This window comes from Streptomyces sp. cf386, assembly GCF_900103585.1.
In the GTDB taxonomy this organism is placed as follows: domain Bacteria; phylum Actinomycetota; class Actinomycetes; order Streptomycetales; family Streptomycetaceae; genus Streptomyces.
The window spans coordinates 1-57671 of record NZ_FNHV01000017.1; the positions used below are offsets into that span (position 1 = coordinate 1).

The following is a 57671-nucleotide window of genomic DNA, read 5'->3' on the forward strand; positions in this document are numbered from 1 at the left end:
CGACGCCGACCTGTCCATCATCCAGGGCCGCAAGGTCGCGGTCATCGGTTACGGCAGCCAGGGCCACGCCCACGCGCTGTCGCTCCGTGACTCGGGTGTCGACGTCCGCGTCGGTCTGCACGAGGGCTCCAAGTCCAAGGCGAAGGCCGAGGAGCAGGGCCTGCGCGTGGTGACCCCGTCGGAGGCCGCCGCCGAGGCCGACGTCATCATGATCCTCGTCCCGGACCCGATCCAGGCCCAGGTCTACGAGGAGCACATCGCCCCGAACCTGAACGACGGCGACGCCCTGTTCTTCGGCCACGGTCTGAACATCCGCTACGGCTTCATCAAGCCCCCGGCCGGCGTCGACGTCTGCATGGTCGCCCCCAAGGGCCCGGGCCACCTGGTCCGCCGCCAGTACGAGGAGGGCCGCGGCGTTCCGTGTATCGCGGCTGTCGAGCAGGACGCCACCGGCAACGCCTTCGCGCTGGCCCTGTCGTACGCCAAGGGCATCGGCGGCACCCGCGCCGGCGTCATCAAGACGACCTTCACCGAGGAGACCGAGACCGACCTGTTCGGTGAGCAGGCCGTCCTCTGCGGTGGTACGGCCGCCCTGGTCAAGGCCGGTTTCGAGACGCTGACCGAGGCCGGCTACCAGCCGGAGATCGCGTACTTCGAGTGCCTGCACGAGCTGAAGCTGATCGTGGACCTCATGTACGAGGGCGGCCTGGAGAAGATGCGCTGGTCGATCTCCGAGACCGCCGAGTGGGGCGACTACGTCACCGGCCCGCGGATCATCACCGACGCCACCAAGGCCGAGATGAAGCAGGTCCTCGCCGAGATCCAGGACGGCACCTTCGCCCAGGCCTGGATGGACGAGTACCACGGCGGTCTGAAGAAGTACAACGAATACAAGAAGCAGGACTCCGAGCACCTGCTGGAGACCACCGGCAAGGAGCTGCGCAAGCTCATGAGCTGGGTGAACGAGGAGGCGTAAGCCTCAGCGGACGGGGCCGGGGCGTGCTGCTCCGGCCCCGTTGTCCAACCCGTCGCATCACGGACGGGTGATCCTTCCACAGAGGCGCAGGACGACTCCCTCGGCGCCACTACACTGCCGTACTACATACGCGTCAGGCCCACAGCGTCGTGCGTCTTCCACGCGGCCAGTACCCTCCACCGCCTGCGGCCGTCGGGACGGCCGTCCGCATTGGACTTGTGAGGACTCACGTGAGCTCGAAACCCGTCGTACTCATCGCTGAAGAGCTGTCGCCCGCGACTGTGGACGCGCTTGGCCCGGACTTCGAGATCCGCCACTGCAACGGAGCTGACCGGGACGAGCTGCTCCCGGCCATCGCCGATGTGGACGCGATCCTGGTCCGTTCCGCCACCAAGGTCGACGCCGAGGCGATCGCCGCCGCGAAGAAGCTGAAGGTCGTCGCACGAGCCGGCGTCGGCCTGGACAACGTCGACGTCTCCGCCGCCACCAAGGCCGGCGTGATGGTCGTCAACGCCCCCACCTCGAACATCGTGACCGCCGCCGAGCTGGCCTGCGGTCTGCTGCTCGCCACCGCCCGCAACATCCCGCAGGCCAACGCCGCGCTGAAGGTCGGCGAGTGGAAGCGCAGCAAGTACACGGGTGTGGAGCTCGCCGAGAAGACCCTCGGTGTGGTCGGCCTCGGCCGCATCGGCGCGCTCGTCGCGCAGCGCATGTCCGCCTTCGGTATGAAGGTCGTCGCGTACGACCCCTATGTGCAGCCCGCGCGCGCCGCGCAGATGGGCGTCAAGGTGCTGTCGCTGGACGAGCTGCTCGAGGTCTCGGACTTCATCACCGTCCACCTGCCCAAGACTCCCGAGACCCTCGGCCTGATCGGCGACGAGGCGCTGCGCAAGGTCAAGCCGAGCGTGCGCATCGTCAACGCCGCGCGCGGCGGGATCGTCGATGAGGAGGCGCTGTACTCGGCGCTCAAGGAGGGCCGCGTCGCCGGCGCCGGTCTGGACGTGTACGCGAAGGAGCCCTGCACGGACTCCCCGCTGTTCGAGTTCGACCAGGTCGTCAGCACCCCGCACCTCGGCGCCTCCACCGACGAGGCGCAGGAGAAGGCCGGTATCGCCGTCGCCCGCTCGGTGCGTCTCGCCCTCGCCGGTGAGCTCGTGCCCGACGCGGTGAACGTCCAGGGCGGTGTCATCGCCGAGGACGTCAAGCCGGGTCTGCCGCTCGCCGAGCGCCTGGGCCGTATCTTCACGGCGCTCGCCGGTGAGGTCGCGGTCCGCCTCGACGTCGAGGTCTACGGCGAGATCACCCAGCACGATGTGAAGGTGCTGGAGCTCAGCGCCCTCAAGGGTGTCTTCGAGGACGTCGTCGACGAGACGGTGTCGTACGTCAACGCCCCGCTGTTCGCCCAGGAGCGTGGCGTCGAGGTGCGGCTGACGACCAGCTCGGAGGCGACCGACCACCGCAACGTCGTCACGGTGCGCGGCACGCTCGGCAACGGCGAGGAGGTGTCGGTGTCCGGCACGCTGGCCGGTCCGAAGCACCTGCAGAAGATCGTCGCGGTCGGCGACTACGACGTGGACCTCGCGCTCGCCGAGCACATGGTCGTCCTGAAGTACGAGGACCGTCCGGGTGTCGTCGGCACGGTCGGTCGCATCTTCGGCGAGGCGGGCATCAACATCGCCGGTATGCAGGTGTCGCGTGCGGTCGCCGGTGGCGAGGCGCTGGCCGTCCTGACCGTGGACGACACGGTCCCCGCCGGGGTGCTGACCGAGGTCGCCGAGGAGATCGGGGCGACGTCGGCCCGTGCGGTGAACCTCGTCTGAGATTGCGGTACCTGGGGGCTGCCGCCCCCAGACTCCCGCTTCGGCCCTGAAGGGGCCTCGTCCTCGAACGCCGGACGGGCTGAGTTGGTCGGCCCGTCCGGCGTTTCGCATGCGCGTACGTTGCCTCAGGCAGCGGCCTTCTCTCGTTCCGGCGTTGCGCATGCCGGCTCCCGCAGCACGACCCGTCGCAGCGTGACCGCCGCCAGCACCGCCGCCCCCGCCAGTAGTACCGCCCCCGCGATCGCCGCGCCCTGCATCCCGCTGGTGAACGCCTCGCGAGCCGCCGTCGCCAGCCCGGGGACATGGTCCGCGACTGCCAGTGCGCCCCCCAGCGTCTCGCGCGCCGCGTCCGGGGCCGATGCCGGGATCTCGTGGCGGTAGATCGCCGTGCCGATCGAGCCGAGCACCGCCATGCCCAGCGCGCCGCCGAACTCTCCGCCGGTCTCCATCAGGGAGGACGCGGCGCCGGCCCGCTCCACCGGGGCGGTGCCCATCGCGAGGTCCATGATCTGGGACATCACCGTGACGCCTCCGACGGCGAGGACCGCGCACGAGGTCAGCACCAGCCACATCGAGTTCGTTCCGGCGAGGGTCAGCAGCGCGAATCCGGCCGCGGCGATCGCGAAGCCCGCCGTGACGACGTAGGCGCGGTTGACGCCCCGCTGCACCAGCTGGGTCGCGATCGGCCCCGCCGCCCCGATCGGCACCGACGGCAGCAGGGCCCACAGGGCCGCCTCCAGCGCGCCCTTGCCGAGCACCGACTGCAGGTACTGCGTGGTGAAGTAGGCCGAGCCCATCACCGCGAACATGCAGAGGAGGTTGAGGGCGACCGAGGGCGCGAAGCCCCGCCCCCGGAACAGGGCCGGGGAGATCATCGGCGCGGCGGTCGTGCGCTGGCGGTGCACGAAGAGGGCCGCGAACAGCAGGCCGACGGTGATCGAGACGACGTAGCGGACGTTCCAGCCCTCGGAGGGGATCTCCTTGAGGCCGTAGATCACGGGGAGCACGGCCGCCATCGACAGCGGGATGCTCAGCAGGTCGAAGCGGCCGGGCGCCGGGTTCTTGGACTCGGGGAGCAGGAGCCGGCCGAGGACCAGCAGGAGCGCCATCGCGGGCAGGTTGACCAGGAAGACCGAGCCCCACCAGAAGAACTCGACGAGCACCCCGCTCATCACCGAGCCGAGCGCGATCCCGGCCGTCATCACGCCGGACCACATGCCGATGGCCTTCGCGCGTTGCCCGGGGTCGGTGAACATCGTGCGGAGCAGGGCCATCGTCGAGGGCATCAGGGTGGCACCGCCGATGCCGAGGACCGCGCGGGCCGCGATCAGCATCTCGGCGCTGTTCGCGTACGCCGCCACCAGTGAGGCGGTGCCGAAGGCGGCGGCGCCGATCAGGAGCAGGCGGCGGTGGCCGATGCGGTCGCCGAGCGAGCCCATCGTCATCAGCAGGCCGGCCAGGACGAAGGCGTAGATGTCGAAGATCCACAGCTGCTGGGTGCCGCTCGGCTCCAGGTCCGCGCTGATCGACGGGATCGCGAAGTAGAGGACCGAGACGTCCATCGAGACCAGCAGCAGCGGAAGCATCAGCACGCCGAGGGCGGTCCATTCGCGGCGGCCGGCGCGGGCGGGCGGGGGTGGGGGCGTGGTGGTGCTCGGCTGGTTGGTTGTCATGGCGGTGAATGTACGCGCGTCTTAAACGCTTGTCTAGAACGAATGTGTAAGACGCTCGTATGGGACATGCGTATGGGACGGTCGTATGGATCGGCGGTAGGGTGGTCGCATGGGACACCGTGAGGATCTGCTCGAGGGCGCCAAGCGCTGCCTGCTCGACAAGGGGTTCGTGCGCACGACGGCGCGGGACATCGTCAAGGAGTCGGGGACCAACCTGGCCTCGATCGGCTACCACTACGGCTCGAAGGACGCGCTGCTCGCGCAGGCGTATGTGTCGCTGGTGGAGGGGATGGGTGACCGCTTCGAGGGTGACGGGGTCACCGGGATCACCGCCGAACCCGGTTCGATCGAACGGTTCCGGGAGGTGTGGTCGAACATCATCGGTACCATGCGCGGGCCCGGCTCCCTGTGGCACCTCAGCATGGAGATCGTCGTCATGGGCGACCAGTTGCCGGAGGTCCGCGACCATCTGGCGGTGGCTCAGCGGGAGGCCGCGCGCGGACTGATTCCGCTGCTCATGGGCGGGCGGGAGGAGGACGTCCCGGATGAGGCGCTGGACACCCTCGGCATGTTCTATGTGACCCTGATGACGGGTCTCATCGCGCAGTGGACGTTCGACCCGAAGACCGCGCCCGACGCAGAGCAGCTCACCGAGGGGCTGCGTCAGGTGCTCGAGGCCGCCACTCGGAAGTGATCCGGCCGTCCCGCATCTCCACCACGCGATCCGCGAAATGCCGTACGACCGCCCGGTCGTGGCAGATGAACAGGTAGCCGAGGCCGAGGTCGTCCTGGAGGTCGGCGAGCAGGTTCAGCACGCCGGCCCGGACGGAGGGGTCGAGGGAGGAGACCGGTTCGTCGAGGATCAGCAGGCGTGGCTCGGAGGCCAACGCGCGGGCGATTCCGGCGCGTTGGCACTGGCCGCCGGAGAGTTCGTGCGGGCGGCGGTCGCCGTACGACGGGTCCAGGCAGACCCGGTCGAGGAGTTCGGCGACCCGGGCGGGACCGTCGGCGGCGTTCCAGCGGCCCTGCGCCCTCAGCGGCTCCGCCACCGCGTCGCGGATGCGGAGGCGGGGGCTCAGTGAACCGTACGGGTCCTGGAAGACGGGCTGCATGCGCGGGCGGACCGGGCGCAGCTCGCGTTCGGTGAGGGTCGTCAACTCCCGTTCCTCGAAACGGACTTCACCGGAGTCCGGGCGGCGCAGCTGAAGGACCGCCAGCGCAGTGGAGGACTTGCCGCAGCCGGAGGGGCCGCTCAGGGCGAGGGTCTCGCCGGCGGCCAGGGCGAACGAGACGTGGTCGACGGCGGTGGTGTCGCCGTAGCGGACCACGAGGTCGCGGACGTCGAGCAGGGCGTCGTCACTCATGCGGGCTGCCCCTCCTGTCTCTGCTCCAGGAACAACTCGGTTGCCGGGTGCGGGAGTTCTGGCCAGTGGTGGCAGGCCACCAGGCGTTCCTCGACCGGCTGCGGTTCCGGTTCGACGGCACGGCAGGGGTCGGTCGCGAGCGGGCAGCGCGGGGCGAAGGCGCAGCCCGGCGGGAGGGCGGCCGGGGCGGGTGGGGTGCCGCGCAGGGCGGGGAGGCGGCGGCCCGGGGGCGCGTGCTGGGGGAGGGAGGCCAGCAGGCCCGCCGTGTAGGGGGCGCGGGGGCGGCCCAGTACCTCGTCCGCCGGGCCGAGTTCGGTGAGGCGACCGGCGTACATGACCAGCACACGGTCGGCGTGATCCCGTACGACGTCCATGTCGTGCGTGACCAGGACGAGCGCCGCGCCCACCGCCTCCCGCTGCTCGGCCAGCACCCGCAGCACCTGGTCGCGGCGCTCCTCGTCCAGGGCGGTGGTGGGTTCGTCGGCGACGACGATGTCCGGTTCGTTGACCGTCGCCATGGCGATGACCGCGCGCTGCCGCATGCCGCCGGAGTACTCGTGCGGATACGCCCGTGCCCTGCGGGCGGCGTCCGGGATGCCGACCCGGTCGAGCGCGGCGACCGCCCGGGCCCGGGCCTCCTTGCGGGAGACGCGGGCCACCGACCGTACGGCGGCGGCGAGTTGGTCGCCCACCGGGTGCACGGGGGAGAGGGCGGACAGGGCGTCCTGCGGGACGAGGGAGATACGGCGGCCGCGGTGGGCCGCGAGGTCCGGCTCGCCGAGCAGCCGCACGGTCCCGCTCGTCGTCGCACCGCGCGGCAGCATGCCCAGCAGCGCCCGGGCCGTGAGGGACTTGCCCGCGCCCGACTCCCCGACGATCGCGAGGGTCTCGCGCGGACGGACGTCGAAGGACATGCCGCGCACGGCCTCGACCCCGTCGAAGGCGATGCGCAGGTCGTTGACGGACAGCAGCGCTTCCTCAGGCTTCAACGGGGGTCTCCTTCCGGGCGACGGGTACGACGGGGGCGGCGCGGTTGGGCCGGCGTGTTCCCCGGCCTTGTGCGGCCGTCGCCCTGGCACCGCCAGGCCTGTCGGCAGGGCCGGTGTGACTGCCTGGGCCGCGCTTGGCGTCGACCCCGTCGAAGGCGATCCGTAGCTCGCGCGTCGACAGCGGCGCCTCGGTCTCGGAGCGGCTCTCAGGCTGCAACGGGGGGCTCCTTCCGGGCGGCGCGGTCGATGGGGGCGGTGCGGTTGGGTCGCCGTGTTCCCCGGCCCTGTACGGCCGCCGCCCCCGTCACCGCCAGCCCCGCCAGCAGGGCCAGCGCCACCGCCGGGGCGAGGGCCGCCCATGGGGCCCGTTCGACGTAGGCGCGGGACTCGTCGAGGAGGAGGCCCCACTCGGGGGCGGGGGGCTGGGCGCCCAGGCCGAGGAAGCCGAGGGAGGCGAGGGCCAGGGCGATGCCGGGCAGGCGAAGCAGGGCGTGGCGGGCGACCGGGGCGGCGACGGACGGCAGGACGTGCCGGGTGAGGATCCAGAACGGGGTCGCGCCCATGGCCCGTTGGGCGGTCAGGAACGCCGACGCCCGTACCTCCTGGACCAGGGCCGCGGCGTGTGCGGACAGCGCCGGCCAGGAGATCAGGGCGACCGCCAGGGCCGCGCCGCCGGTGCCGGGTCCGGCCGCCGCCGCGACCAGGATGCCGACGATCACCGGGGGCAGGGCGTTGGCGATGTCGGCCGCGCCCGCCGCGACGCCGGGCAGGAAGCCCAGCGCGAGCGCGACCAGCAGGCTCAGCGCACAGATGGCGGCGGCCGTGCCGACCGTCGAGGCGGCGCCGTGGCCGAGCCGGGCCAGGACGTCGCGGCCGAGGGCGTCGGTGCCGAGCGGGTGCGCCCAGGAGGGGGCCGTGAGGCGGACGGCCGTGTTCACCGTGTACGGGTCGCGCAGCAGGCCCCAGCCGATGGGCGCGGCGAGGAGTGCGAAGAGGGCCAACGGGATCGCCGGGTGGGTGCGGACCGGGCGTGCCGGGGGCAGTGTCAGGCCGGCGTCACGCAGGGCCGGGCCCAGCAGGCGTCGCCGGGTGAGCGCCGCCAGCGCGCCGGCGATCAGGCCGAGCAGCAGCAACGCCAGGACCGAGCCCTGGAGCAGCGGCAGGTCCTGCGACTTGGCCGCGCCGAGCGCCGTACGGCCGATGCCGGGCACCGCGAACACCATCTCCACCGCGACGGCGCCCCCGGTCAGGCCGACGGCGGCCATCCCGAACTGCGGTACCAGCGGCGGCAGTACGCGGCGCAGGGCGGCCCCCGCGATCCGCGCCCGGCTCACCCCCGCACCCCGCCACAGCTCCACCCACCGCTCGTCGAGCACGGCGGGCAGCGCGTCCGCGACCAGCCGGCCGAGCAGACCGCCCGCCGGGACACCGAGGGCGAGTGCGGGCAGCACCAGATACTCGGGGCCCGCCCAGCCCGCCGTCGGCAGCCATCCCAGCCACACCCCGCACACCAGCAGCGCGACGGTGGCCAGCAGGAACTCGGGGACGGCGGCCAGCATGGCGGCGAACGCCCCGGCCGATCCGCGCCCCCGCACCAGCACCGGCGCCACCAGCGCCGCGGCCAGCACGACCGCCACGCCGAGCGCCGCGCCCATCAGGCCCAGCGACACCTGGAGGCCGGCCACGACGGACGGCAGCACGTCGGTGCCCGACACCCAGGAGGTGCCGAAGTCGCCGCGCAGCAGGTCGGAGGCCCAACTCCCCAGCAGGGAGAGGGGACCGGCGTCCAGGCCGAGGTCCTGGCGGATCGCGGACAGGGCCTCCTCGGTCGGCTCCTGCTCGGCCGACCGGGCGCGCAGCACGGTGAGCGCCGGGTCCCGGTGCGAGAGCCAGGGCAGCAGGCCGACCGTGGCCAGGACGGCGACGAGACAGACGAGGCGGGTCAGGCCGGACGGGCCGACCGACTTCCTTACGGCGACACCGACTTGACGTGGGTGGACTCTCACTTGACGTACGTGTCCATGGTGACGAGTTCACGCTCGCGCGGGTCGTGAGCCGCGTTCACCACACTGTCGGCGTCACCCTGGATCACCCGCTCGTGGAGCATCGGCAGCGCCGCGTCCTGGGCGAGTACGGCCGCCTCGGCCGCGATGACCGCCTTGCGGCGGGCGTCGCCGACCTCGGCGTCGGAGGCCTTCCGCAGGGCCCCGTCCACCTTGTCATCGGCGAACTGCGACAGGTTGAAGGTGCCGTCGGAGGCGAAGTCGCTGTAGAGGTACGCGGCCGGGTCGCCGGAGTCGAGGACGGTGGCGCGGGAGAGGACGAACGCGTCGAACCTGCCCGCCAGGGCGTCGGCCTCGATGTTGGTGTACTCGCGGACGTCCAGTTTCACCTTGAACCCGGCCTTCTGGAGCTGCTGTTGCAGCGTGGCCGCGACCTCGGGCATCTCGGCCCGGTCGGTGTACGTCCCGATGGTGATCGCCTCGCCGTTCGGCCTGCCCGCCTCGGCGGCCCGCGTCACCGGCCCCCGCAGCTCGGCCGCCCACGGCAGCGCGGGGCCGAGCAGCCCCTCGGCGACATCGGCGCGACCCTCGTACACGCCCTGCACGATCGCCTCGGCGTCGATCGCCTCGCGGGCGGCGGCCCGCAGCGAGGCGTCCTTGAAGGCGCCCTTGCCGGTGTTGAGATACAGGGTGTTGGTGCGCGGCATCGGCACCTCGGTGATCAGGTCCTGATCGAGCACCGAGGCCTGCGAGACCGGTATCGCCTCGACGATGTCGGCCTCGCCGCTGCGCAGCGCCGCCGCACGGGCGGTGCCGTCGGGGACGAACGTCACGTCGATGCCCGGGGCCTTGGCCTTGCCGCCCCAGTAGGCGTCGTAGCGGTCGAGGGTGGCGGAGGCGGTGCCGCCCACCTTCGTGAGCTCGAAGGGGCCGGTGCCCGCGCCGACGGGGTTCACGGCCTTGCCCCGGTACGCCTTGGCCGCCAGGACCGACAGCTGCGGGGAGCTGAGCCGCTGCGGGACCAAGGGGTCCTCGGTGGCGGTCGTGACGGTGACGGTGTCGGCGTCCTCGGCCTTCGCGGTCAGGTCGACGCCGTCGAGGATGCGGGGCTTGGGGGAGGCGGTGGCCGCCTTGGTGAGGGAGCGTACGACCGCCTCGGCGTCCAGCTTCGTGCCGTCGTGGAAGGTGACGCCGTCGCGTATCTCGAAGGTCCAGGTGCGGCCGGACTGCTGCCACTTGGTGGCGAGCGAGGGCTTGGCGTCGCCGTCCGCGTCCAGCTTCACCAGGGTCTCGGCCGTCGACCAGCGGGACAGCTTGAACGCGTCGTCGGAGAGAGGGGACAGCCCGGAGCGCGGGGGCTGCATCATCGCGACACGGATGCGTCGGCCGTCCGCCCCCGCGTCCGTGGACGACTCCGCTCCGGCGAAGCAGCCGGTGAGCAGTGCGGAGGCCGCGGTGGCGGCGGTGACGGCACGGATGGCGGTGACGGGGAGCAGACGGCGGGCGGGCAGGCGCACGGAACCCTCCGGGTAAAGGGGTGGTCAAGAGAGCGGTTGCTGTGACCGTAGCATGATGACAATCATTTCCAATAATCAGAGTGTGTCGTTGCGGAGGCCCGCAGGGCGCGGATGATGGATCTCATGCAGCCCGACATGCCGGCGCCCGGCGCCGAGGTGGAGGTACTGATCGTCGGGGGCGGGCCCGTCGGGCTCACCGCCCGGGCGCTGCTCCAACGCTGGGGCGTGCGGGTCCTCTTGGTCGAGAAACATCGGGAGCTGTCTCCGTTCCCCCGCTCCCGGCTGGTCAACGTGCGCTCGATGGAGATCTTCCGTCAGCTCGAACTCGCCGAGCGGATCACCGCCGCCGCGTTCGCGCCGGAGTACGGCCGTATCCGCTTCCGTGACACCCTGCACGCCCCCGACTTCGCCTCGGCGGCGATGATCGGGGTCAACGCGCCGGTGCCCGAGAGCCCCGTGATCGGCGTGGTCACCTCGCAGGACCGGCTGGAGCCCACCCTGCTCGACGCGGCGGACTCTCAGATGCTGTTCGGTGTCGAACTTCTCGACCTGGCCGAAGCGGACGAGCATGTCGAGGCCCGGCTCCTCGACCGCCGGAGCGGTGCGGAGACCCAGGTCCGCGCCCGATACGTACTCGCCGCCGACGGCGCGAACTCCACCGTCCGTGGGCTGTTGGGCATCGACACCACGGGCCCGGGCGCGGTGGGCCGCGTCACCACCGTCGTCTTCGACGCCCCCCTCGACCACTGGTCCGCCAAGCAGCCCGCCGGTGTCTACCTCACCTCACAGGGCTCGTTCCTGCCGCTGTACCCCGAGGGAGGCTGGGCCTGGTTCGTGCCCACCCCCGAGGACACCGAGGGCGCCGACTGGCCGGGCCTTGTCGCGCGCTCCCTCGGCGCCGACGTGGACGTCGACGTGCTGCGGGTGCAGCACTGGGTGGTGAACGCGTTCGTCGCCGCGCGCTTCCGCCACGGTCGGATCCTGCTGGCCGGCGACGCCGCACACGCGATCCCGCCCGCCGGCGGCCTGGGCATGAACGTCGGTGTCGCCGATGTGCACAACCTCTGCTGGAAGCTGGCGGGCGTACTGCGCGGTTGGGCCGGACCGGGCCTGCTGGACACCTACGAGACGGAACGACAACCCGTCGCCCACCGGACCCTCGGCCAGGCCGTGGAGAACTCCAAGCTGCTGTTCCAAGTACAGGACGTGCGCCGCGAGCAGCTACGAGCGGGCGCGGCACGGGCATCGGACCGTATCGAACCGCCGTGGTCGGAGCAGTACTTCGCACAACTCGGCCTCGTGCTCGGCGTCGCCTACCGCTCCGCCGCCGTCCTGACCGACGACGGCGCTCCGGTCGAGCCGTCGGGCACGGGCACGACCTATCTCCCCACGGCGACACCGGGCCACCGGATGCCGCATCTCTGGCTCACGGACGGCCGCTCCACGCTCGACGTCCTCGGCGCATGGTTCACCCTGCTCACCCCGGACCCCACCCACTGGGAGTCCCGCCCCACCGGTCCCTGGCCGCTGCGCGTCGAACCCCTCCCCGACGAGCACGCCGACCTCTGGGGCCTCGGCCCGCACGGAGCCCTGCTCGTCCGCCCCGACGGCCACTCCGCCGCCCGCTGGAGGGACGGCCCACCGGGCGACGCCACGCTGACCGACGCCCTCGCCGCCGTCACCTCCCGCTGATCGAGTCCCGCTGGTCGAGAGGCTCGGCACGGCTACAGCCGCGCCGCCTTCAACGCCATGTGCAGCAGCAGCCGGTCCTCGCCGTCGTCCAGGTCCAGGCCCGTGAGCTGCTCGACGCGGGAGAGGCGGTAGTACAGGGTCTGGCGGTGGATGCCGAGTTCGGCGGCGGTGCGGCCGGCCTGGCCCGCGCAGTCGAGGTAGGCCTCGGCGGTGCGGGCGAGTTCCCGGTGGGCGGGGGAAAGGAGCGGGGCCACCGCTGGGTCGTGCACCGGCTGCGGGGAGAGCGAGGTCAGCAGGCGGTACGGCCCGATGCGCGACCACTCGGCCACCGGGCCGAGCCGGGGTTCCGCCAGCGCCGCGCGCGCCGCGGCCGACGCCTCCTGCCAGACGGTGCTCAGCTCGGCGAGACCGGCGCGGGGTTCGCCGAGGCCGGCCGCCACCTGGGCCCGGCCCTGCGGGAGGGGCCCGGCGGCCGGGCTCTCCTTCAGCAGCCGGGACGCCGCCGCCAGCGCCGCCGTCCGCACCTCGGGCGAGCGCAGCCGTACGAGCACCGCCAGGCTCTGCCCCGTCGCCCCCCACGGGACCGTGCACAGCGCGGTGGCATGCGGCACCGTCCGCACGGACGGGGCGTCGTCGGGGTCGGCCGACGGCCAGGGGGCCACGCAGACCACCGTATGGACGCCGTCCGCGCGTGAGCCGAGCGCCGTGCGCAGCTCGGCGACGGCCATGTCCCCCGGCCAGCCGCGCTCGGCGGTCAGCGCGGCCCGCAGCTCCCGGCTGAGGTCCGCCCCGTGCTGTGCCTCGTCCGCGAGCAGGGCGCCGATGCGGGCGGTCACCTCCATGGCGGCCGTCAACTGCTGGTCGGTCGGGCCCGGCTCGTCCTCCAGGAGCCAGACGTAGCCCAGCACCACACCCCGATGGCGTACGGGGAGACAGATGCGTCCGCGATAGACCCCCGCCTCCGGGGTGGGCGGGATCCGTACCGGGCCGGTGGCGCGCGTGATGCCGAAGCCCTCGAACCAGGTGCGCACGGCCGCCGTCGAGCGGCGGGTCAGGATCGAGCGGGTGCGCACGGGGTCCAGGGCCGACGCGTCGAGCTCGCCCTCGCTGTCGTAGGCACCGAAGGCGATCAGCTCGAAGTCCCGGTTCTCCAGGGTCGCGGGCACGCCCAGCAGCTCCGAGATCTCGTCGACCAGCTCCTGGTAGTCACCCTTGAATTCCGACGTCACTCTGGCATTCTCCCGCATTTCCCAAGGGCCTTCATACATCTGTCTGAGATCTGCGGCACGGATGCGTGACAGCTGTCGATGGCCGACGATCGGAGGGATCCTTAGGTTTCACGGTGGTTCTATCTGCTGGTTTGTGGAGGTGCCCCGTGCTGGGTCCCGTGATTCTTGCCGCGTCGCGCAGCGACCGGATGCGACGCCTGATCTCGGCGGCACCGGTGACCAAGCAGGTCGTCGACCGGTTCATCCCCGGCGAGACCGTCGACGAGATCGTGCCGATCATCGAGGACCTCACCGGCAAGGGCCTGGAGCTGACGATGGACGTCGTCGGCGAGGACATCACCCGCCCCGAACAGGCCACGCTCGCCCGGGACGCCTATCTGCGACTGGTCGACCGGATCAAGGACCTCGGGCTCGGCGAACGCGTCGAGATGTCCGTGAAGCTGTCCATGTTCGGGCAGGCGCTGGAGGGCGGCCACGAACTGGCCCTCGCCAATGTCCGCCCGGTCGTCGAGGCCGCCGCCGCCATCGGTACGACGGTCACGCTCGACGCCGAGGACCACACCACCCTCGACTCGATGTTCGCCATCCACGAGGAACTGCGCCGCGACTTCCCGCAGACCGGCTGCGTCATCCAGGCCTACCTCTTCCGCACCGAGGCCGACGCCCGCCGCCTCGCGGAGAACGGCAGCCGGGTACGGCTCGTCAAGGGCGCCTACAAGGAGCCTGCCGAGGTCGCCTACCAGCAGAAACACGAGATCGACAAGGCGTACGTGCGGATCCTGAAGGTTCTGATGGAGGGCGCCGGGTACCCGATGATCGGGTCCCACGACCCGCGTCTGATCTCCGTCGCCCAGGAGCTCGCGCGACGCGCCGGGCGAAAGCTCGACGAGTACGAGTTCCAGATGCTGTACGGCATCCGCAGCGACGAGCACCTGCGGCTGGCCGCGGAGGGCCACCGCATGCGCGTGTACACCGCCTACGGCACCGACTGGTACGGCTACTTCATGCGCAGGCTCGCTGAGAAGCCGGCCAACCTGCGGTTCTTCGTCCGAAGCATGATCACCAAGGGCTGACCCCGAAACACCGCTCACTAAGGAGTTACGGAAAACATGGACGCTGTGACCCAGGTCCCCACCCCCGTCAACGAGCCGGTGCACGGCTATGCCCCCGGCTCGCCCGAGCGCGCCCGGCTGGAGGTCAAGCTGAAGGAGCTGGCCGAGAACCCGATCGACCTGCCCTGCACCATCGGCGGCGAGCGGCGGATGGGCGGTGGTGAGCGGTTCGACGTCGTGCAGCCGCACAACCACAAGGCCCGCCTCGGCACCTACGGCAACGCCACCCAGCAGGACGCCCAGGACGCCATCGACGCGGCCCTCGCCGCCGCGCCGGCCTGGCGTGCGATGTCCTTCGACGACCGCGCCGCGATCATCCTGCGCGCGGCCGAGCTGCTGTCCGGCCCGTGGCGCGAGACGCTGGCCGCCTCCACCATGCTCGGCCAGTCCAAGACCGCGCAGCAGGCCGAGATCGACACGCCCTGCGAGCTGGTCGACTTCTGGCGCTTCAACGTCAAGTACGCCCGTGACCTGCTCGCCGAGCAGCCCCCGGCGAACTCCCCGGGCGTCTGGAACCGCCTCGACCACCGCCCGCTGGAGGGCTTCGTCTACGCGATCACGCCGTTCAACTTCACGGCGATCGCGGGCAACCTGCCGACGGCTCCGGCTCTCATGGGCAACGTCGTCGTCTGGAAGCCGTCCCCGACGCAGACCCACGCCGCCGTGCTGCTCCTGCAGCTGCTGGAGGAGGCCGGTCTGCCCAAGGGTGTCATCAACCTCGTCACCGGTGACGGCATCGAGGTGTCCAAGGTCGCTCTTGAGCACCGCGACCTCGCCGGCATCCACTTCACCGGCTCGACCAAGACCTTCCAGTACCTGTGGAAGACGGTCGGCAACAACATCGAGAAGTACCGCTCCTACCCGCGCATCGTCGGCGAGACCGGCGGCAAGGACTTCGTCGTCGCCCACCCGAGCGCCGACAAGGCGATTCTGAAGACCGCCCTGACCCGCGGTGCCTTCGAGTACCAGGGCCAGAAGTGTTCCGCGACCTCCCGGGCCTACATCCCGGCGTCGATCTGGAACTCCGGCTTCAAGGAGGAGTTCGCCGCCGAGGTCGACTACATCACCATGGGCGATGTGACGGACCTGGCGAACTTCGTCGGCGCCGTCATCGACGACCGCGCCTTCGCCAAGAACAAGGCCGCCATCGACCGTGCGAAGGCCGACCCGACCTGCACGATCGTCGCGGGCGGCTCCTACGACGACTCGGTCGGCTACTTCGTCCGCCCGACCGTCGTCGAGTGCTCCGACCCGGAGAACGAGGTCTTCACCACCGAGTACTTCGGCCCGTTCCTCGCCGTGCACGTCTACGAGGACGACAAGTACGACGAGATGCTGGAGCAGATGGAGTCGGTGTCCGCCTACGCGCTGACCGGCTCGGTCATCTCGGGCGACCGTGCGGCTGCCGCGTACACGATGGACAAGCTGCGCTACGCGGCCGGCAACTTCTACATCAACGACAAGTCGACCGGCGCCGTCGTCGGCCAGCAGCCCTTCGGCGGCGGCCGTGCCTCCGGCACCAACGACAAGGCCGGTGCCCCGCAGAACCTGATGCGCTGGACGTTGACCCGCGCCATCAAGGAGACGCTGGTCCCGCCGACCGACTACACCTACCCGCACATGGGCTGACGGTCGACAACGTGCTTGAGGGGCCGGGCGGTTCGCCCGGCCCCTCGCCGTCATTCCGGCCCCTACTCGGCGATCTCGGTGCGCTCCCACCACTCGTATACGGGCAGCGCGCCCTCGGGTGTGTCCGTCTGCCGTGAGGTCGGCCTGAAGTGCTCGTATCCCCCGCGGTGCTTGATCTTCACATCCGGGCCGGGGAGCGGGGTCGGGACGATCCGCTCGGCCAGATCGTCCGGGCCGCCCTTGAGAAACACTTTCACCGTGTCGGTCATGACCACACCGTTCCCCTCGCCGTCGCGGTGTGTCCCGTGCCGCGCGGGGGATCGGCGGAGGATCAGCCGAGTGGGCGAGCCTCGAAGCCGCTCGGGCACGGTGCGCAAGTGCAGGTCAGCGGCGTGTGACCCACTCCACCGTCTCAGATAGTAGGAAGTCCGAGTAATTGTGGAGACAGACGCGCCGTCCTCCCTTAGCTTTGTAGAAGCCGAACGTCTCGCTCGATCAAGCGAATGGCGGTCGTGAGCCGGGCCCCGTGCAGGCAACCCCTGCGGCACCGCTCCCCGCCCCTTCCGGCGTCTCGTATCCCCTTTGTGCACCCCCGGATTCGGTGTGTGCACTCCAGGATTCCGAAGGAGTCGATTCCTCATGGCCGAGACGACCGCCCGCCGTCGAGTCCGTCACATCTCCCGTATGACCGAGTCCGACCGCAAGAACGCCGCGGCCGCTCTCCAGCGCGCCCTCGACCGCCGTGACAACGGCGGCTCGACCGGCCACTGAGCCGCACACCAGCCCGTTTCGACAGAGCCGGGAGCCGCACCCGCCGGGGTGCGGCGCGGACTCACGCTCCGCGCCGCACCTCGAAATGGTCGATACGGTCACCGCTCTGCGCCAGCGCCGACACCTTGAGCTTCGCCGCCGAACCGCTCTCCGCCTCCACCTTGAGGAAGGAGAAGCCCCGGTAACGCACCCGCGACCACTCCACGGTCTCCGCCTTCGAGGCCTGCGACTTCGTCCACTCGAAGGTGTCGACGGACTCGCGGTCGCGCACATGCCCCTCGTAGCTCTCCTTCACGCCCGCCGGGAAGCCGTACAGATCCTTGCCGCCGCCGCCCGCGGTGACATACACGGTGCCGTCCCGCGTCGGGTCGGTCGACGCGCCGATCGGCACGCGCCGGCACACCTCGCCGTCCTTGATGGCGTCGGTCCGCTCGTAGACGTGGTTGTGCCCGTTGATCACCAGGTCCACCTGGTGCTTGGCGAACAGCGGCAGCCACTCGTCGCGCACGCCGCCGTCGGAGGCGTGCGACGAGGTCGAGTAGGCGCAGTGGTGGAAGAAGACGACGACGAAGTCGACCGCCGGGTCCGCCCGCAGCGCGGCCAGCCTGTCGTCCAGCCATGCCGTCTGCTTGCCGCCCGTGTAGCCGAGGTTGGCGGGGATCTCGTACGACACGTCGTTGGCGTCCAGCGCCACGAAGCCGACGTTGCCGTACGTGAACGCGTACACGCCCGGTGCCGTGCGCGGGTCGAAGCCGCTCTCCGGCAGGGACCAGCGGGCGAGCTGGCCGCCGTAGCCGTCGGGGGAGTACCACGCCTCCATGTCGTGGTTGCCGGTCGTCACCATCCACGGCACCGACCGTGCGACCTCCTCGTTCTGCTTGAGGAACAGGTCCCAGAAGGCGGGGTCGTAGCCGTCCGACTCCTCGCCCCGGCCCTTGACGTTGGCATAGCAGATGTCGCCCGCGTGGAGATGGAAGGCGGGCTCCTGACGCAGCAGGATGTGGTCGCCCGCGGCCGCGGCCTTGCTGACACCCTGGTCACCGAAGGCGGTGAAGACGAACTTCTCCGGACGGGACGGCGCCGTGCGGAACGACGCGATCGTCGAGCGGTGCGCCGCCGAGGCCGGGTCGAAGCCGTCGTGGCCGACGCCGTAGTAGTACGTGGTGCCCGGGAGCAGGCCGTCCAGGGCCGCGTGCACGTAGTACTGGTCCAGGGCCGCGCGGATGCCCGTGACCTCCGGCGTGTGCAGATCGCGCACCTCGGCCTCGATCTTGCGGCTCAGGTCGTCGGGCCGGGTCCCGATCCGGACATACGGCTTCTTCACCGCGGCCGGGACCTGCCACGAGATCCGCATCTGTGTCCTCGGGTCGGCGCCGAAGGCGAGATGGCGGCCGAACGGGGCGACGGCCGAGCCCGGCACCTTCGTGGCGGAGGACGGGGACGCCGCGGCGGAGGCCTTGGTACCGGACGTGCCCGACTCCGCACCCGCGCAGCCCGTCAACAGCCCACCCGCCACCGCACCCGCGGTCACCAGCGTGCGGCGCCGGGACAGTTTCGTACGCAGGTACTCGTGCTGTTCCGCCATGCTCATACGGCGGGCGAGCTGCGGAGGGATGCCGAAGTCGGGGATGTCCATGGTGGGAAACTTCCCAGCGACGGCCAACACCCGCCCCACATACGGGTGAACGTCAGTCGACACGCAGACGCCGTCCCCCATCAGAGTGTCCGTATCGCGGACACCGCATGTCATCCCATGGGACGAGGAGTAGGGTGCCGACATGTCTCGCAGCCTCAATCTCGCAGTGATTCCGGGTGACGGCATCGGCCAGGAGGTCGTGGCCGAAGGCCTGAAAATCCTCTCCGCCGTCCTTCCGCAGGATGTGAAGCTGGAGACCAAGGAGTACGACTTCGGCGCCCGGCGCTACCACGCCACCGGTGAGACCCTCACCGACGCCGACCTCGACGCCCTGAAGCACCACGACGCCATCCTGCTCGGCGCGATCGGCGACCCGGGCGTCCCCTCCGGCGTCCTGGAGCGCGGCTTCCTGCTCAAGCTCCGCTTCGCCTTCGACCACCACGTCAACCTGCGTCCGTCGAAGCTCCTCCCGGGCGTCGCCACCCCGCTCGCCGGTGAGCCGAGCATCGACTTCGTCGTCGTCCGCGAGGGCACCGAGGGCCCGTACACCGGCAACGGCGGCACCATCCGCAAGGGCACCGAGCACGAGGTCGCCACCGAGGTCTCCGTGAACACGGCCTTCGGTGTCGAGCGCGTGGTCCGTGACGCCTTCGCCCGTGCGCAGGCCCGCCCGCGCAAGAAGCTGGCGCTGATCCACAAGAACAACGTGCTGACCTTCGCGGGTCACCTGTGGACCAACATCTTCAACAAGGTGGCCGAGGAGTTCCCCGAGGTCACCACCGAGTACATGCACGTCGACGCCGCGACCATCTACCTGGTCACCCAGCCCGAGCGCTTCGACGTCATCGTCACCGACAACCTCTTCGGCGACATCATCACCGACCTCGCCGCGGCCGTCTCCGGCGGTATCGGTGTGGCGGCCTCCGGCAACATCAACCCGTCCGGCGACTTCCCGTCCATGTTCGAGCCCGTGCACGGCTCGGCCCCGGACATCGCCGGCCAGGGCAAGGCCGACCCGACCGCCACGGTCCTGTCCGTCGCCCTGCTCCTGCGCCACCTCGGCTACGACGCCGAGGCCGCCCGCATCGACGAGGCGGTCTCCGCCGACCTCGCCGAGCGCGCCGGCAAGCCCGCCCGCAGCACGTCGGAGACCGGCGACGCGCTGGCCGCACGAGTAGCCGGCTGACCTTCCCCCACTGCCTTAAGGGCGTGGGGGGACCCCCAGCCCCTCGAACACCTTTCGAAGCCGCCGGGTCATTCCGCACCCGGCGGCTTCCCCATGTCCGCCGCCGGGTGTCACCATCAACCCTTGGGTCGCGATTTCACGCCGATCAGGCCGATTTCTTCCACGGCTCCCGCTTGCGATAATCGAACGCGGAGCCGCGGAACAAGGGAATGCTCGGACGTCCTAGCACTGGCCACTGGCAGTACTGGCGTGACCGCGGCCCGCCACAACGAAACCGGTGAAGGACATCTACTCATGACGACGCCCACGATCGAGCTCAAGCCCTCCGCCACCCCGCTGGCCGCCACCGAGCGCGAGGCGATACTGGCCAACCCGGGGTTCGGCCGCCACTTCACCGACCACATGGTGACGATCAAGTGGACCGAGGGCCGGGGCTGGCACGACGGCGAGCTCGTGCCGTACGCGCCGCTCTCCCTCGACCCGGCCACCATGGTTCTGCACTACGCGCAGGAGATCTTCGAGGGCCTCAAGGCCTACCGTCAGCCCGACGGGACCGTCGCCTCCTTCCGCCCCGAGAAGAACGCCAAGCGTTTCCAGGCCTCGGCGCGTCGGCTCGGTATGCCGGAACTGCCGGTCGAGACGTTTATCGAGGCGTGCGACGCGCTGGTCACGCAGGACGAGGCCTGGGTTCCCGCGCATGGCGGCGAGGAGTCCCTCTACCTCCGTCCCTTCATGTTCGCGACCGAGGTCGGCCTGGGCGTGAAGCCCGCCAGTGAGTACCTGTTCATCGTCATCGCCTCCCCGGCCGGCGCCTACTTCCCGGGCGGCGTGAAGCCGGTGTCCATCTGGGTCTCCGAGGACCACGTCCGCGCCGTCCCGGGCGGCATGGGCGACGCCAAGACGGGCGGCAACTACGCCGCCTCCCTGCTGGCCCAGGCCGAGGCCGCCGCCGAGGGCTGCGCCCAGGTCTGCTACCTCGACGCGGTCGAGCGCAAGTGGGTCGAGGAGCTCGGCGGCATGAACCTGTACTTCGTGTACGGCGACAAGATCGTCACGCCCTCCCTCACCGGCTCCATCCTGGAGGGCGTCACCCGTGACTCCCTCCTCGCCGTCGCCCGTGACCTCGGCTACGAGGCCGAGGAGGGCCGCGTCTCCGTCGACCAGTGGCAGCGCGACTCCGAGAACGGCACCCTGACCGAGGTCTTCGCCTGCGGTACGGCCGCGGTCATCACGCCGGTCGGCATCGTGAAGCGCACGGGCGCCGAGTGGCGGCAGGGCGACGGGGAGCCCGGCGAGGTCACGCTGAAGCTCCGCCAGGCCCTCCTCGACATCCAGCGGGGCAAGGCCGAGGACAAGCACGGCTGGATGCACAAGCTGGGCTAGTTCTCCGCCGTGACCGTCAGGGCCGCCTCGGACGCCGCGTCCGTGGCGGCCCTCTCGCGCGCTGGAGCCTTCTCCGGCCGGGAAGGGTCACCGATCGTCAGCAGCACGTACGCCACCCCTCCCACCAGCCCCGACAGCAGGAAGCTGCAGTCCACCCCGCCGGTCAGCGACAGCAGCGGTCCCTCGTACGACGGCAGGGAGACGGCCAGCAGACCGACCACCGCGCCCAGGGCCCAGGACGCGGTCGCCGGGATGTGCCAGCCGGCCCGGTACCAGTAGATCCCGCCCCGCGCCCGGCGGTTGAAGACCTGGAGGGCCTCTGCGTCGTACACGCCACGGCACCGCGCGAAGCCGATCAGGGTGATGACCGCCCAGGGAGAGCCGATCGCCGTGAGCAGCAGGACGAAGGACGTCATCGCGTCCTGCGCGGACGAGTAGTAGTGGCCGAGGAACACGCAGGCCGTGGCGATCACCGCGACCGTGTACGTGGCCGTCGCCCGGGACGCGCGCGGCAGGATGGCGTCCAGGTCGAGGCCCATGGAGTAGAGCATCAGACCGGCGTTGCCGACCGAGCCCGCCGAGGCGGCCAGCAGGAGCGGCACCAGATACCAGGCGGGGGACGCGGAGACGAGCGGTCCGGCGTAGTCGAGCGCCGCCCGGGCCGCGTACGCCGTGAAGGTGCCGAAGAGCTGCGGGACGAGCAGGCCCAGGGTCAGGCCGAGCCAGGTCGCGCGCAGAACCGTGCGTGAGGAGTGCCGGGCCGGGGAGATGTAGCGGGTGTAGTCGCCGAGGAGGGTGATGAAGGCGATCGGGCCGGACAGTCCCGCCGCCACCAGCGCCAGCAGCCAGGTCGGCCAGAAGCCGCCCAGCAGATAGCCGCCGGCCTCGGGCAGCGCGGCGGTCGTGAAGTGCGGGGCGTAGGCGATCACGCCGAGGGCCAGCAGGGCCGTCATGCCGATCGCGAGGACGCGGGACAGGGCGAGCAGCACGCGGTAGCCGTAGACCGCTCCGGCGACGGTCGCGGCGGCGAGGAGTGCGTAGACGACGCCGTACGACATGTCGTTCGCCGGCATGCCGACCAGGCGGCCCAGCACGCTCACCATCACGTCGCCGCCGATCCACACCGTCAGCGCGGAGTAGCCCAGCGCCAGCAGCAGGCCGACGACCGAGCCGACCAGGCGGCCCCGGACCCCGAACTGGGCGCCCGAGGAGGTGGACAGGTTCGTCGCCGTGCGCAGGGAGATCAGGGCCAGCGGGGCGGTGAGGGCCGTGCCGGCCAGGGTGCCCAGCACGATCGAGGTGACCGACTCCCACCAGCTCAGGCCGAAGGACGGGGGCAGCCAGCCGAAGACGATCACCCCGAGGCAGAGGTTCGACCCGAGCAGGATCGAGACGAGGTCCCGAGGGCCGCTCGTGCGTTCCTCGTCGGGGATCGTGTCGACTCCGCGCTGTTCCATCGGCATGCTGGTCTCCCTCGTCAGTTAGAGTGGCGTTCAATCTGGAGTGTTCTCGTGCTTGCCGTCAACCCTTCGGGTAAAGCATTCTGGTGTTTAGAGTGATGCTCTAAAGTCGAGGAAGGCAAGGAGGTGCCGCGGCATGAGACTGACCCCCACGGAACGTGACCGGCTGCTGCTCTTCGGGGCCGCCGAACTGGCCCGGGCGCGCAGGGCCCGCGGGCTGCGGCTGAACGTCCCGGAGGCGACCGCGCTCGTCGCGGACGCCGTGTGCGAGGCCGCCCGCGACGGGGCCAGGCTCGCCGAGGCGATCGAGCGCGCCCGGTCCGTGCTCGGGCCGGACGACGTGCTGCCGGGCGTGGCGGACGTCGTCACCGAGGTGCATGTCGAGGCCGTCTTCGACGACGGTTCGCGGCTCGCGGTGGTCAGCGATCCGATCGGTGGGGGTCTGGGCGATCAGGCGCCGGGCGCCCTGCTCCCGGGGCCCCAGTACGCCGAGCCGGAGGCGGTCGTACGGCTGACGGTCGTCAACACCGCCACCGTTCCCGTCTCCGTCACCTCCCACTTCCACTTCTTCGAGGCCAACCCGCGCCTCGACTTCGACCGGGGGGCTGCCTACGGCATGCGGCTCGCCGTGCCCGCCGGGTCCTCCGTGCGGTTCGGGCCGGGGGAGGGCGTCGAGGTCGGGCTCGTGCCCATCGGGGGTGACCGGATCGCCATCGGGTTCGCCGGTCTCGTCGACGGGGCGCTGGACGCGCCGGGGGTGAAGGAAGAGGCCCTGCGCCGGGCCGCCGCCTGCGGATATCTGGGAGCAGACCGATGAGTATCGATCCTTACGCGTACGCCGCCACCCACGGCCCCCGCGCCGGCGACCGCATCCGCCTGGGCGACTCCGGGCTGACGATCCGCGTCGAGTCCGACTCCCAGCGGTACGGCGACGAGTTCCTCGCCGGGTTCGGCAAGACCGCCCGGGACGGGCTGCACCTCAAGGCCGCCGCCGTCCGGGAGACCTGTGACGTCGTCGTCAGCAACGTCGTCGTGATCGACGCGGCGCTGGGGATCCGCAAGGTCTCCATCGGGATCAGGGAAGGCCGGATCTGCTCGGTCGGGCGGGCCGGGAATCCCGACACCCTCGACGGGGTCGACGTCGTCGTCGGCACCGGGACCTCGATCGTGTCCGGCGAGGGGCTCATCGCCACCGCCGGGGCCGTCGACACGCATGTCCATCTGCTGTCGCCGCGCGTCATGGAGGCGTCGCTGGCGTCGGGTGTGACCACGATCATCGGGCAGGAGTTCGGGCCGGTGTGGGGCGTCGGGGTCAACTCGCCGTGGGCGCTGCGGCACGCGTTCAACGCCTTCGACGCCTGGCCGGTCAACATCGGCTTCCTGGGCCGGGGGTCGTCTTCCGACTCCGCTCCTCTCGTCGAGGCGCTGGCCGAGGGCGGGGCGAGCGGCTTCAAGGTGCACGAGGACATGGGCGCCCACACCCGGGCGCTGGACACGGCGTTGCGTGTCGCCGAGGAGCATGACGTCCAAGTCGCCCTGCACAGCGACGGGTTGAACGAGTGCCTCTCCGTCGAGGACACCCTTCGGGTGCTGGAGGGGCGCACCATCCACGCCTTCCACATAGAGGGCTGCGGGGGCGGACACGTCCCGAACGTCCTGAAGATGGCGGGCGTCCCGAACGTCATCGGCTCCTCCACCAACCCCACCCTGCCCTTCGGCCGGGACGCGGTCGCCGAGCACTACGGCATGATCGTCTCCGTCCACGACCTGAAGACCGACCTGCCCGGCGACGCCGCCATGGCCCGCGACCGCATCCGCGCCGGGACCATGGGCGCCGAGGACGTGCTGCACGACCTGGGCGCGATCGGCATCACCTCGTCGGACGCGCAGGGCATGGGGCGGGCCGGAGAGACGGTGCGCCGTACGTTCGCCATGGCCGGGAAGATGAAGGCCGAGTTCGGCGCCCCGGACGACGGCCACGACAACGAGCGCGTCCTGCGCTACATGGCCAAGCTGACCGTCAACCCGGCCATCGCGCACGGCCTCGCGCACGAGGTGGGGTCGCTGGAGGTCGGCAAGCTCGCCGACATCGTGCTGTGGCGGCCGGAGTACTTCGGGGCCAAGCCGCAGCTGGTGCTGAAGTCAGGGTTCCCGGCATACGGGGTGGTCGGTGACCCGGGCGCCGCGACCGACACCTGCGAACCCCTCGTCCTGGGCCCGCAGTTCGGGGCCTACGGCGCCACGCCCGCCGACATCTCGGTCGCCTTCGTCGCGCGGGCCGCCCTCGACCAGGGGGGCGACACCATGCCGACCCGGCGCCGCAGGGTCGCCGTGCGCGGCACGCGCGGCATCGGGCCGGCCGACCTGCGCCTGAACTCCCGTACCGGAGCCGTCGACGTCGACCAGCGCACCGGGCTCGTCACCCTCGACGGCGAGCCGCTGCGCTCCGAGCCGGCCGACTCCGTCTCCCTCAACCGCCTCTACTTCCTGTGAGGATCACCATGTCCGCTGCCGCCGACGGCTTCCGCATGCCCGCCGAGTGGGCTCCGCACGAGCGCACCTGGATGGCGTGGCCGGGGCCGAACACGACCTTCGAGGACCCCGAGGACCTCACGGCCGCCCGCCTGGCCTGGGCGTCGGTCGCCCGGGCCGTGCGCCGCTTCGAACCGGTGACGGTGGTGTGCGGGCCGGGACAGTCCGAGGAGGCCCGGACGCTGCTCGGGCCGGGTGTGGACACCGTCGAACGGGAGCTCGACGACGCGTGGATGCGGGACATCGGGCCCACCTTCCTGACCGACGGCGCCGGTGGACTCGCGGCCGTCGACTGGACGTTCAACGGCTGGGGCGCGCAGGACTGGGCCAGCTGGGAGTACGACGCGAAGATCGCCGCGTATGTCTCCGAACTGGCGGGCTCGACGAGGACGTACGCCTCGAAGCTGGTGAACGAGGGCGGTGCCATCCATGTGGACGGCGAGGGCACGGTTCTGCTGACCGAGACGGTCCAGCTCGGTCCCGAGCGGAACCCGCACTGGAGCCGTGCGGAGGTCGAGGCGGAGATCCACGCGATGCTCGGCACCCGCAAGGCGATCTGGCTGCCGCGTGGCCTCACCGGCGACTATCCCCCGTACGGCTTCGGCACGCTCGGCCATGTCGACATCGTCGCCGCGTTCGCCCGCCCCGGCGTGGTCGTGGCCCATGTGCAGTCGGACCCGGCGCACCCCGACCACGAGGTGACCAAGGAGATCGTCGGCCTGCTGAAGTCGCAGACGGACGCGCGAGGCCGGCGCCTGGAGGTCGTCGAGGTGCCCGCCCCGACCGTCCTGGAGGCCGACGGCCACTGGGCCGACTACTCCTACATCAACCACTACCTCTGCAACGGCGGCGTGGTGCTCTGCGGCTTCGACGACCCGCGCGACGAGCTCGCGGCCGGTATCTTCCGCAAGCTGTTTCCGGGGCGGACGGTGACGTTGGTGGACGCTCGGACGATCTTCGCGGGTGGCGGCGGCATCCACTGCATCACCCAGCAGCAGCCGAGGGTCGTGGTCAGGTAGAACGTACGGGTGAACGTACTGCTCTGCACGGCCTGCGGCCACCGCCTCACCAAGCCGCTTCACCGCCTGTCCGAGGTGCCGCAGCGCCCGGAGTACGACGGTCTTCCGAACCCCGACGGCTCCCGGCACGCCCCGCCCACGGTGCCCGAGGGGGCGTATGTGGTGGACCCGGAGCCGTGCGGAGCGCCGTATGTGCCGGATCCGGACCCCTTGGCCAAGTCCACCCGCCACCAGGACGGCTTCGCTGTCAACGGCGAGATCCTGGTCTCGGCCGGACCGCGTGGAACCCTGCTGGTGAACCCCGAGGACACCCATGGGCGGCTGGCGTACAACCCTGCCTCGCATGAGCCGGGATGCTGCGGCGCGCCCGGACGTGAGGGGCCCAACCAGGTGTGTGGGGAGTGCGGCGCGGTGGTGGGGACCCGCTTCAGCGAGTGCTACGGCCCGTTCGAGACCCACTTCCTGCCCGAGGCCGTCCACGTGGAGGTCGCCGAATGACGCCGGCCCGTCGCCGTACCCCGGCGCCGCCTCGCGACGAGGTCCTCGCCGCCGCCATGCAGATGATCGCCGAGCTCGGCCTGGAGAAGCTCACCATGGCCGCGCTCGGGCGTGAGGTCCAGATGAGCAGCGGGCATCTCCTCTACTACTTCCACTCCAAGGACGAGCTGCTGCTGCGGACCCTGGAGTGGAGCGAGGGCCGGCTGGGCGCCGAGCGGGGCAGGCTGCTGACCCGCACCGCGCCCGCCCGTGAGCGGCTCGACGCGTACGTCGACCTGTACGTCCCCGACGGCCACCGCGACCCGCACTGGACGCTGTGGCTGGAGGTCTGGAACCGCTCGCAGAACGCCGACGACGCCGCCCGCGACCGGCAGGCCGCCATCGAGGGAGCATGGCACCGGGACCTGGTGGCGCTGGTGGCGGAGGGCGTGTCGAGGGGGGAGTTCCGGGCGGTCGACCCGGACCGTTTCGCCGCCCGGCTGCGGGCGCTGCTCGACGGCTTCTCCATCCATGTGGCGATCGGGCTGCGGGGCACGGACCGGACGCAGATCCTGCGCCACGTACGGGAGTTCCTCGACGACAGCCTGCTCGCGGACACCTGAGCACACGTCCAGGTTGTACGCAGTACGTCGGATTGACCCGGTAGCGCGTGATGCGTTTGCCTCTGGGGAGCCCTTGGCGTGGGGACGCCAACGGGGTGTCACCGACCATGACCAACCACGGGGGAACAACCATGCACCGGAACAAGCGAGCCCGCGCGCTCGCCATCGCCCTCGTCGCCGCCACGGCGACGCTGGCCGGGACGGCGGCGAGCGCCGCGCCCAGGGCCCCGCACACCGAGAAGGTGAGCGTGGCCCCGGACGGCACGGACGGCAACGCCGCCTCCGGCGGGCAGAGCCTGAGCGCGAACGGCCGCTACGTGGCCTTCGTCTCCAGCGCCGACAACCTTGTCGCGGGCGACACCAAGGGCAAGGCCGACGCCTTCGTACGTGACGTGCGGACCGGTACCACCCGCCTGGCGAGCACCACCCGGGACGGCGGTCCATGGGACGCCAACGTCCTGGACGTCTCCCTCAGCGCCGACGGCCGGTATCTCGCGTTCACGGCCAACGCCACCTACGACCTCGCCGACAACCACATCTGGATCAAGGACCTCAAGACCGGCGCCGTCCAGCGCGTCGACGACGCCGTCGACACCGGGTACCGGGCCGCAAGCAGCCCGGCGGTCAGCGCCGACGGCCGCTATGTCGCCTTCATCGCCCTGCACACGGACGACGCGGGACCGGCGGGCGACAGGTCGAACCGGGTGTACCGCCTCGACCGTGTCACGGGGAAGACCGTCCGTATCAGCCAGGTCCCCGGCGAGAACGCCTGGAAGTCCGCCGCCGGCCACCCGTCCATCAGCGCGGACGGCAGCCGGGTCGGCTACCAGTTCTTCGTCCCGTACCCCACCCGGGGCGACTGGAGCGACGCCTACGTCCGTGATGTGCCGAGCGGTGACCTGATCCAGCTCGACAAGGCTCCGGACGGCAAGGTGTCCGACGGTCAGACCGAGTTCCCGCAGGTCAGCGCCGACGGCCGGTACGCGGTCTTCAACTCGCTGGACTCCCGGCTGACGCCGAACGACACCAACGGCACCCACAACGTCTTCGTCCGTGACCTGAGGACGGGGGAGCTGTGCCGGCTCGACGCCGCCGACCCGGCCGCCTACACCGCCCACCCGTCGCTCAGCGCCGACAACCGGTACGTCGCCTTCGTCGCCGTCGATCCGAACGACCCGAACCACACCACGCGCGCGTACGTGCGCGACCTGCGGACCGGGCGCACGGTTCTGGCGAACCCCGACACCCAGGGCGGCCCGAGCGACTCCCCGGCATCCTTCCCGGTGATCGACCGGCACGGCCGTACGGTCGCGTTCGCCAGCGGGGCCACCGACCTCGTGCCCGGCGACACCTACGACACCACGCACCTCTACGTCCGCCATCTGCGGTGATCAGCGCAGTGCTCGCATCCTGAGACGGACGGTGAGCACGGGGGTGACTTGTGCCAGACTGCCCCCGTGCTCTCGTTCGCCATGATTATTGGCAGCAGGCGCGCCGGTCCGCAGTGACCGCCACGTACGACCAGGTACGGGCGGACACCGTCGTCCTCGACCCGCGCGCAGACCTCTCGCACCCGCGAGGGGTTTTTCGCTTTTCTGGCCCACCTTCAGCCGGGAGCAAAGCGCGAGGGATCATTGGGGACGGTGGAGCCGGTCATTCCGGTAACGACCGTGATCCGACGGGATCCAACAGCAGGAGCCTTGACACCATGACCGAAACCAGCGAGCTCGACGATTCGTTCCACGTCTTCGATACCACCCTGCGCGACGGCGCGCAGCGGGAGGGCATCAACCTCACCGTCGCGGACAAGCTGGCCATCGCACGGCACCTGGACGACTTCGGCGTGGGCTTCATCGAGGGCGGCTGGCCCGGCGCCAACCCGCGGGACACCGAGTTCTTTGCGCGCGCCCAGCAGGAGATCGACTTCAAGCACGCCCAGCTGGTCGCCTTCGGCGCCACCCGCCGCGCGGGCGCCAAGGCTGCCGAGGATCCACAGGTCAACGCGCTCCTGGCGTCCGGCGCCCCGGTGATCACCCTGGTCGCGAAGTCCCACGACCGGCATGTCGAGCTGGCCCTGCGCACCACGCTGGACGAGAACCTGGAGATGGTCCGCGACACGGTGTCGTACCTCCGCGAACAGGGCCGCCGCGTCTTCGTCGACTGCGAGCACTTCTTCGACGGCTACCGCGCCAACCCCGAGTACGCGAAGTCCGTCGTCCGTACGGCGTCGGAGGCAGGCGCGGACGTCGTCATCCTCTGCGACACCAACGGCGGCATGCTCCCCGCCCAGGTCCAGGCCGTCGTCTCCACGGTCCTCGCCGACACCGGTGCCCGGCTCGGCATCCACGCCCAGGACGACACCGGCTGCGCGGTCGCCAACACCCTCGCGGCCGTCGACGCCGGCGCCACCCACGTGCAGTGCACGGCCAACGGCTACGGCGAGCGGGTCGGCAACGCCAACCTGTTCCCGGTGGTCGCCGCACCGGAACTGAAGTACGGCAAGAAGGTCCTCCCCGACGGCCACCTCCGCGAGATGACGAGGATCTCCCACGCCATCGCCGAGGTCGTCAACCTCACCCCCTCCACGCACCAGCCGTACGTCGGCGTCTCCGCCTTCGCCCACAAGGCCGGCCTGCACGCCTCCGCGATCAAGGTCGACCCGGACCTCTACCAGCACATCGACCCCGAGCTGGTCGGCAACACCATGCGCATGCTGGTCTCCGACATGGCGGGCCGCGCCTCGGTCGAGCTCAAGGGCAAGGAACTCGGCATCGACCTGGGCGGCGACCGCGAGCTGGTCGGCCGGGTGGTCGAGCGGGTCAAGGAGCGCGAGCTCAAGGGCTACACGTACGAGGCCGCGGACGCCTCCTTCGAACTCCTCCTCCGCGCCGAGGTCGAGGGCAAGCCGCTGAAGTACTTCGGCGTCGAGTCCTGGCGCGCGATCGTCGAGGACCGCCCCGACGGCACCCACGCCAACGAGGCCACGGTCAAGCTGTGGGCCAAGAGCGAGCGCATCGTCGCCACGGCCGAGGGCAACGGCCCGGTCAACGCCCTCGACCGCGCGCTCCGGGTGGCGCTGGAGAAGATCTATCCCCAGCTCGCCAAGCTCGAACTCGTCGACTACAAGGTCCGCATCCTGGAGGGCGTGCACGGCACGCAGTCCACGACCCGCGTCCTGATCTCCACGTCCGACGGGGCGGGGGAGTGGTCGACGGTCGGCGTCGCGGAGAACGTGATCGCGGCGTCCTGGCAGGCGTTGGAGGATGCGTACACCTATGGGTTGCTGCGGGCCGGGGTGTCGCCGGCGGAGTAGGCCGGGGGTGGGTCACATCGCCGTGTCGCGCGGCCGGTTCGCGGCCTCGCCGCCCCGGTCGCGCGCGGCCTGGCGGTCCAGGCGGAACAGCCCCGCCGGGCCGGGCCGCTGACCGGCGCCGTGCGCCGTGGACCGGGTCAGTTCCTCGACGCCGTCCGCCAGGTAGCCGATCCAGGCCGCGCTCTCCTCCTCCATGATCTGCTGAGCGTCCCTCCGCAGCCGCTCGATCACCGTGAGCAGCGCGGCCTGTTCCTTGTCGCTGGGCGAATCCGTCGCCTTCAGGAAGGTATGGGCCCACTCGGCCTGGGCCCTCTTCAGGACCTGCTGCAAGGCCATCTCGGTGCGGATGTACCGGGTCCAGGACGCGGAGAAGCCGAAAATCCGGTCGAACAGGATGCAGCCCGCGCCGCCGGCCAGGAAGACGAAACCCCACTCGGGCTGCAGGGTGTTCGGGTCCGCAGCGTGCACTAGCGGGGTGAGGGTGCCGAAAATGCCCAGCAGGGCGGCCAGGGCCCGCAGCGAACGTGACCACAGGGACGGACCCCGGCGTCGGGCGAGGTACCACTCGATCGCCGCGGTCACCTCGCCCTCGGCGTGCCGGAACAGCTCCCACAGCAGATCGGCTCGGGTGCGCGACCGGTCCAGCTCGGTCAGTTCCGACACCGTCATGTCCGCGGCTCTGCGTCTGCCGAGCATGCGCGCCCCCTTGCCCTCTCCTGCGCCGACCGACCGTGCGGCACACGGCGGCAGGAGGCATCGTATGCACGGCCGGGCCATGTGTCGCCTCTCAAGCCGCCGACGGGACAAGGGTGTTGGGCCTGATGGCAGGGTTCTCCGAAGTGGCCGCGCGTAGGATAGGGAGACGCGTTGCCACGGATGCGGGGGTGTTTCGTGCGGATCGTCCACATCAGTGACCTGCACGCAAGGGCGGACTGGGAACCCGACCAGAGCAAGCTCCTCAGGGCCTTCCTGAAGGACGTGCGGGACTTCCATGAACGGACCCCGGTCGATGCGGTGGTCTTCAGTGGTGACCTCGCGTTCAGCGCACGGCCCGACCAGTTCTCCTTCGCCCGCGAGGCTCTGCTCGATCCCCTCCAGGACCTGCTGGGACTCGACCGCGACCGCATGGTCCTCGCGCCCGGAAACCACGATGTCGACATCAGCAGGATCGATCAGTTCCAGGAGAACGGTCTCCTGTCGGGGCTGACCAGCCGGGACGCGGTCAACCAACTCCTCGACGCCAAGAACCTGATGACCTACCTGGACCGGATGGCTCCGTGGCTGGAGTTCGTGGACGACTACTACGCGGACACCGGCGTGGAACGCCTCTCCCCGCTGGTCACGCTGCACCGCTTCACCGCGAGCGGGAGCACGGTCGCCGTGGCGTGTCTCACCTCGGCCTGGAGGGCGACCGGAGAGGGGGACGACGCGGACCGGGCCCATCTCATCGTGGGAGACCGGCAGATGACCCGGGCCGCGGACGAACTCGGCGACGCGGATGTGAAGATCGCCGTGATGCACCATCCGTTGGACTGGCTGGCGGAGTTCGACCGTGGCGACGTACGCAGGGAACTGGGCCGGTTCGACGTCCTGTGCACCGGACACGTCCATGTCGTCGACCCCGTCGGCCTCGCGAGCAAGACGGGCCCCCTCATGCACAGCATGGCCGGTTCGCTCTACCAGTCGCGCGACTACCTCAACGCCTACAGCGTCGTCGACGTCGACCGCACGCACGCCCCGCATGCCTTCACCGTGCACGTGCGCAGCTACTTCGATAGCAGGGACGCCTTCGACGAGGGCCTCAACGTGGTGCCGGGCGGTAGGCAGGTCATCGACTTCGCCGAGCCCGGACGGCCCGTCCCCGCGCCCCCGCCGGAAGAGGAGGTCGTCACCCGCACCGCCGCGGACCTGGCCACGGAGAGGCTCCTGGACGCCGTACGGGAGCGGAGCCTGAACCTGGCCCCGGACCGGTGGCAGATGGACATGGACCGTCTGCTGGTCCCACCGGTCCTGCTGCACCTGCCGGTCGAGCAGTACCTGGCCCTGACGGACCTGGAGGAGGGCAGGATCACCCCCGACGACCTGGCGGCAAGCCTGTCCGAACACCGTCACTTCGTCGTCGTCGGCGACGAGTACTGCGGCCTGACGAGCACCCTGCAGTGGCTGGCCTACACCGCCTACCGGCTGGACACCCAATACGCCCCTGTGGTCATCGACTTCACCGCGGTGGAGAGTGGCGCGAACGGAGTCGACCGGGAGGTGCGCAAACAGCTCGCCCTGGCCGGCATCCCCACCGGGAAGCGGGACGCTCTGCCCCGCCTCGCGCTGGCCGTGGACAACGTCGCCCCGCGGTCCGAGAAGCGGCTGAGGAATCTGCTGAGGTTCATGGCGCAGCACCCTCAGAACATGTACATCCTCGGTTCCCGGACCACCGTCGGCCAACGACTCGGTGATGAGTTGATCCGGGAGGGCTGGACCTGTCGCGTCCGCTACATCGGGCCCTTCGGCCGTCGGGAGCTGCGAGCCCTGGTGCGTCTGCTGCGCCCGGAGGAGAGCGACTCCGACGTGACCGCGATTCTGGACCTGCTCAGCCGCGGCAGACTGCCCCGCACGCCCGCCATGCTGGCCGCCCTGGTCGCCACCGCCGGACAGGGCGACTGGACGGCCGGAGTCAACAACACCGCGATCCTCGAGTCCTACCTCGGACTCCTGCTGGGGCGTGACGACCCGAGCGTCGACCGCCGCTTCGAACTCGACTTCCGGGACCTCCAGGACATCCTGTCCTGCCTGAACGAGCACCTCACCCTGGAGGGCAAGGACGCCCTGCCCCGCATGGAGGCCGAACAGTTCCTGCTGGACTACTTCAAGGGGCTGGGCTGGTCCGAGCCCCCGGGCGCCGTCCTGGACGCGCTCATAGCCAAGCGGATCATCGGCCAGCGCGACGGTCTCATCTACTTCTGCCAGCCCATGGTCCGGCCCCTGCTGGCGGCGTACCGAATGGAGGCCTCCGAAGAACTCCAGTTGCTGGTGAGGGACAACCCCCTCGACTACGCGCAGGTGATCCGGCACACGGCTGCGCTGCGCCGCAACGACGCCACGCTGCTGCGCAGGGTCATGGACGGCTTCCGGGATCTGCGCGAACGGCTCGGGGACGGCGCCAGCGACCCGTTCTCGGTGCTGGCGGCACCGGAGGGCTGGCGGGCGCTCGACGACACGGAGTCGCTGCTGGACGAGCTCTGGCCCCCGGACCTGGCGTACACGCCGCCCGGGCCACCGGCCGAGGTCCAGGGGGAGTTCAACGTGATGCTGGACGAACTGCATGACCAGGCCGACGCCATGCGCACCATGGTCCAGGACAACCGCGAGGGCGGGGGATTCACCCGCTCCGACTTCGAGGTGTTCGTCGAGTGGCTCGACCTCCTCGCCGACGTGCTGCGCAGCAGTGAACTCGTCCGGGATCTGGACCTCAAACGGCAGGCGCTCTGGCTGACCCTGAACGGCTACGGCGTGCGCGCCGCTCTGATGGCTGACGAGTGGAACAGGCAGGGCAGCAGGCAAGGTATCCGGCAGGCTCTCTCGGAGGTTTTGGAGCAGCAGGAGCTGCGAGAGGTCCTCGCGGACGACTCGGAGGTGTCCGAGGACGAGTTCGAGAAGCTCATGGGCAGGATCGAGCTGTTCTCTCCCGTCCTCGCCTCGTACGCGGCACTGTCCCAGGTACTGGCCAGCGGCAAGCTCTCCCGGCTGACGGAAGAGGCCCTCTGCCAGGAAGCCTTCATGGAACAGCCGGGGCAGGCATTGATGGCCGTTCTGCTCATGCGGCGCATGGGCGGCCGGGAGTGGGTCCGACATGCGTCGGCCGTGGTGAAACTGCACGGCGAGCGGGAGGTGATCGGTGAGATCATGCGACTCTTCGCCCTGACCAGCTATGTGCGGACGGACCTCGGCCGGGAGGAACTCGCGTCGTACGAGTCCCTGCTCGTCGACATCGCTGCCCAGCGCAAGGAGCTCCCGACCGAGGGGCCGGCGCCCGCCCGCGACTACCCGCGCAATCAGATGCTCAAGGCGCTGCGCAACCGGCGTCTGCAGTTTCTGCAGCGCGGTGGAGACGGCGATGCCAAGTGGATCGAGGCGCACTGAACGGACACCGACACGAGCGGACCGATCTCTGACGCCCCGCGTGGGAGCCGAGTCGCAGGTGGGACCACAGAGGCGGCCGCCGGGCCGTCCGCCGAGGCCGGCTGTCTGTCGATTCAGCCACCTGGACCGGCGCCTTTGCCCGTCCGATCAGGTAGCGTCGATGGTATGAGGACTCCGCTCTCCCGGGGTCTCATGCGCTTGCTGATCGTGCCGGTCGCCGCGACAGTCGCGGTGCTCACGGCCGGCGCGCCCGGCGCACATGCGGCCACGGACGTTTCCCAGGTCGCCGAGGCACTGCGCGAGGATCCCGTCTACGTGGCCCCCGCCGCCTCGGACCTGCTGTCGTCGGCCGACGCCGAAGCGCTCGCCGACAAGATCAAGGACGCCGACAAGCCGGTCTTCATCGCCGTACTCCCGGCCGATCAGCCGACCCGGAACCTCCTCCTGAACCTCCGTACGGAGACCGGTATCACGGGTCTGTACGGGGTCCGCGTCGGTGACCGCTTCGACGCGGCGGCCGACTCCTCCGTGCTGTCCGAGCAGGCGGTGGACAACCTCGTGACGTCGGTGCAGAACGCCGGTGATCCCAAGGCCCAGCTGAACGACTTCGTCGACTCGGCGCTGCGCAACGTCGGCGGCACGGCACCCGCAAGCTGGAGCGACGGCGGAGACGGCGCGAGCATGGACGTCGGCGGTCTGATCGCCATCGCCACAGTGCTGGCAGCGGGCGGCGCCGGCGCGTACGCGCTGGTCCGGCACACCCGGCGGCGTCACGAGGCGCAGCAGCGGGCGGCGCTGGACAAGCTGCGGGTCGTGGTCGACGAGGACATCACCGCCTTCGGTGAGGAACTGGACCGCCTGGACTTCCACCCGGCCGAGGCCGGCGCCGACGACGCGATGCGCGCGGACTACGAGGGCTCCCTGGACGCCTACGAGCAGGCGAAACGGCTCATGGACGGGGCCCGCAAACCGGAGGACGTCAAGGCGGTCACCCAGGCCCTGGCGGACGGCCGCTTCTCCCTCACCCGGCTGGCCGCCCGCCGGGAGCACCGGCAGCTTCCGGAACGCCGCCCGCCGTGCTTCTTCGACCCACGGCACGGCACGGCGGTGGCCGACGAGACCTGGACCCCACCGGGCGGCGCCGCCCGCGAGGTCCCGGTCTGCGCGGCCGACCGCACCCGCCTGGCCGAGGGCCGTGACCCCGTGATCCGCGAGGTCGACACCGAGCACGGCCGCCGACCGTACTGGGACGCCGGCCCCGCCTACGGCCCCTGGGCTGGCGGCTACTTCGGCGGCGGCATCCTCCCCGGCCTCCTCATCGGCACGATGCTGGGCAGCATGATGGCCGCGCCTGCCTATGCGGCCGACTACGGGGCCGGGTACGGGTACGGCGGCGGCTATGAGGGCGGCGACGTGTCCGGGGCGGACTTCGACACCGGGGACTTCGGGGGCGGGTTCGGCGGTGGGGACTTCGGTGGCGGAGGGTTCGACGGGGGAGGCTTCTGAGGATCCGGCCGCGGCTGGTTGCGAGTCTCCGGCTACAGCCGGACGAGGCGATCGTCCGCGCGTGCGGCAGTGCGCTTGTGCTTCGACGGGGCGTCCCTGTGGCTGCCGGGGCGTACGTGTCCGGGCCGGGCGGCCAGTAGCCCGGCGATCGCCTCCGGCACCACCAGGGCGACCAGGACGGCGAGGGGGATGCGCCAGCCGTCGGTGACGTCGTGCAGGACCCCTATGGCCAGCGGTCCCAGGCCGGCCAGCAGGTAGCCGATCGTCTGCGCCATCCCCGAGAGGGCGGCGGCGGTCTGGGGGCCGTCCGCGCGCAGCCCGAGCAGCGTCATCGCCAGTGGGAAGGCGCTGCCGGTCGCCGCACCGAGCAGGCACACCCACGCCCAGCCGAACGCGGGCGCCAGCAGCAGGCCTGCGAGGGAGAGCAGTTTCGTCGCCGTCACGGCCACCACGAGGAGCCGCTGGCCGCGCATCCGGGCCGCGGCGAGGGGGACGACGAAGCCCAGCGGGATGCCGACGGTCAGCATCACCGACATCATCAGCCCGGCCTGGCCGGGGGTGTAGCCGCGGGCGTCCATGATCTGCGGCAGCCACGCCACCAGCGCGTAGAACATCAGCGACACCAGCCCGAGGAACGCCGACACCCACCAGGCGAGCGCGCAGCGCAGTAAGGATCCGCCCGCCGACGTCGGCGCCGCGGGCGGCGTCCTGCGATGCCTGCCGTCCGCTCCGGGTGCGGCCAGCAGCCCCCACACCCCCGCAGCCAGCACCGCGGGCACCGCCCACACCGCCAGCGCGAACTGCCAGCCGGTCGCGTCGGCCAGCGGCACCGCGGCTCCGGCGGCGAGGGCGCCGGAGACGGCCATGACGGTCATGGTGAGTCCGGTGAACAGACCGATCCGCCGACTGAAGTGGTCCTTGACGAGCGCGGGCAGCAGTACGTTCCCGACGGCGATGCCGGCTCCGGACAGCACCGTTCCCACGAAGAGCGCCGTCGGCCACGGAACCGCCCGCACGGCGGCGCCGAGCGCCAGCACCCAGAGGGCCGCGCACACGGCGGCCTGGGTTCCGAACCGGCGGGCCAGCCGGGGTGCGAGCCAGGCGAAGGCGCCCAGGCACAGCACCGGCAACGTCGCCAGCATGCTGACCTGGGTGCCGGACAGGGCGAGCGCCTGTCGCAGGTCCCCGATGAGCGGCGAGGTCCCCGTGATCGCCGCGCGTAGATTGACGGCCAGCAGGATGAGACCGGTGATGAGCCACAGCCTGGTTGTCATGTGTGTTTCCCCCGTGGACGCGACGGCGGCCCCCTCCTCCGTCCAGGAGAGGGCCGCCGGGCTTTGAGACGTGCTTGTTGTGCTCGGTGTGCTCGGCTGGCTTCGTGCGCGTCGGTCAGATGCTCACGCTGTGGTTCACCGGACACTTCGCCCGGCCGGCGGCGCGGAACGCCACACCGGTCGCCCCGGGGGAGGCGGGCGTGCCGAGCTGCTTCAGGATCTCGTCGGACAGCAGGTCCTCCTTGCCCTTCAGGGCGTCGGCGACCTTGGTGTCCGAGACGAACACCAGCTCCGCGGCGATGTTGTCCTGAACGATCCGCGCCAGGTTGTCCAGCGCCACCCCGATCGGGTCCGACGGTAGCTGCGCCGTGGGGATGTCGATCAGATGGGTGTCCACCTTCTTCTGGTTCATCATCGGCTTGATGATGATCTCCGCCTGGTTCAGCACCGACGTCGTCCAGATCGACAGCACCACCGTGTAGAGGTCGGCCCAGGCGGCCTCGCCGATCTGGGCCCGCCACTCCCGGCACAGGCCCTGCACTCCGGAGATCTGCGCCTCGGCGGCGTACTGCATGTTCACCCGGATCGCCGGATACACGCGCCCCGCGAAGACCTGGAACGAGGCGATGTCGAAGGCGCGGGTGCGGATGGCGTCGGCGATGAACGTCAGCGCCTCGTCGAGGATCTTCGCGCAGGAGTTGTGCAGTGCCTGCGGCAGCTTCGCCGCGGTGAGGTTGTTCTTCGCGGTGGTCAGCTTGTCGGCGAACGCCTGCAGCGGCGTCGTCCAGGCGTCGGTGCCCGGGCCCTTCATCGCCACCATGTCGAGGTCGTGGGCGTCGATCCGGTCGGCGTTGGGCACGCCCGGGACCTTGTCCGACAGGTACTCCGCGACCGTGGAGAAGATCCCCAGCGGCACATGGGCGATGGACTTCGCCAGCTCGAACTCCTCCGCCACCGGGTGCTCGACGAACCGCTTGCCCTCGTGGACGAGGGTGAACGTGCCGCCCTTCGCGTCGTTCTGCACCACGATGACGGGCCCGAGGTTCTTGACCAGGTCGGCCTTGAGCGCCGCGTAGTTGGTGCGCATCGCCGCGTTCACCGCGCGGATGGTGTCCCGGGCGGCGGTTCGGGTGCTCACCTCCTCCGCCGCGGGGGCGGCGTCGAGGAGGGATGTCGTCTCCGGCTGGGCAGCCGTGTAGCCCAGGAACGTCGCGGCGCCTATGCCGCCCGCGCCACCGATGAATTTCCGGCGTGTTGCCATGACTTGCTCTCCGTAACGAATCGGTCGTCAGGTGTTCCCGCCTGGGGGGAAGCGGTGGTGTGGGGGGAACTGACCCGCCGGGAGCCACCAAGGGCCGGGACGCGGGGAGCAGATGCGAGAAGGGGTTCCCTCTCCGGCAGCGTGGGGCTGCGGGGGCGCCGGAGAGGGGGAGTCGCGTGGTGCGTGGCGCGCGCTATGCCAGCGTGGTGTGGCTGGGAACGACGACGCCGTACAGGTCGGCGATCGTCGCCAGCGCGCTCTGGTGGATCTGGTCGGCGGACAGTCCGCCGCCGACCGACGGCAGCGGCCGGGTGGCGCAGGCGTCCGCGACCACGGTGGGCTTGTTCCCGCGCAGGAACGCGCCCTCCGCGGTGAACGTCACGCACATGTGCGTCATGAACCCGGCGATGACCAGGTTCTCGTTGCCCGCCCGGTCGACGAGCTTGCCGAGGTCCGTGTTCACGAAGGCGTTGGGGGCCTTCTTCACCACGGTCCGCTCGCCCTTCGCGGGCTTGACCTTGTCGTGGATGCGGCCGATCGGCCGGCGGATGTCGTACGGGGTGTTCTCCCCGCCGTCGTTGACGATGTGGATGACCGTCCCGCCCGCCTCGCGGGCCGCGCTCAGCAGCTCGGCCGCGGCGTCGAGGGCGGGCTGCCAGCCGTCGAGTTCCATCACACCGCGGGTGTAGGTGTTCTGGTAGTCCACCATGATCAGGGTGGCGGAGGTGAGCGAAGCCGGCTTGTCCGCGAAGCCGTTGAGCTTGCGCAGCGTCGTCGTCCCCGACGTGTCCGCCTCCGCCGCCTGCGCGGGGGAGTCGCCCAGCCGGGTGGCGCCGAACACCGCGGCGCCGCCGACGAGGGCCGCCCCGCCGACCTTCAGGAACCCGCGACGGGACGCGCCGCCCTGCCCCTGCTCCGCCATGTCAGGCCAGCTCCTTCCCGGACGCGACGACGACGCCGTACGCGTCGCCGATGGCCGCCAGCGCACTGCGGTGCAGCTCGTCGGCGGACACGTTCACGATCGACCGGGTGGCACACGCGTCCGCGGGGACCGTGGGCGGGTTGCCGCGCAGGGCCGCGGACGCCGACGTGTACGCGATGCACATGTGGGTCATGAACCCCGCGACGATCACGGTCTCGTTCCCGGCCTCGTCGACGAGCCTGCCGAGGTCGGTCCCGTGGAAGGCGTCGGGGGCCTGCTTGACGACCACGGATTCGCCGTCGATCGGCGCCACGTCGGGGTGGATCCGCCCGATCTCCGTGCGGATGTCGTACGGCGAACCCTCGCCGCCGTCGTGCTGGACATGGATGACCTCGGCTCCGGCCTCGCGGGCACGGGACAGCAGATCCGACGCCGCTTCCAGGGCGGGCTGCCAGCCGTCGAGTTCCATCACACCGCGGGTGTAGGTGTTCTGGTAGTCGACGAGGATCAGCGTCGAGGAGGCGAGGGCCGCGGGGGTTTCGTCGGCACCGCCGAGTTCGCGCAGCGTCTTGCTTGCCACAGGTCTTCTCCAAGGGTGGGGGGACTCGAATGAGTTGTTCAACAGTTTGTTGAACACGTATGCGACGCTATGGCTCGCACCGGGCTGTCGGCAATGACGTGCTATTTGCAGAAACCGACGCCCGAATCCGCAGGCCAAACAGGGGGTTACAGGGTGGGGACCGTCAACCGGTTGATCGTGATCGTGCTGTTCGAGGGCGTCGACCTCCTCGATGTCACCGGCCCGCCGGAGGTGTTCTCCCTCGTCCCGCGCGAGACCGAGGAGCGGGTCGGCTACGAGGTCGTGCTGGCCGCCGAGACCACGGCGCCGGTGACGACGGCGGCCGGTGTGCGGATCCTGCCCGACACCACGTTCCGTGCGGTCGCCGAGCGGGCGATCGACACATTGCTGGTCCCCGGCTCCGTCGAGGTGGACGCCGAGCGCCGTATCCACCCCATCACCGACCCCGCCACGGTGGCCTGGGTGAAGGCGCTGGCCACCCGCACCCGGCGGGTGACGTCGGTGTGCGTCGGTGCGCACATCCTCGCCGCCGCGGGACTCCTCGACGGCAAGCGCGCCACCACGCACTGGTCGACCGCGCAGCGGCTCGCCGCCGACCATCCGGCGGTGCGGGTCGACCCGGACCCGATCTTCATCCGCGAGGAGGGCGAGGTCTGGACCGGCGCGGGGATCAGTGCCTGCCTCGACCTGTCCCTCGCCCTGGTCGCGGAGGACTTCGGCGAGCAGGTCGCGCTGCGCGTCGCCCGCCAGTTGGTGATGTACCTGAAGCGGCCGGGCGGCCAGTCCCAGTTCAGCGTGCCGCTGGAACGGGTGTCACCGACCCGGCGCATCGAGGACCTGCGCCACCACATTCTGAACAACATCGGCCGGCGCCTCACCGTCCCGGACCTGGCCGCGTACGCGCACGTGAGCGACCGCCAGCTCACCCGGATCTTCAAGACCGAACTCGGTACGACCCCGCACGCCTACATCGAGTCGGCCCGGGTCGAGTTGGCCGGCAACCTGCTGGAGACCACCGACGACACGCTGGAACGGGTCGCCTCCGTCTGCGGGTTCGGCACGGTCGACACCCTCATCCGGGCCTTCCGCCGCCGCCATGCCACGACGCCGAGCGAGTACCGGGCGAGGTTCCGCGCGGCCCCGGTCCGGGAGGCGTCCGAAGAAGGCTGAGCGCGACGCGGCCGCAGGCGGCACGGCACGGCACGGGCCCGGCGTCCGAAGACACCGGGCCCGTGATGCTGTCAGATCGGAGAGACGTCCGGATCAGAGAGACGTCCGGATCAGAGAGACAGCCGGATCAGAGAGACGACGCCGCCGACGCGATCGCCGACGCGAACGTCGAGACCTCGGTGTAGACACCCGGCGCGTTCGGCCGGGCGCAGCCTATGCCCCAGCTGACGATGCCGACCTGGATCCAGGCGTTGTTGGCGTCGCGGCGGAACATCGGGCCGCCGGAGTCGCCCTGGCAGGTGTCGACACCGCCGGACGGGAGACCGGCGCAGATCTCCTCGGCGGCGATGAGACCGCTGTAGCCGCTGTAGGAACGGCACTGGGCGTCGCTGACGAACGGCACGTTGGCCTTGAGCATGTAGCGCTGCTGGCTACCGCCCTCGGTGGCCGCGCCCCAGCCGGCCACGGTGAAGGTGCCGGTGTTGTACTGCGTGGTCGTGGCGATCTTCAGCGTCGGCAGGTTGATCGGCTGGGCGAGCTTGATGAGCGCCCAGTCCTTGCCGTTGCCGTTGTAGCCGGGGGCCTGGAGGACCTTGGTGGACCTGACCTGAACCCGGCCGCTGGTGGACTGCAGGTCCACGACTCCGGCGGTGGCCGTGATGCTGGTGTTGTTGCCGGAGCCGCTCACACAGTGCGCGGCGGTGAGCACGATCTGCTGGGTGTAGAGCGCACCGCCACAGCCCATGGAGAGCCGGACCATGAACGGGAACTCGCCCTGCGTGGCCCGGGTTCCGCCGACGACACGCGAGTCGGCGGCCTGCGCGGCCGAGACGGGCTGAAGGCTGACGATCGCGAGGGCGGCGGCGCCGAGGACCGCGCATCTCTTGAACGCGGTGAGGAGCTTCTTCAACGTGATGCCTTCCGTGGGGGGTTGGACATACGAACGTGGAGAGAGCGCTGAAATGTCGGGAGCATGCCAAGCAGGGAAGGCGGGGAGCGCCTCCTCGATGGTCGATGGCATGCGCCGGTCAATTCTGTTGCTGGATTATGTGGATCCTGTGACTGCATGGACAAGGGGTCAATTCCGGCCACGCCCGTTCAGGACAGGGTTCTTCCAGCTCAGGACACGGGCCTCCCGCCCGACCGCTGCCGCGCGTACCGCTCCCCGGCGGTGTGCCACCAGCCGGGCGGCGAGGGGGAGTTGACGACAGCGGTCGGCTGATCGGGATGCAGCCCGAGCCGCCACAGGGCACCGGCGTCCACATGGACCGTGATCCACGCGCGCCAGTGCCCGTCGGCCCCCGGCGCGCACACCCGATCCCAGCGGACCTCGTCCGCGCCGAACGGCATCCAGTCGATGCCGCGTTCACGCAGTCAACCGCGCACGGCGGCCAGGGGCCGGGGAGACCCCTTCTCGAACTCGTACGAGGCGATGGCGACCCAGTCGGAACCGGGTCGGGACGTGACGGTCATACCGACGAGGATGCCCCAGTGCGACTCCCGTCCGCCCCCGGATTTCGCCGCCGGGCCGGACCGCCCGCCACGCCCGCCATGCCCGCCACGCCCGCCACCATCAGAGACAGCGCGACCGACACGGCACTCACCCACAGCGGCGACCGGTACCCGAGCCCAACCCCGATGGCCGTACCGCCGAGCCAAGGCCCGAGCGCCGCGCCCACGTTGAACGCGGCGGTCGCGAAGCCACCGCTCAGCGTGGGCGCGCCGGGAGCCGCGTACAGCACCTGCGAGATGAGCGTGGACCCGACACCGAAGGACAGCGCCCCCTGCACGAAGACGAGCCCGAGCGCCACGGCCGGGGTGCCCGCGCCGAGCGCGAGGGCACCCCACCCGAGGCACAGCGCGCCGCCGCCCACGCCCAGCACCACCCCGGGCCGCCGATCGGCGAACCGCCCCGCGACACCGACCCCCACGAAGGACCCGGCACCGAACAGCGCCAGCACTACGGGCACCCACCCGCTGCCCAGCCCCGTCACCTCCGTGACCAGGGGCGCGAGATAGGTGAACGTACAGAAGGTCGCGCCGTTCACGAGGATGCCGAGGAGCAGCGTGACTTGGAGTCGAGGGCTGCGCAGGGCCCGCAGTTCGCTCCGCAGAGCGGGACGCCCGGAGTCGGTGGCGCCGCGGGGCACGGACCGCGCCACGGCCACCATGGCGGGCGCCGACACCAGGGCCACGGCCCAGAACGCGGAACGCCACCCCCAGAGTTGCCCGAGCAACGCCCCCGCCGGCACGCCGACGACGCAGGCGAGCGTGACCCCGCCCAGCAACGTGGACGTCGCCCGCCCCTTGGCCCGCGGCTCGACCATGTCGACGGCGGCCACGAGGGCGACGGCCAGGAACCCGGCGTTGGCGAGCGCTCCGACCACCCGAGTGGCCAGCAGCACCCCGAAGCTGTCGGTGACCGCCCCGACGACATGCACACAGAGAAAGGCGACGAGAAAGCCCAGCAGCGCACCCCGCCGGGACCAGCGCCGCCCGAGCACGGCCATCAAGGGCGCCCCGACGACCATCCCCACCGCGAAGGCGGAGGTCAGAGCCCCCGCCATCGGCACGGAGACCCTGAGATCCCCGGCGATGTCGGGCACCAGCCCGGCCAGCATGAACTCGGACGTCCCCTGCGCGAACACGGCGACGCCCAGCAGAAAAAGAGCAAACGGCACGAAGAAACCCCGCAACCCGAAGTCGAAGTCGAAAACGGCACGACGAACGGCCGTCCGGCAGCGGTGATGACGCCAGCGGTGATGACGACGGGCAGGCCCGTCAGTCCGACATCACGAACAGCCACCGGAGAGCCGGTGGCCGGAGTCTGGAGGCTTCGGGGCTGGACACGGGGGCAGGCTAACGGGCCCGGCGAGAGCGGTTCCACCCCTTTCTGATCAGGGCACGGTTCCCGATTCGGGGCACGGTTCCCCATCGGGACGCACGAACCGCTATAGGCCAGGTTCTGACCTATATGGCACCTACGGTGTCCCCATGACCCCCTCGGACGGCACAGCCCCCCTCGCCTTCGATTCCGCCCCCGCCCTCGACACCTGGCTGACCACCCACCCCGCCCCCGACCACTCCGATCTCTGGATCAAGGTCGCCAAAAAGGGTTCCGGCATCCCGTCCGTCACCGCCGCCGAGGTCAACGACGTGGCCCTCTGTCACGGCTGGATCACCGGCCAGCGCAAGGGCCTGGACGCCGGGTACTTCCTGCAGAGGATCACCCCGCGACGGCCGGGCAGCCTGTGGTCGATGGTCAATGTGCGGCGCGTCGAGGAGCTGGCGGACGCCGGGCGGATGCGGCCCGCCGGGCTCGCGGAGGTGGATGCCGCGAAGGCGGACGGGCGGTGGGCGGCGGCGTACGAGTCGCAGCGCAACGCATCGGTCCCGGACGAGCTGACCGCGGCGCTGGAGGAGGATCCCGAGGCCAGGGCGGCCTTCGAGGAGCTGGGCAGGACCGAGCGGTACCAGATCATGCTCGGCCTCCTGCGCGCCCGGACCCCGCGCAGCCGGACGGCCCAAGTCGCCGCGATCCTCCGGGAATTGACGAAGCGCCGGTGAGCGGAAGACTCACCGGCGCCGTCGTGGAAGGGGCGCGGACCGCCCCCTCGTGGCGTGCAGGGGTGCGCAGCGTCACGCGTTCCGGATCGCCGAGATGTCGAAGTTCAGCTTGATCTTGTCCGAGATCAGGACCCCACCCGTCTCCAGCGCGGCGTTCCACGTCAGGCCCCACTCCGAGCGCAGGATCTGCGCCTTGCCCTCGAAGCCGACGCGCTCGTTGCCGAACGGGTCCTTCGCGGCGCCGTTGAACTCCAGGTCGATGGTGATCGGCTTGGTGGTGCCGAGGATCGTCAGATCACCGGTGATGCGGTAGTCGTCGTCGCCGACGGCCTCGGCCGCGGTCGAGCGGAACGTCATCGTCGGGAACTCCTCGATCTTGAAGAAGTCCGCGCTCTTGAGGTGGCCGTCGCGGTCGGCGGAGCCGGTGTCGATGCTGTCCATCTTGACGTCGAGGGACGCCGTGGACGCGGACGGGTCGGTGCCGTCCAGGTGCAGCGAGCCGCTGAAGTCGAGGAACTTGCCCTTGACGTTGGTGACCATGGCGTGCCGGACGGTGAAGCCGATGGTGGAGTGGGCCGTGTCGATCGTGTAGTCGCCGGTCAGCGCGGAAAGGTCGGTGTTCGTCATGACGTGCTCCTTCGGAAGGCCTGAAGTTGAATCTTGAACTACATCAACGCAGCCGACCGTAGACCTATTCCGTTCGAGATTCAACATCATCCGCAAAGTGTTGGCGTGACTACGCTGAGGTGGTAGATGCCCGAGCATGACCTCTCAGCGCACAGGGCCCACAAGACCCACCCGCCGAGCCGTCCTCCTCGCGGCGGCGTTCCTGGCCACCACCGCTACCGCCACCCCTGCCGCCTCGGCAGCCCGCGCCGCCCCGGCCGATGCCTACGACACCCTCCGCCACCGCTGGCTCGACATCGCCCTCGGCGCCGGCTACGACCCGACGGCACAGCCGTACGCCGCCCGCCTCGCCGAAACCGGCACCCTCGCCCGCGGCTTCCGGGCCACGATGGCCCCCACCCCCACCTCGCTCTGGCCCGGCCACCCCTACGACCCACCCGCCGGCGTCACCCAGAGCTACGGCCGCCTGTGGACCATGACCCAGGCCTACGTCCAGCCCGGCACCGGCTCCACCGCCGACCCGTCCCTCCTCGCCGACGTCCTGCGCGGCCTCGACCACCTCTCCGCCACCGTCTACAACCCCTCCACCACCCGCTACGGCAACTGGTGGGAATGGCAGATCGGCAGCCCCCGCCTGCTGATGGACATCACGGCCGCCCTCTACGACCACCTCGCCGACGCCCAGCGCGCAGCGGCCTGCGCGGCCGTCGACCACTTCATCCCGGACGCCATGCTCACCGACTACTCCGGCACCTCCACCGGCGCCAACCGCGTCGACCTGTGCCGCAGCGTCGCCCTGCGCGGCATCCTCGGCCGCGCCCCGGCGAAGATAGCGCTCGCCCGTGACGCGCTCTCGCCGGTCTTCCCGTACGTCACGAAGGGCGACGGCCTCTATGCCGACGGCTCCTTCGTCCAGCACACCTGGGTCGCCTACTCCGGCACCTACGGCCAGGTCCTCCTGGACGGCCTCGGCCGTCTCTTCGCCCTGCTCGCCGGATCCGAGTGGGAGGTGACCGACCCGAACCGGCAGATCGTCCTCGACAGCGTCGAGCGTGCCTACGCGCCCCTCATTCACGACGGGTTGATGATGGACAGCGTCAACGGCCGTGCCATCAGCCGGGGTTACCTCAAGAGCGACGACCGACACGTAATGCGCAGCGACCACTACCACGGGCAGGGGATCATCGCCGCGATCGCACTCCTCGCGGGCGGCGCGAGCGCCGCGGAACGGGAGCGCTGGTACGGCCGTATCAAGGGATGGATCGAACGGGACACCGTCACACCGATCTTGACGGCCCGCCAGTTCGACGTCGCCGACCTCGCCCGACTGCACACCGTCGCCGCGTCACCGGTCGCCGCCGCCCCCGAACCCATCGGCCACCACCTCTTCGCCGCGATGGACCGGGCGGTGCACCGTCGCCCGCGCTTCGTCGCGAACATCGCCATGGCGAGCGACCGCATCGCCCACTACGAGTGCGGCAACGGCGAGAACCCGCGCGGCTGGCACACCGGCGCCGGGATGCTCTCCTGGTGGGCGGAGGGGCAGGGGGGCCGACCCGATCAGTACACAGACTGGCACTGGCCCACCGTCGACTGGTACCGGCTCCCCGGTACGACCGTCTCCACGCTCCGCCTCCCCGACAAGGCCGGCGGCGAATGGGGCGAGCCCAAGCCCGATGTGCGGTGGGTCGGCGGCACCACCGACGGCGAGTACGCGGCGATCGGGCAGCACCTGAAAGGGCTGGGGTCGACGCTCCAGGCCCGTAAGTCGTGGTTCTGCGTCGACGACACCGTGATCTGCCTCGGCAGCGGGATCACCTGCGCCGACGGCGCCCCCGTCGAGACCGTCGTCGACAACCGCAACCTGGGGGAGGGCGGCGACCAGGCATTCCTCCGCGGCCCCGGCTGGGCGCACCTGGCGGGCCACGGCGGCTGGGTGGTGCCGTACGGCGAGCTGCGCACCCTGCGCGAGGACCGCACCGGCGCCTGGTCCGACATCAACACCACCAGTACGACGGAGCGCCGCACCCGCCGCTGGCAGACCCTCTGGCTCGACCACGGCACGGACCCCACGGACGCGACCTACGTCTACCTGCTCATGCCCGGCGCCGGCCGGCACGAGGTGGCGGCACGGGCCGCCCAGGGTGCCCACTGGCTGTCGGTCCTCGCCAACGACCGGGCATGTCAGGCGGTCGGCGTCCCCGTCCTGGGGCTGACGGCCGCCAACTTCTGGCAACAGGGCACGGCGGGCCCGCTCACCGCCTCCGCCGGGGCGAGTGTGCTGCTCCGGCGCAGGGGGCGTACCGCTACCCTCTGCGTGAGCGAGCCGCCGCGCACCGGCGAGCCGCTGGAGATCATCTGGGACCGTCCGGTAGGACGGGTCCTGCACGCGGACGACTCGGTCGAGGTCCTCTCCTCCGGCCGCCGACTGAGGGTCCGTGTCACTCCGGGGATGGTATGTGCGAGCCACCGTTGTGAGGTGGCTCTCAGGTGACGGCTTTGTACGACCCCAACAACGCGGACGCCCTCTGAGCAGTCGGAAAGGCTGCACGCCGCCATGGTTCTGTTCAGGGGTACCAGGAAATGGGTCCGGAGACTGTACGGAGTCAACGGCTCGCTTTCCTTGGTGTCCTTCGTAAGGTCGCTACATGACCGTTTTGGAAGAGGCACCGGGTGAGCCGATCGACGCCCGCGGGCGGACCGCCGAGCTGCACGAGATCCGTGCGCAGGCGCTGGCCGGCCCGAGCGAGAAGGCGACCGCGGCGCAGCACGCCAAGGGCAAGCTGACCGCCCGGGAGCGGATCGAGCTGCTCGTGGACCCGGGTTCCTTCCGGGAGGTCGAGCAGCTGCGCCGGCACCGGGCGGTCGGGTTCGGCCTGGAGGCCAAGAAGCCGTACACCGACGGTGTCATCACCGGCTGGGGCACGGTGGAGGGCCGCACGGTCTTCGTTTACGCGCACGACTTCCGGATCTTCGGCGGCGCGCTGGGCGAGGCCCACGCCACGAAGATCCACAAGATCATGGACATGGCCATCGCGGCGGGTGCGCCGCTGGTCTCCCTGAACGACGGCGCGGGCGCCCGTATCCAGGAGGGCGTCTCGGCCCTCGCCGGCTACGGCGGCATCTTCCAGCGCAACACCAAGGCGAGCGGGGTGATCCCGCAGATCAGCGTGATGCTGGGCCCGTGCGCGGGTGGCGCGGCCTACTCGCCCGCCCTGACGGACTTCGTCTTCATGGTCCGCGAGACCTCGCAGATGTTCATCACCGGCCCGGACGTGGTCAAGGCGGTGACGGGCGAGGAGATCACCCAGAACGGCCTGGGCGGCGCCGACGTGCACGCCGAGACCTCCGGCGTCTGCCACTTCGCGTACGACGACGAGGAGACGTGCATCGCCGAGGTGCGCTACCTGCTCTCGATGCTGCCCCAGAACAACCGTGAGAACCCGCCCCGGGTGGAGTCCACGGACGCGCCGGACCGCCGCAGCGAGGTGCTGCTGGACCTGGTCCCGGCCGACGGCAACCGGCCGTACGACATGGCCAAGGTCATCGAGGAGATCGTCGACGACGGCGAGTACCTGGAGGTCCACGAGCGCTGGGCGCGGAACATCATCTGCGCGCTGGCCCGCGTGGACGGCCAGGTGGTGGGCATCGTGGCCAACCAGCCGCAGTCCCTCGCGGGCGTCCTGGACATCGAGGCGTCGGAAAAAGCTGCGCGCTTTGTTCAGATGTGTGACGCTTTCAATATCCCGATCGTCACCTTCCTGGACGTCCCCGGGTTCCTCCCGGGCGTCGACCAGGAGCACGGCGGAATCATCCGGCACGGAGCGAAGCTCCTCTACGCCTACTGCAACGCGACGGTTCCCCGGATCTCCCTGATCCTGCGCAAGGCCTACGGAGGTGCCTACATCGTCATGGACAGCCAGTCCATCGGCGCCGACCTCACCTACGCCTGGCCGACGAACGAGATCGCCGTGATGGGCGCGGAGGGTGCGGCCAACGTCATCTTCCGCCGTCAGATCGCCGAGGCCGAGGACCCCGAGGCCATGCGGGCCCGCATGGTCAAGGAGTACAAGTCCGAACTCATGCACCCGTACTACGCGGCCGAGCGTGGCCTCGTCGACGACGTGATCGACCCCGCGGAGACCCGCGAGGTGCTCGTGAAGTCCCTGGCGATGCTGCACACCAAGCACGCCGACCTGCCGTCCCGCAAGCACGGCAACCCCCCGCAGTAACCCAGCGGATCCTTCGCGGTACCCCCGCGGAAACCTCTCTCACGGAGACTGTGACCTATGAACTCCCCTGACATTCGCGTCGAGAAGGGCCACGCCGAGCCCGAGGAAGTCGCGGCCATCACGGCGATCCTGCTCGCGCGTGCCGCCGCCCAGCCGACCGACGCCGCCCCGGCTCACCGGGGTCGCGCGAAGGCCGGCTGGCGCCGCCTGGAGCGCGAGCCGGGGTTCCGGGCGCCGCACAGCTGGCGCTGAAGGCCGTACGACGCGCAAGGGCCCGCCTCCCAGGGGGAGGCGGGCCCTTCGCTTGTCTCAGTTGGTCCTCAGCCGGCTACGGCGTCTAGGCCGTGGTCCACTTCTCCGGCCCACAGGTCTGGTGGGTGCCCTCGACGATGCACAGGCGGACGGCGAGGTACGTCCCCTCCGCCATGTTGTCCGTGATGTTCGGAGTGCAGTAGCCGGCGCTGTGTCCCCGCGTCGAAGCCATGACCTTCCAGGTCGAGGAGCCGTTGAACTTCCGGCTGACCTCCATGCCCTTGCCGTCGGCGTAGTTGTCGCAGGCCTGGAAGGAATCGCCCGACGCACTGCCGACGGGGTCGGCCCTGAAGTATCCCGACCCGCGCAGGTCACCGTCGCGGATGAGATTCATGTACACGTCGTCTCCAAGCCAGTCCGACCTCCACTCGTCGGCTGCGAAGGCCGGGCTGTTGGTGGCCAGCACCAGACCGAACGAAGCGAAGACGGACAACATCGCGGCCGCCGGTGCGCACGTTCTTCTCACGTGATCCCCTCCTGGGCGAGCACCCTGCCCCCCGGCCGTGGCCCCAACGCTCGTGCCATGAACGGCCGCTGACGAGCCGTAACCATATAAGTGAATGATCTTCTTGGCTAGAGATCGAGGGGCCGCTGAAGACCGGGCAAGACGAGGGGCCCCTCCCGATGGGAGGGGCCCCTCGTGCTGGGGTTCACTCAGCGAAGCCGTGCCATCAGCGCGTGCTCGACCAGCGTGATCAGCGCCGACTTGGCGTCCGCGCGGTGGCGGGCGTCGGTCGTGATGATCGGGGTGTCGGGACCGATCTGCAGGGCCTCGCGCACCTCGTCCGGGTTGTACGGCTGGTTGCCGTCGAAGCCGTTGAGGGCGATCACGAAGGGGAGACCCGAGTTCTCGAAGTAGTCGACCGCGGGGAAGCAGTCGGCGAGGCGGCGGGTGTCCACCAGGACGATCGCGCCGATGGCGCCGCGGACCAGGTCGTCCCACATGAACCAGAAGCGGTCCTGGCCGGGGGTGCCGAACAGGTACAGGATCAGGTCCTGGTCCAGGGTGATACGGCCGAAGTCCATCGCCACCGTGGTGGTGGTCTTGTCCCCGGTGTGGGTGAGGTCGTCGATGCCCGCCGAAGCGGATGTCATCACGGCCTCTGTGCGCAGCGGGTTGATCTCCGAGACGGCGCCGACGAACGTGGTCTTGCCCACGCCGAAGCCGCCCGCCACCACGATCTTCGCGGACGTGGTGGAGCGGGAAGGACCGCCGCTAGAGCTTGCGAAGTCCACTGAGCACCCTTTCGAGCAGTGTCACGTCTGGCTGGCCGCCGGCGTTCTCGTCGCCGCCGGGCTGATGGATGGCGACCAGTCCCGCCTCCGCCAAGTCGGCGACGAGGATCCTGGCCACGCCGAGAGGGATCGTGAGGAGAGCGGAGATCTCCGCCACCGACTTGATCTCCCGGCAGAGGTTGCAGATCCGCTGATGCTCGGGCAGTTGGCCCTGCATCTGGTGCGGCTGCGCGGTGGTGTGCACCAGCGCCTCGATGGCGAGCTGGTAGCGCGGGCGCGTCCGGCCGCCGGTCATGGCGTACGGGCGCACCAGGGGGTTGTTCGACGCCCCGGCGGGCGCCGGCTCAGGGGTGCGTCGCTGCGGCTGCACCGGCTGGATGCGCGGCGCCGGCGGCTGGTCGTACGGCGAGGGCCCGGGGCCCTGCGGTGCGTACGGCTGACGCTGGCTCGGCTGGGAGGGGAAGTTGTACCGGTTCCGGGAACCGTCGCCGTGCCCCTGGGCAGGGCCGTACGACCAATTGCCCGATGACGAACCGTCTGGGGGTGTTGCCACTTTCTCTCCTCCTCCGACTGTGCCTGGCACCCATCATGTGGAGCCGCGTCCCGAAACCTTACGGCCACGGGACGCCAAAACGCACCGACTGTCTGTTAGTTGAGCAGGCTGCCTTGGAGCTCCGCACGCAGATCCGGCGTGAGGACGGTACCGGCACGGTCGACCAGAAGCGCCATCTCGTACCCGATGAGGCCGATGTCCGCCTCGGGATGTGCGAGAACTGCGAGTGAGGAACCGTCGGAGACGGACATGATGAAGAGGAATCCCCGCTCCATCTCCACAACCGTCTGGTTCACGCTGCCGCCCTCGAAGATGCGGGAGGCGCCTGCCGTCAGAGACGTCAGACCGGAGGCGACGGCCGCGAGCTGGTCGGCGCGGTCGCGCGGGAAGCCTTCGGACATCGCCAGAAGGAGTCCGTCGGCGGAGACCACCACCGTGTGCGACACCCCGGGGGTGTTGTCCACGAAGTTGGTGATCAACCAGTTCAGGTTCTGTGCCGCCTGGCTCATCGGGCTCACACTAACGCTCCTGGTTGTAGGTGCTGTCAGGACCGAAGCCCTGGCCGTTCGTTTCGCTGCTTGCGCTGCGTCCCCGCTGGACACCGCGGCGCAGGTTGCTCAGCCTGCCCCGGACGTCCTCGGGAGCGCGGGAGATCTGTGGACCTCCCTGGGGGGTGGTCTCGGCGGCTCCCTCGACCAGGTTGGCCTTGGGTACCCGCCTCGGCAGACCGGAGGAGGTGACCCCGCCTGCCTTGGGCTTCCGGAGCTGCGAGGCCTGCTGCCAGCGCTCGTCGTTGGCCGAGCGCCAGCTGTCGCCGTTGCTCTCCGGGGTGGGGGCCGGCGCTTCCTGCCGTGCGGGCCGTGCGCCGTTGGTGCCGCTCGCGGCAGCACCGCGGCGCGGAAGCCCGGCGTCGGTCAGCGCGTGGGGGGCGGTGGGGGCCGGTCCCGGACGGTCGAAGCCTACGCGGTCGCGCTCGTTCGCGTCATCGGCCTGCGCCGATTCCGTTTCCGGAGCGTACTGGTCCGGGTAGCCGTTGCGGTAGCCGTTCGACTGCGGCCAGTCGTCCTGGTGACGCCGCTGCTCGAAGGCCGTGAAGGTCTCCGGGGCGGACGGGCTCGCGGCTGCGGGCTCCTCGCGCACCGGCTCCGGATACGAGGGCTCGGGGTAGCCGCCGCCCGACGAGAAGGTGTCGTTCCGCGGCTGGCCGCCGTTCGGCGCGAAGTACGGGTCGTCGTACGACCGCTGGGGCTCGTCGTATGCGGCCCGCTGCGGCTCCTCGTACGTCGCCTGCTGCTCCTCGTACGACGTCTGCGACTGCTCCTCGTACGGCGCCTGGCGGTCGTAGCCGCCGGGCTGCTCGGGGAAGCCGCCTCGATCGTCGTAGCCGGGCTGACCGCTGAACTCGTCGTACCCGGGCCCCTCAAGGGCCTCCTGGCCGTGCGTCTGGGCCTCGAGGGCCGCACGGCGCCCCTCGCGCATCAGGGAGCGGCCGACCGGGTCCAGGTCGCGCAGGTCGTCCGGGACCTCGGTGTAGCGGCTGTCGTCGAAGCCCAGCTCGGCCGCCGTACGCATCGGCTGCTGGTTGAAGTTCTCACCCTGGAAGTGCTGCTCCGGGATGATCTGCGAGACGGTGAACTCGTCGACCGGCGCCTGCTGCTCGCCGCCGCCACCGTGGGTGATGGCGTCCGGCAGCATGACCAGCGAGGTGGTGCCGGCCTGCTCGCCGGAGGGGCGGAGCTGGACGCGGATGCCGTGCCGGTCGGACAGCCGGCCGACCACGAAGAGGCCCATGCGCTGGGATATCGCGGCGTCGACGGTCGGCGGGTTGGCCAGCTTGTGGTTGATGTCCGCGAAGTCCTCGGCGGTGAGGCCGATGCCCTTGTCGTGGATCTCGATCATGATCCGACCGTCGGGGAGACGGGTGGCGGTCACGCGAACCTTGGTCTGCGGGGAGGAGAACGTCGTGGCGTTCTCCAGCAGCTCGGCGAGCAGGTGCACGAGGTCGGTCACGGCGCGGCCGTGGATCTCGGCCTCCGGGACGCCGGAGAGCTCGATGCGCTCGTACTGCTCCACCTCGGAGGAGGCGGCGCGCAGGACGTCGACCAGCGGGACCGGCTGGTCCCAGCGGCGGCCGGGCTCCTCGCCGGCGAGGACGAGGAGGTTCTCGCCGTTGCGGCGCATACGGGTCGCGAGGTGGTCCAGGCGGAAGAGGTTCTCCAGCTGGTCCGGGTCGGCCTCGTTGTTCTCCAGGTCGGTGATCAGGGTCAGCTGGCCCTCGATCAGCGACTGGTTGCGGCGCGACAGGTTGGTGAAGATCGCGTTGATGTTGCCCCGCAGCAGGGCCTGCTCGGCGGCCAGTCGGACGGCCTCGCGGTGGACCTGGTCGAAGGCGCGGGCGACCTCGCCGATCTCGTCCCGGGTGTTGATCGGGATGGGCGCGACCCGGGTGTCCACACGGCCGGGGTCGGTGCGCGAGAGCTGGTCGACCAGCATCGGCAGACGCTGCTCGGCGATGCCGAAGGCGGCGTTGCGCAGCTGGCGCATCGAGCGGGACATCTGGCGGGCGACCATGCCGGCCAGGATGAACGCGGCGAGCAGGGCGACCACGACGGCGGCACCGGTGATGAGCGCGTCGCGCTTGGCGTCGTCGGCGATGCCGGCGGCCTCGTTCACCGCGGTGTCGGCCAGGTCGGACTCGATCTGGCGGTAGGCGTTGAACTTGAGGGTGTTCACCGCCCACCAGTTCTCGGCGGTGACGCCCCCCTGGGCGATCTTGGCGCGCTCACCGGCGTCCGTGGACGGCATGGAGGCGATGGCCTTGACCATGTCCTCGGTCTTGGCCGGCGGCCGCACGTAGTCCGGGTTCTTGGCCTCGGCCTCCTTGGCCATGGCCGCGCCCTCGGCCAGGATCTCCTTCTTGGCGTCCTCGAGCTTCTGCGCGTCGGCCTCGGTACCACCGCCGATGTACTCCTCGACGGCGATGCCCTCGAGATAGGCGTACGACGTCAGGGCGACCCGCTGGCTGGCGAAGCTGGTCGCCGACGGGCCGGGCTTGACCAGCAGGTGCATGCCGATGGAGCGCTGCAGCGACAGGGCCGCCTTGGTCAGCTCGATCGCGTAGACCGTACGGCCGTAGGAGGTGATGTTTCCGGTGCCCAGACCGAGCTCGTTGGCGAACTCCGTCAGGGGGTGTGCGACCTCGACGTAGCCCTCTTCGGTCTGCACACCGGTCAGCTTGTTGCCGTAGGCCTGCGCGCGCAGGTCCGTGAGACCCGGCTCGACGTCGCGGAACAGCCTCAGGCGGCGCTCCAGACCGGCCTTCTGCGGCATGTTCTGCGCGGCGGCGTCGAACTCGTCCGCCGCCTTGTCGGTGTTGTTACGGGCCGCGGTGACCGTCTTGTCGTCCTCGCCCTTGCCCTGGAGGAGGGGGGCGGCCGTGGTGTCACGCTCGTTGTAGAGGGCGTCGGCGTAGTTCAGGGAGGCCCGCACCAGACGCGCGGTGTTCTCCGCGTCCTCGGCCTCCTGCCAGGTGTCGATCGAGCTCTTCACCTGGAAGCCGCCCATGACGAGGCCGACCAGCACGGGTATGAGCAGGATCGCGTTCAGCCGGGTCGGCACGCGCCAGTTGCGCGGCGAGAGACGGCCGCCGCTGGACGCCGGCGCGGCCGCTGGTTCGGATCCGGGCACAGGGACAGGCGCCGCTCCGCGCGGCGGCGGGGTGAAGTTGCCCCGGGCCGACGGCTCGGGACTGTTCTTGCTTCGCCTCACTCGACCAACAACCTTCCGGCGGGGTCGGCACCTACGTATGTGCCGTTGTGTCTCAGAGCCCAGTACGCCAGGTAGTACGCAGTACTGCTGAGTACGTCTTTGACTATTGGGCAGTTCTCGCATTCCAGCACGTCGGCCTGCGCTCTTCCAAACAGTGGAAGAGGAGGATTCCGAGTGATGTAAGCCCTAGATAAAACGGTCATAAAGAGCGAGCCCCGTCAAATGACGGGGCGTTCGTACGCGCAGCGACACCGCTTGACCGCGACGAGTGGCCGTACCACCCGATTCCTCTGCCGAAACGTTATGAACAAGGGAGCCGACCGTGTCAAAGGCCACAGTCGGCTCCGGCACATCTACGACAACTGCCGTACGGCGCTTCCTACTTGATCTACCGCAGCCGTGCCATCAGCGCGTGCTCCACCAGCGTGATCAGCGCACTCTTGGCATCGGCCCGGTGTCGGGCGTCCGTGGTGATGATCGGCGCGTCCGGGCCGATCTGCAGCGCCTCGCGCACCTCGTCGGGCGTGTAGGGCTGGTGCCCGTCGAAGCCGTTGAGGGCGATGACGAACGGGAGCCCGCTGTTCTCGAAGTAGTCGACCGCGGGGAAGCAGTCGGCGAGGCGGCGGGTGTCCACCAGGACCACGGCGCCGATGGCACCGCGCACCAGGTCGTCCCACATGAACCAGAAACGGTCCTGGCCCGGCGTACCGAAGAGGTACAGGATCAGATCCTGGTCCAGGGTGATACGACCGAAGTCCATCGCCACCGTGGTGGTGGTCTTGTCCCCGGTGTGCGTGAGGTCGTCGATGCCCGCGCTCGCGGACGTCATCACGGCCTCGGTGCGCAGCGGGTTGATCTCCGAGACCGCGCCGACGAACGTGGTCTTGCCCACGCCGAAGCCACCCGCCACCACGATCTTCGCGGAGGTGGTCGCCCGGCCTGGTTCAGAGCTTGCGAAGTCCACTGAGCACCCTTTCGAGCAGCGTCACGTCCGGAGCGCCACCGTTGTTCTCATCGCCGCCCGGCTGGTGGATGGCCACCAGGCCGGCCTCGGCGAGGTCCGCGACAAGGATCCTGGCCACGCCCAGCGGCATGGACAGCAGCGCGGAGACCTCGGCCACCGACTTCACCTCACGGCACAGGTGGCAGATGCGCTGGTGCTCCGGGAGGAGCCCCATGAGCGCTGCCGGGTCGGCCGTCGTGCTGATCAGCGCCTCGATGGCGAGCTGGTAGCGCGGCCGGGTCCGGCCGCCGGTCATCGCGTACGGACGTACCAGCGGCTGGTCGCCCTCATCCTCGTACGGCTCCGCGTACGGATCATGAGAGGCGGTGGGCGGGGTCATGAATCCTCCGGGCGGGGACAGCAACTCGGTCAGTCAAGCCGTCTGGGTGGGGGCCAGTGCGGGGATTGTGGCGGCCGGACGGTGATTTGGTGAGACGGGTGGATCCGGGGCTGATCAGTGGAGCAGACTGCCTTGGAGCTCGGCGCGCAGGTCGGGCGTGAGCACGGCGCCCGCGCGGTCGACCAGCAGCGCCATCTCATAGCCGACGAGGCCGATGTCGCATTCGGGGTGCGCCAGGACGGCGAGGGACGAGCCGTCCGAGACGGACATGAGGAAGAGGAATCCCCGCTCCATCTCGACGACGGTCTGTGCCACGCTGCCGCCGTCGAAGATCCGGGACGCCCCTGCCGTCAGCGAGGTCAGGCCCGACGCGACGGCCGCCAGCTGGTCGGCACGGTCGCGCGGGAAGCCCTCGGACATCGCCAACAGGAGACCGTCGGCGGACACGACGACGGTGTGGGACACCCCGGGGGTGTTGTCCACGAAGTTGGTGATCAACCAGTTGAGGTTCTGTGCCGCTTGGCTCATCTGGCTCAACTAACGCTCCTGCTGGTGAGTGGGGCTCGGGAAGCTGCCCGTCTGGCCGGTGCCGGCCTGACGACCTTGCGCGATACCCCGACGGAGATTGGTCAGGCGGCCACGTACGTCGTCAGGCGCACGCGAGACCGCCGGACCGCTTTGGTGCTGTTGCTGCTGAGCCGTACCCGGGACGAGGTTCGCCCTGGGCACCCGGCGCGGCAGGCCGGAGGTGGTGACACCGCCCGCGGCCGGCTGCCGGA

The 57671-nt window shown here is 70.5% G+C and carries 50 protein-coding genes (1 of these 50 running past the window's edge); 23 read left to right on the top strand and 27 right to left on the bottom strand.

The features are described from left to right. Window positions 1-976: ketol-acid reductoisomerase (gene ilvC / locus BLU79_RS34900; protein WP_107489327.1), on the top strand; the 976-nt coding region annotated here is incomplete at its 5' end. A 230-nt stretch (window positions 977-1206) separates the two neighbouring features. After that, the gene (gene serA / locus BLU79_RS34905) at window positions 1207-2796 is read left to right on the top strand and encodes a phosphoglycerate dehydrogenase (protein ID WP_093910008.1); all 1590 of its coding nucleotides are present in this window, start codon (window positions 1207-1209) and stop codon (window positions 2794-2796) included. A gap of 125 nt (window positions 2797-2921) precedes the next feature. Here the strand turns inward: serA and BLU79_RS34910 are convergent, their stop codons facing one another. After that, a complete protein-coding gene (locus BLU79_RS34910) occupies window positions 2922-4469 on the bottom strand; it encodes an MFS transporter (protein WP_093910009.1) in 1548 nt (515 codons plus the stop codon). A gap of 109 nt (window positions 4470-4578) precedes the next feature. On the opposite strand from BLU79_RS34910, the gene BLU79_RS34915 reads away from it, so the two are divergent. Beyond that, the gene (locus BLU79_RS34915; RefSeq protein ID WP_093910010.1) at window positions 4579-5163 is read left to right on the top strand and encodes a TetR/AcrR family transcriptional regulator; all 585 of its coding nucleotides are present in this window, start codon (window positions 4579-4581) and stop codon (window positions 5161-5163) included. Here BLU79_RS34915 and BLU79_RS34920 read toward each other — a convergent pair. The 4 genes from BLU79_RS34920 to BLU79_RS34935 all read right to left on the bottom strand — a co-directional run bounded on the left by BLU79_RS34920 (window position 5117) and on the right by BLU79_RS34935 (window position 10342). After that, complete coding sequence (locus BLU79_RS34920; RefSeq protein WP_093910011.1) at window positions 5117-5833, bottom strand: ATP-binding cassette domain-containing protein; 717 nt, start codon at window positions 5831-5833, stop codon at window positions 5117-5119. The genes BLU79_RS34915 and BLU79_RS34920 overlap by 47 nt on opposite strands. Further along, entirely contained in the window at window positions 5830-6822 is a 993-nt protein-coding gene (locus tag BLU79_RS34925) for an ABC transporter ATP-binding protein (protein ID WP_093910012.1), read from the bottom strand. The genes BLU79_RS34920 and BLU79_RS34925 overlap by 4 nt, the downstream gene beginning before the upstream one ends. Window positions 6823-7028: 206 nt before the next feature. Continuing rightward, window positions 7029-8828 carry an ABC transporter permease subunit gene (locus BLU79_RS34930; RefSeq protein WP_093910013.1) on the bottom strand — a complete coding sequence of 600 codons (1800 nt, stop codon included), beginning with the start codon at window positions 8826-8828 and terminating at the stop codon, window positions 7029-7031. Next, window positions 8825-10342, bottom strand: a complete 1518-nt coding sequence (locus BLU79_RS34935) for an ABC transporter substrate-binding protein (protein WP_093910014.1) — start codon at window positions 10340-10342, stop codon at window positions 8825-8827. Before BLU79_RS34935 ends, BLU79_RS34930 begins: the two co-directional genes overlap by 4 nt. A gap of 123 nt (window positions 10343-10465) precedes the next feature. Here BLU79_RS34935 and BLU79_RS34940 point away from each other — a divergent pair, with 123 nt between their 5' ends. Continuing rightward, window positions 10466-12034, top strand: a complete 1569-nt coding sequence (locus tag BLU79_RS34940) for an FAD-dependent monooxygenase (RefSeq protein ID WP_256333580.1) — start codon at window positions 10466-10468, stop codon at window positions 12032-12034. A 32-nt stretch (window positions 12035-12066) separates the two neighbouring features. Here the strand turns inward: BLU79_RS34940 and BLU79_RS34945 are convergent, their stop codons facing one another. Continuing rightward, window positions 12067-13263 carry a PucR family transcriptional regulator gene (locus BLU79_RS34945; RefSeq protein ID WP_093910015.1) on the bottom strand — a complete coding sequence of 399 codons (1197 nt, stop codon included), beginning with the start codon at window positions 13261-13263 and terminating at the stop codon, window positions 12067-12069. Window positions 13264-13409: 146 nt separating this feature from the next. On the opposite strand from BLU79_RS34945, the gene BLU79_RS34950 reads away from it, so the two are divergent. Further along, the gene (locus BLU79_RS34950; protein ID WP_093910016.1) at window positions 13410-14336 is read left to right on the top strand and encodes a proline dehydrogenase family protein; all 927 of its coding nucleotides are present in this window, start codon (window positions 13410-13412) and stop codon (window positions 14334-14336) included. A gap of 36 nt (window positions 14337-14372) precedes the next feature. After that, window positions 14373-16004 carry an L-glutamate gamma-semialdehyde dehydrogenase gene (pruA, locus tag BLU79_RS34955; RefSeq protein WP_093910017.1) on the top strand — a complete coding sequence of 544 codons (1632 nt, stop codon included), beginning with the start codon at window positions 14373-14375 and terminating at the stop codon, window positions 16002-16004. 62 nt (window positions 16005-16066) lie between these two features. Here pruA and BLU79_RS34960 read toward each other — a convergent pair whose 3' ends face one another. Beyond that, on the bottom strand, window positions 16067-16273 hold the full coding sequence (locus BLU79_RS34960) for a DUF5988 family protein (RefSeq protein ID WP_093910018.1): 207 nt from the start codon (window positions 16271-16273) through the stop codon (window positions 16067-16069). 370 nt (window positions 16274-16643) lie between these two features. On the opposite strand from BLU79_RS34960, the gene BLU79_RS49390 reads away from it, so the two are divergent. Then, window positions 16644-16775, top strand: coding sequence for a hypothetical protein (locus BLU79_RS49390; RefSeq protein WP_093910019.1), 132 nt, complete (start codon window positions 16644-16646; stop codon window positions 16773-16775). Window positions 16776-16836: 61 nt separating this feature from the next. On the opposite strand, the gene BLU79_RS34970 is transcribed toward BLU79_RS49390, so the two are convergent. After that, window positions 16837-18411 (bottom strand): purple acid phosphatase family protein, encoded by a 1575-nt coding sequence (locus BLU79_RS34970; RefSeq protein WP_093910020.1) that lies wholly within the window; start codon window positions 18409-18411, stop codon window positions 16837-16839. A gap of 142 nt (window positions 18412-18553) precedes the next feature. Between BLU79_RS34970 and BLU79_RS34975 the strand changes: the two genes are divergently transcribed. Beyond that, window positions 18554-19597, top strand: coding sequence for a 3-isopropylmalate dehydrogenase (locus BLU79_RS34975; RefSeq protein WP_093910021.1), 1044 nt, complete (start codon window positions 18554-18556; stop codon window positions 19595-19597). A 294-nt stretch (window positions 19598-19891) separates the two neighbouring features. Continuing rightward, window positions 19892-20980, top strand: coding sequence for a branched-chain amino acid aminotransferase (locus BLU79_RS34980; protein WP_093910022.1), 1089 nt, complete (start codon window positions 19892-19894; stop codon window positions 20978-20980). Here BLU79_RS34980 and BLU79_RS34985 read toward each other — a convergent pair. Next, window positions 20977-22443 carry a cytosine permease gene (locus tag BLU79_RS34985; protein WP_093910023.1) on the bottom strand — a complete coding sequence of 489 codons (1467 nt, stop codon included), beginning with the start codon at window positions 22441-22443 and terminating at the stop codon, window positions 20977-20979. The genes BLU79_RS34980 and BLU79_RS34985 overlap by 4 nt on opposite strands. Window positions 22444-22576: 133 nt before the next feature. Between BLU79_RS34985 and ureA the strand changes: the two genes are divergently transcribed. The 7 genes from ureA to cimA all read left to right on the top strand — a co-directional run bounded on the left by ureA (window position 22577) and on the right by cimA (window position 30404). Further along, window positions 22577-23257, top strand: coding sequence for an urease subunit gamma (gene ureA / locus BLU79_RS34990; protein WP_093910024.1), 681 nt, complete (start codon window positions 22577-22579; stop codon window positions 23255-23257). Then, window positions 23254-24933, top strand: coding sequence for an urease subunit alpha (locus BLU79_RS34995; protein WP_093910025.1), 1680 nt, complete (start codon window positions 23254-23256; stop codon window positions 24931-24933). The genes ureA and BLU79_RS34995 overlap by 4 nt, the downstream gene beginning before the upstream one ends. 8 nt (window positions 24934-24941) lie before the next feature. Continuing rightward, a complete protein-coding gene (locus BLU79_RS35000) occupies window positions 24942-25991 on the top strand; it encodes an agmatine deiminase family protein (RefSeq protein WP_093910026.1) in 1050 nt (349 codons plus the stop codon). 9 nt (window positions 25992-26000) lie between these two features. Next, on the top strand, window positions 26001-26489 hold the full coding sequence (locus tag BLU79_RS35005) for a hypothetical protein (protein ID WP_093910027.1): 489 nt from the start codon (window positions 26001-26003) through the stop codon (window positions 26487-26489). Beyond that, the gene (locus tag BLU79_RS35010) at window positions 26486-27091 is read left to right on the top strand and encodes a TetR/AcrR family transcriptional regulator (protein ID WP_093910028.1); all 606 of its coding nucleotides are present in this window, start codon (window positions 26486-26488) and stop codon (window positions 27089-27091) included. Before BLU79_RS35005 ends, BLU79_RS35010 begins: the two co-directional genes overlap by 4 nt. Before the next feature lie 131 nt (window positions 27092-27222). After that, window positions 27223-28482, top strand: coding sequence for a TolB family protein (locus BLU79_RS35015; protein WP_107489328.1), 1260 nt, complete (start codon window positions 27223-27225; stop codon window positions 28480-28482). A gap of 317 nt (window positions 28483-28799) precedes the next feature. Continuing rightward, a complete protein-coding gene (gene cimA, locus BLU79_RS35020; RefSeq protein ID WP_093910029.1) occupies window positions 28800-30404 on the top strand; it encodes a citramalate synthase in 1605 nt (534 codons plus the stop codon). A gap of 12 nt (window positions 30405-30416) precedes the next feature. Here the strand turns inward: cimA and BLU79_RS35025 are convergent, their stop codons facing one another. Further along, window positions 30417-31100: an SLATT domain-containing protein gene (locus BLU79_RS35025; RefSeq protein WP_093910030.1), complete on the bottom strand. Its 684-nt coding sequence runs from the start codon at window positions 31098-31100 to the stop codon at window positions 30417-30419. Between the two features lie 195 nt (window positions 31101-31295). Here BLU79_RS35025 and BLU79_RS35030 point away from each other — a divergent pair, with 195 nt between their 5' ends. Together BLU79_RS35030 and BLU79_RS35035 are read left to right on the top strand one after the other, a co-directional pair. Then, window positions 31296-34541, top strand: a complete 3246-nt coding sequence (locus BLU79_RS35030) for a metallophosphoesterase (protein WP_177001300.1) — start codon at window positions 31296-31298, stop codon at window positions 34539-34541. Window positions 34542-34706: 165 nt separating this feature from the next. Further along, the gene (locus BLU79_RS35035; RefSeq protein WP_093910032.1) at window positions 34707-36047 is read left to right on the top strand and encodes a hypothetical protein; all 1341 of its coding nucleotides are present in this window, start codon (window positions 34707-34709) and stop codon (window positions 36045-36047) included. Between the two features lie 32 nt (window positions 36048-36079). On the opposite strand, the gene BLU79_RS35040 is transcribed toward BLU79_RS35035, so the two are convergent. The 4 genes from BLU79_RS35040 to BLU79_RS35055 form a co-directional block, all read right to left on the bottom strand. After that, the gene (locus BLU79_RS35040) at window positions 36080-37321 is read right to left on the bottom strand and encodes a CynX/NimT family MFS transporter (RefSeq protein ID WP_093910033.1); all 1242 of its coding nucleotides are present in this window, start codon (window positions 37319-37321) and stop codon (window positions 36080-36082) included. A 115-nt stretch (window positions 37322-37436) separates the two neighbouring features. Continuing rightward, the gene (locus BLU79_RS35045) at window positions 37437-38582 is read right to left on the bottom strand and encodes a hypothetical protein (RefSeq protein ID WP_177001301.1); all 1146 of its coding nucleotides are present in this window, start codon (window positions 38580-38582) and stop codon (window positions 37437-37439) included. Window positions 38583-38775: 193 nt separating this feature from the next. Then, window positions 38776-39504: a cysteine hydrolase family protein gene (locus BLU79_RS35050; protein ID WP_093910034.1), complete on the bottom strand. Its 729-nt coding sequence runs from the start codon at window positions 39502-39504 to the stop codon at window positions 38776-38778. 1 nt (window position 39505) lies between these two features. Next, a complete protein-coding gene (locus BLU79_RS35055) occupies window positions 39506-40084 on the bottom strand; it encodes a cysteine hydrolase family protein (protein ID WP_093910035.1) in 579 nt (192 codons plus the stop codon). Window positions 40085-40237: 153 nt separating this feature from the next. Between BLU79_RS35055 and BLU79_RS35060 the strand changes: the two genes are divergently transcribed. After that, window positions 40238-41254: a GlxA family transcriptional regulator gene (locus BLU79_RS35060; protein ID WP_093910036.1), complete on the top strand. Its 1017-nt coding sequence runs from the start codon at window positions 40238-40240 to the stop codon at window positions 41252-41254. A gap of 127 nt (window positions 41255-41381) precedes the next feature. Here BLU79_RS35060 and BLU79_RS35065 read toward each other — a convergent pair whose 3' ends face one another. The 3 genes from BLU79_RS35065 to BLU79_RS35075 form a co-directional block, all read right to left on the bottom strand. Then, complete coding sequence (locus tag BLU79_RS35065) at window positions 41382-42164, bottom strand: S1 family peptidase (RefSeq protein WP_093910037.1); 783 nt, start codon at window positions 42162-42164, stop codon at window positions 41382-41384. Window positions 42165-42373: 209 nt separating this feature from the next. Continuing rightward, window positions 42374-42604 (bottom strand): hypothetical protein, encoded by a 231-nt coding sequence (locus BLU79_RS35070; protein ID WP_093910038.1) that lies wholly within the window; start codon window positions 42602-42604, stop codon window positions 42374-42376. A gap of 119 nt (window positions 42605-42723) precedes the next feature. Continuing rightward, window positions 42724-43935 carry a Cmx/CmrA family chloramphenicol efflux MFS transporter gene (locus BLU79_RS35075; protein WP_093910157.1) on the bottom strand — a complete coding sequence of 404 codons (1212 nt, stop codon included), beginning with the start codon at window positions 43933-43935 and terminating at the stop codon, window positions 42724-42726. A gap of 313 nt (window positions 43936-44248) precedes the next feature. Between BLU79_RS35075 and BLU79_RS35080 the strand changes: the two genes are divergently transcribed. Further along, on the top strand, window positions 44249-44821 hold the full coding sequence (locus BLU79_RS35080; RefSeq protein ID WP_093910039.1) for a YdeI/OmpD-associated family protein: 573 nt from the start codon (window positions 44249-44251) through the stop codon (window positions 44819-44821). Window positions 44822-44893: 72 nt separating this feature from the next. On the opposite strand, the gene BLU79_RS35085 is transcribed toward BLU79_RS35080, so the two are convergent. Further along, complete coding sequence (locus tag BLU79_RS35085) at window positions 44894-45448, bottom strand: YceI family protein (RefSeq protein ID WP_093910040.1); 555 nt, start codon at window positions 45446-45448, stop codon at window positions 44894-44896. Between the two features lie 136 nt (window positions 45449-45584). On the opposite strand from BLU79_RS35085, the gene BLU79_RS35090 reads away from it, so the two are divergent. The 3 genes from BLU79_RS35090 (at window position 45585) to BLU79_RS35100 (ending at window position 49932) form a co-directional block, all read left to right on the top strand. Next, window positions 45585-47942 (top strand): polysaccharide lyase 8 family protein, encoded by a 2358-nt coding sequence (locus tag BLU79_RS35090; protein WP_093910041.1) that lies wholly within the window; start codon window positions 45585-45587, stop codon window positions 47940-47942. Between the two features lie 154 nt (window positions 47943-48096). Then, window positions 48097-49680, top strand: coding sequence for an acyl-CoA carboxylase subunit beta (locus BLU79_RS35095; RefSeq protein WP_093910042.1), 1584 nt, complete (start codon window positions 48097-48099; stop codon window positions 49678-49680). Window positions 49681-49737: 57 nt separating this feature from the next. After that, complete coding sequence (locus tag BLU79_RS35100; protein WP_093910043.1) at window positions 49738-49932, top strand: acyl-CoA carboxylase subunit epsilon; 195 nt, start codon at window positions 49738-49740, stop codon at window positions 49930-49932. Window positions 49933-50017: 85 nt separating this feature from the next. Here BLU79_RS35100 and BLU79_RS35105 read toward each other — a convergent pair whose 3' ends face one another. The 9 genes from BLU79_RS35105 to BLU79_RS35145 all read right to left on the bottom strand — a co-directional run. Beyond that, window positions 50018-50458 carry a hypothetical protein gene (locus BLU79_RS35105; RefSeq protein WP_143052545.1) on the bottom strand — a complete coding sequence of 147 codons (441 nt, stop codon included), beginning with the start codon at window positions 50456-50458 and terminating at the stop codon, window positions 50018-50020. A 188-nt stretch (window positions 50459-50646) separates the two neighbouring features. Further along, the gene (locus BLU79_RS35110; RefSeq protein WP_026248371.1) at window positions 50647-51228 is read right to left on the bottom strand and encodes a GTP-binding protein; all 582 of its coding nucleotides are present in this window, start codon (window positions 51226-51228) and stop codon (window positions 50647-50649) included. Beyond that, complete coding sequence (locus BLU79_RS35115) at window positions 51209-51781, bottom strand: DUF742 domain-containing protein (RefSeq protein ID WP_093910045.1); 573 nt, start codon at window positions 51779-51781, stop codon at window positions 51209-51211. The genes BLU79_RS35110 and BLU79_RS35115 overlap by 20 nt, the downstream gene beginning before the upstream one ends. Before the next feature lie 95 nt (window positions 51782-51876). Then, window positions 51877-52290: a roadblock/LC7 domain-containing protein gene (locus BLU79_RS35120; RefSeq protein ID WP_005479603.1), complete on the bottom strand. Its 414-nt coding sequence runs from the start codon at window positions 52288-52290 to the stop codon at window positions 51877-51879. Between the two features lie 10 nt (window positions 52291-52300). Next, window positions 52301-55549 carry a nitrate- and nitrite sensing domain-containing protein gene (locus BLU79_RS35125; protein ID WP_177001302.1) on the bottom strand — a complete coding sequence of 1083 codons (3249 nt, stop codon included), beginning with the start codon at window positions 55547-55549 and terminating at the stop codon, window positions 52301-52303. A 388-nt stretch (window positions 55550-55937) separates the two neighbouring features. Next, the gene (locus BLU79_RS35130) at window positions 55938-56513 is read right to left on the bottom strand and encodes a GTP-binding protein (protein ID WP_030051303.1); all 576 of its coding nucleotides are present in this window, start codon (window positions 56511-56513) and stop codon (window positions 55938-55940) included. Then, window positions 56494-56892: a DUF742 domain-containing protein gene (locus BLU79_RS35135; RefSeq protein ID WP_003997626.1), complete on the bottom strand. Its 399-nt coding sequence runs from the start codon at window positions 56890-56892 to the stop codon at window positions 56494-56496. Before BLU79_RS35135 ends, BLU79_RS35130 begins: the two co-directional genes overlap by 20 nt. Before the next feature lie 114 nt (window positions 56893-57006). Next, on the bottom strand, window positions 57007-57420 hold the full coding sequence (locus BLU79_RS35140) for a roadblock/LC7 domain-containing protein (protein ID WP_093910158.1): 414 nt from the start codon (window positions 57418-57420) through the stop codon (window positions 57007-57009). Window positions 57421-57429: 9 nt separating this feature from the next. Continuing rightward, window positions 57430-57671, bottom strand: the 3' portion of a protein-coding gene (locus BLU79_RS35145; RefSeq protein WP_093910047.1) for a sensor histidine kinase. 3520 nt of this gene lie beyond the right edge of the window; only the last 242 of its 3762 coding nucleotides appear in the window; its start codon lies beyond the right edge, outside the window — the gene reads right to left on this strand; it ends in the stop codon at window positions 57430-57432.

Bases quoted from the DNA above. Each gene is read 5' to 3' on its own strand.
- BLU79_RS34970 (WP_093910020.1), bottom strand. From the start codon at position 18,411: ATGGACATCCCCGACTTCGGCATCCCTCCGCAGCTCGCCCGCCGTATG.
- BLU79_RS35015 (WP_107489328.1), top strand. From the start codon at position 27,223: ATGCACCGGAACAAGCGAGCCCGCGCGCTCGCCATCGCCCTCGTCGCC.
- BLU79_RS35080 (WP_093910039.1), top strand. From the start codon at position 44,249: ATGACCCCCTCGGACGGCACAGCCCCCCTCGCCTTCGATTCCGCCCCC.
- BLU79_RS35070 (WP_093910038.1), bottom strand. From the start codon at position 42,604: ATGCCGTTCGGCGCGGACGAGGTCCGCTGGGATCGGGTGTGCGCGCCG.
- BLU79_RS35120 (WP_005479603.1), bottom strand. From the start codon at position 52,290: ATGAGCCAGGCGGCACAGAACCTGAACTGGTTGATCACCAACTTCGTG.
- BLU79_RS35010 (WP_093910028.1), top strand. From the start codon at position 26,486: ATGACGCCGGCCCGTCGCCGTACCCCGGCGCCGCCTCGCGACGAGGTC.
- BLU79_RS34975 (WP_093910021.1), top strand. From the start codon at position 18,554: ATGTCTCGCAGCCTCAATCTCGCAGTGATTCCGGGTGACGGCATCGGC.
- pruA (WP_093910017.1), top strand. From the start codon at position 14,373: ATGGACGCTGTGACCCAGGTCCCCACCCCCGTCAACGAGCCGGTGCAC.
- BLU79_RS35050 (WP_093910034.1), bottom strand. From the start codon at position 39,504: ATGGCGGAGCAGGGGCAGGGCGGCGCGTCCCGTCGCGGGTTCCTGAAG.
- BLU79_RS35045 (WP_177001301.1), bottom strand. From the start codon at position 38,582: ATGGCAACACGCCGGAAATTCATCGGTGGCGCGGGCGGCATAGGCGCC.
- BLU79_RS34960 (WP_093910018.1), bottom strand. From the start codon at position 16,273: ATGACCGACACGGTGAAAGTGTTTCTCAAGGGCGGCCCGGACGATCTG.
- BLU79_RS34980 (WP_093910022.1), top strand. From the start codon at position 19,892: ATGACGACGCCCACGATCGAGCTCAAGCCCTCCGCCACCCCGCTGGCC.
- BLU79_RS34985 (WP_093910023.1), bottom strand. From the start codon at position 22,443: ATGCCGATGGAACAGCGCGGAGTCGACACGATCCCCGACGAGGAACGC.
- BLU79_RS34940 (WP_256333580.1), top strand. From the start codon at position 10,466: ATGCAGCCCGACATGCCGGCGCCCGGCGCCGAGGTGGAGGTACTGATC.
- BLU79_RS35135 (WP_003997626.1), bottom strand. From the start codon at position 56,892: ATGACCCCGCCCACCGCCTCTCATGATCCGTACGCGGAGCCGTACGAG.
- BLU79_RS35040 (WP_093910033.1), bottom strand. From the start codon at position 37,321: ATGACAACCAGGCTGTGGCTCATCACCGGTCTCATCCTGCTGGCCGTC.
- BLU79_RS49390 (WP_093910019.1), top strand. From the start codon at position 16,644: ATGGCCGAGACGACCGCCCGCCGTCGAGTCCGTCACATCTCCCGTATG.
- BLU79_RS35025 (WP_093910030.1), bottom strand. From the start codon at position 31,100: ATGCTCGGCAGACGCAGAGCCGCGGACATGACGGTGTCGGAACTGACC.
- BLU79_RS35035 (WP_093910032.1), top strand. From the start codon at position 34,707: ATGAGGACTCCGCTCTCCCGGGGTCTCATGCGCTTGCTGATCGTGCCG.
- BLU79_RS35100 (WP_093910043.1), top strand. From the start codon at position 49,738: ATGAACTCCCCTGACATTCGCGTCGAGAAGGGCCACGCCGAGCCCGAG.
- BLU79_RS34920 (WP_093910011.1), bottom strand. From the start codon at position 5,833: ATGAGTGACGACGCCCTGCTCGACGTCCGCGACCTCGTGGTCCGCTAC.
- BLU79_RS34915 (WP_093910010.1), top strand. From the start codon at position 4,579: ATGGGACACCGTGAGGATCTGCTCGAGGGCGCCAAGCGCTGCCTGCTC.
- BLU79_RS35140 (WP_093910158.1), bottom strand. From the start codon at position 57,420: ATGAGCCAAGCGGCACAGAACCTCAACTGGTTGATCACCAACTTCGTG.
- ureA (WP_093910024.1), top strand. From the start codon at position 22,577: ATGAGACTGACCCCCACGGAACGTGACCGGCTGCTGCTCTTCGGGGCC.
- cimA (WP_093910029.1), top strand. From the start codon at position 28,800: ATGACCGAAACCAGCGAGCTCGACGATTCGTTCCACGTCTTCGATACC.
- BLU79_RS35095 (WP_093910042.1), top strand. From the start codon at position 48,097: ATGACCGTTTTGGAAGAGGCACCGGGTGAGCCGATCGACGCCCGCGGG.
- BLU79_RS34910 (WP_093910009.1), bottom strand. From the start codon at position 4,469: ATGACAACCAACCAGCCGAGCACCACCACGCCCCCACCCCCGCCCGCC.
- BLU79_RS35085 (WP_093910040.1), bottom strand. From the start codon at position 45,448: ATGACGAACACCGACCTTTCCGCGCTGACCGGCGACTACACGATCGAC.
- BLU79_RS34995 (WP_093910025.1), top strand. From the start codon at position 23,254: ATGAGTATCGATCCTTACGCGTACGCCGCCACCCACGGCCCCCGCGCC.
- BLU79_RS35090 (WP_093910041.1), top strand. From the start codon at position 45,585: ATGACCTCTCAGCGCACAGGGCCCACAAGACCCACCCGCCGAGCCGTC.
- BLU79_RS35000 (WP_093910026.1), top strand. From the start codon at position 24,942: ATGTCCGCTGCCGCCGACGGCTTCCGCATGCCCGCCGAGTGGGCTCCG.